At 39.6% G+C, this 57,671-nt stretch carries 49 protein-coding genes and 1 riboswitch (1 of these 50 running past the window's edge); of the genes, 18 read left to right on the forward strand and 31 right to left on the reverse strand.

The window, feature by feature from the left end; all coding sequences use genetic code 11:
• Positions 1–259 precede the first annotated feature (259 nt).
• Positions 260–1,465: a purine nucleoside transporter PunC gene (punC, locus tag C9I86_RS10385; RefSeq protein WP_107276308.1), complete on the reverse strand. Its 1,206-nt coding sequence runs from the start codon at positions 1,463–1,465 to the stop codon at positions 260–262.
• Positions 1,466–1,569: 104 nt separating this feature from the next.
• Here punC and punR point away from each other — a divergent pair, with 104 nt between their 5' ends.
• Positions 1,570–2,472 (forward strand): DNA-binding transcriptional activator PunR, encoded by a 903-nt coding sequence (gene punR / locus C9I86_RS10390; RefSeq protein WP_080157670.1) that lies wholly within the window; start codon positions 1,570–1,572, stop codon positions 2,470–2,472.
• Between the two features lie 86 nt (positions 2,473–2,558).
• Here the strand turns inward: punR and C9I86_RS10395 are convergent, their stop codons facing one another.
• The 14 genes from C9I86_RS10395 to C9I86_RS10460 all read right to left on the reverse strand — a co-directional run bounded on the left by C9I86_RS10395 (position 2,559) and on the right by C9I86_RS10460 (position 17,081).
• On the reverse strand, positions 2,559–3,167 hold the full coding sequence (locus C9I86_RS10395; protein WP_080157669.1) for a CDP-alcohol phosphatidyltransferase family protein: 609 nt from the start codon (positions 3,165–3,167) through the stop codon (positions 2,559–2,561).
• A gap of 20 nt (positions 3,168–3,187) precedes the next feature.
• Positions 3,188–3,823: an ATP-binding cassette domain-containing protein gene (locus C9I86_RS10400; RefSeq protein WP_080157668.1), complete on the reverse strand. Its 636-nt coding sequence runs from the start codon at positions 3,821–3,823 to the stop codon at positions 3,188–3,190.
• A 4-nt stretch (positions 3,824–3,827) separates the two neighbouring features.
• Complete coding sequence (locus C9I86_RS10405) at positions 3,828–5,495, reverse strand: ABC transporter permease (RefSeq protein ID WP_107276309.1); 1,668 nt, start codon at positions 5,493–5,495, stop codon at positions 3,828–3,830.
• Positions 5,496–5,594: 99 nt separating this feature from the next.
• A complete protein-coding gene (locus C9I86_RS10410; protein WP_369925486.1) occupies positions 5,595–6,707 on the reverse strand; it encodes an ABC transporter substrate-binding protein in 1,113 nt (370 codons plus the stop codon).
• A 131-nt stretch (positions 6,708–6,838) separates the two neighbouring features.
• Positions 6,839–8,989, reverse strand: a complete 2,151-nt coding sequence (locus C9I86_RS10415) for an FAD-dependent oxidoreductase (protein ID WP_107276310.1) — start codon at positions 8,987–8,989, stop codon at positions 6,839–6,841.
• Entirely contained in the window at positions 8,979–9,548 is a 570-nt protein-coding gene (locus C9I86_RS10420; protein ID WP_107276311.1) for a carboxymuconolactone decarboxylase family protein, read from the reverse strand. Before C9I86_RS10420 ends, C9I86_RS10415 begins: the two co-directional genes overlap by 11 nt.
• Positions 9,549–10,028: 480 nt before the next feature.
• Positions 10,029–10,616, reverse strand: coding sequence for a TfoX/Sxy family DNA transformation protein (locus C9I86_RS10425; RefSeq protein WP_080157664.1), 588 nt, complete (start codon positions 10,614–10,616; stop codon positions 10,029–10,031).
• A gap of 366 nt (positions 10,617–10,982) precedes the next feature.
• Positions 10,983–11,987, reverse strand: a complete 1,005-nt coding sequence (purR, locus tag C9I86_RS10430) for an HTH-type transcriptional repressor PurR (RefSeq protein WP_080157663.1) — start codon at positions 11,985–11,987, stop codon at positions 10,983–10,985.
• Positions 11,988–12,366: 379 nt separating this feature from the next.
• A complete protein-coding gene (locus C9I86_RS10435; protein WP_107276312.1) occupies positions 12,367–13,158 on the reverse strand; it encodes a heme ABC transporter ATP-binding protein in 792 nt (263 codons plus the stop codon).
• Positions 13,155–14,192 (reverse strand): iron ABC transporter permease, encoded by a 1,038-nt coding sequence (locus tag C9I86_RS10440; protein WP_107276313.1) that lies wholly within the window; start codon positions 14,190–14,192, stop codon positions 13,155–13,157. The genes C9I86_RS10435 and C9I86_RS10440 overlap by 4 nt, the downstream gene beginning before the upstream one ends.
• Positions 14,193–14,209: 17 nt before the next feature.
• Positions 14,210–15,142, reverse strand: coding sequence for a hemin ABC transporter substrate-binding protein (locus tag C9I86_RS10445; RefSeq protein WP_107275133.1), 933 nt, complete (start codon positions 15,140–15,142; stop codon positions 14,210–14,212).
• Positions 15,142–15,561 carry a biopolymer transporter ExbD gene (locus C9I86_RS10450; RefSeq protein WP_045037016.1) on the reverse strand — a complete coding sequence of 140 codons (420 nt, stop codon included), beginning with the start codon at positions 15,559–15,561 and terminating at the stop codon, positions 15,142–15,144. The genes C9I86_RS10445 and C9I86_RS10450 overlap by 1 nt, the downstream gene beginning before the upstream one ends.
• On the reverse strand, positions 15,558–16,259 hold the full coding sequence (locus C9I86_RS10455) for a MotA/TolQ/ExbB proton channel family protein (RefSeq protein ID WP_045037015.1): 702 nt from the start codon (positions 16,257–16,259) through the stop codon (positions 15,558–15,560). Before C9I86_RS10455 ends, C9I86_RS10450 begins: the two co-directional genes overlap by 4 nt.
• A gap of 3 nt (positions 16,260–16,262) precedes the next feature.
• Positions 16,263–17,081 (reverse strand): energy transducer TonB, encoded by an 819-nt coding sequence (locus tag C9I86_RS10460; RefSeq protein ID WP_045040290.1) that lies wholly within the window; start codon positions 17,079–17,081, stop codon positions 16,263–16,265.
• A 410-nt stretch (positions 17,082–17,491) separates the two neighbouring features.
• Here C9I86_RS10460 and hutW point away from each other — a divergent pair, with 410 nt between their 5' ends.
• From hutW to C9I86_RS10480, 4 genes are all read left to right on the forward strand, one after another.
• Positions 17,492–18,904, forward strand: coding sequence for a heme anaerobic degradation radical SAM methyltransferase ChuW/HutW (gene hutW / locus C9I86_RS10465; RefSeq protein ID WP_107276359.1), 1,413 nt, complete (start codon positions 17,492–17,494; stop codon positions 18,902–18,904).
• Positions 18,905–18,946: 42 nt separating this feature from the next.
• On the forward strand, positions 18,947–19,474 hold the full coding sequence (hutX, locus tag C9I86_RS10470) for a heme utilization cystosolic carrier protein HutX (RefSeq protein ID WP_369925445.1): 528 nt from the start codon (positions 18,947–18,949) through the stop codon (positions 19,472–19,474).
• Between the two features lie 131 nt (positions 19,475–19,605).
• Positions 19,606–20,163 (forward strand): heme utilization protein HutZ, encoded by a 558-nt coding sequence (gene hutZ / locus C9I86_RS10475; protein ID WP_080157655.1) that lies wholly within the window; start codon positions 19,606–19,608, stop codon positions 20,161–20,163.
• Positions 20,164–20,371: 208 nt separating this feature from the next.
• The gene (locus tag C9I86_RS10480; RefSeq protein ID WP_080157654.1) at positions 20,372–20,767 is read left to right on the forward strand and encodes a hypothetical protein; all 396 of its coding nucleotides are present in this window, start codon (positions 20,372–20,374) and stop codon (positions 20,765–20,767) included.
• A gap of 103 nt (positions 20,768–20,870) precedes the next feature.
• Here the strand turns inward: C9I86_RS10480 and C9I86_RS10485 are convergent, their stop codons facing one another.
• On the reverse strand, positions 20,871–21,446 hold the full coding sequence (locus tag C9I86_RS10485) for a hypothetical protein (RefSeq protein WP_080157653.1): 576 nt from the start codon (positions 21,444–21,446) through the stop codon (positions 20,871–20,873).
• 411 nt (positions 21,447–21,857) lie between these two features.
• On the opposite strand from C9I86_RS10485, the gene hypB reads away from it, so the two are divergent.
• The 9 genes from hypB (at position 21,858) to C9I86_RS10530 (ending at position 31,281) form a co-directional block, all read left to right on the forward strand.
• Positions 21,858–22,592 (forward strand): hydrogenase nickel incorporation protein HypB, encoded by a 735-nt coding sequence (hypB, locus tag C9I86_RS10490; protein ID WP_080157652.1) that lies wholly within the window; start codon positions 21,858–21,860, stop codon positions 22,590–22,592.
• A 2-nt stretch (positions 22,593–22,594) separates the two neighbouring features.
• Positions 22,595–22,834 carry a HypC/HybG/HupF family hydrogenase formation chaperone gene (locus C9I86_RS10495; RefSeq protein WP_080157651.1) on the forward strand — a complete coding sequence of 80 codons (240 nt, stop codon included), beginning with the start codon at positions 22,595–22,597 and terminating at the stop codon, positions 22,832–22,834.
• Positions 22,831–23,952: a hydrogenase formation protein HypD gene (gene hypD / locus C9I86_RS10500; protein ID WP_107276315.1), complete on the forward strand. Its 1,122-nt coding sequence runs from the start codon at positions 22,831–22,833 to the stop codon at positions 23,950–23,952. Before C9I86_RS10495 ends, hypD begins: the two co-directional genes overlap by 4 nt.
• Positions 23,949–24,980, forward strand: a complete 1,032-nt coding sequence (gene hypE, locus C9I86_RS10505) for a hydrogenase expression/formation protein HypE (RefSeq protein ID WP_107276316.1) — start codon at positions 23,949–23,951, stop codon at positions 24,978–24,980. Before hypD ends, hypE begins: the two co-directional genes overlap by 4 nt.
• Positions 24,980–25,336, forward strand: coding sequence for a hydrogenase maturation nickel metallochaperone HypA (gene hypA / locus C9I86_RS10510; protein ID WP_045037005.1), 357 nt, complete (start codon positions 24,980–24,982; stop codon positions 25,334–25,336). The genes hypE and hypA overlap by 1 nt, the downstream gene beginning before the upstream one ends.
• Positions 25,337–26,086: 750 nt before the next feature.
• A complete protein-coding gene (locus tag C9I86_RS10515) occupies positions 26,087–27,208 on the forward strand; it encodes a DNA cytosine methyltransferase (protein WP_107276317.1) in 1,122 nt (373 codons plus the stop codon).
• Positions 27,209–27,333: 125 nt separating this feature from the next.
• A complete protein-coding gene (locus C9I86_RS10520; protein WP_158258938.1) occupies positions 27,334–29,199 on the forward strand; it encodes a DUF262 domain-containing protein in 1,866 nt (621 codons plus the stop codon).
• An 11-nt stretch (positions 29,200–29,210) separates the two neighbouring features.
• The gene (locus tag C9I86_RS10525) at positions 29,211–30,374 is read left to right on the forward strand and encodes a DUF3696 domain-containing protein (protein WP_107276319.1); all 1,164 of its coding nucleotides are present in this window, start codon (positions 29,211–29,213) and stop codon (positions 30,372–30,374) included.
• A gap of 1 nt (position 30,375) precedes the next feature.
• On the forward strand, positions 30,376–31,281 hold the full coding sequence (locus C9I86_RS10530) for a hypothetical protein (RefSeq protein WP_107276320.1): 906 nt from the start codon (positions 30,376–30,378) through the stop codon (positions 31,279–31,281).
• Positions 31,282–31,347: 66 nt separating this feature from the next.
• Here the strand turns inward: C9I86_RS10530 and C9I86_RS10535 are convergent, their stop codons facing one another.
• From C9I86_RS10535 to torC, 8 genes are all read right to left on the reverse strand, one after another.
• Positions 31,348–33,090 carry a hypothetical protein gene (locus C9I86_RS10535; RefSeq protein WP_107276321.1) on the reverse strand — a complete coding sequence of 581 codons (1,743 nt, stop codon included), beginning with the start codon at positions 33,088–33,090 and terminating at the stop codon, positions 31,348–31,350.
• Positions 33,087–33,632: a HyaD/HybD family hydrogenase maturation endopeptidase gene (locus tag C9I86_RS10540; protein ID WP_080157642.1), complete on the reverse strand. Its 546-nt coding sequence runs from the start codon at positions 33,630–33,632 to the stop codon at positions 33,087–33,089. The genes C9I86_RS10535 and C9I86_RS10540 overlap by 4 nt, the downstream gene beginning before the upstream one ends.
• Before the next feature lie 5 nt (positions 33,633–33,637).
• On the reverse strand, positions 33,638–34,384 hold the full coding sequence (gene cybH, locus C9I86_RS10545) for a Ni/Fe-hydrogenase, b-type cytochrome subunit (protein WP_080157641.1): 747 nt from the start codon (positions 34,382–34,384) through the stop codon (positions 33,638–33,640).
• Between the two features lie 13 nt (positions 34,385–34,397).
• Complete coding sequence (locus tag C9I86_RS10550; protein WP_080157640.1) at positions 34,398–36,101, reverse strand: nickel-dependent hydrogenase large subunit; 1,704 nt, start codon at positions 36,099–36,101, stop codon at positions 34,398–34,400.
• Positions 36,102–36,104: 3 nt separating this feature from the next.
• Positions 36,105–37,241 carry a hydrogenase small subunit gene (locus C9I86_RS10555; RefSeq protein WP_080157639.1) on the reverse strand — a complete coding sequence of 379 codons (1,137 nt, stop codon included), beginning with the start codon at positions 37,239–37,241 and terminating at the stop codon, positions 36,105–36,107.
• A 428-nt stretch (positions 37,242–37,669) separates the two neighbouring features.
• Positions 37,670–38,317 carry a molecular chaperone TorD gene (gene torD, locus C9I86_RS10560; protein WP_080157638.1) on the reverse strand — a complete coding sequence of 216 codons (648 nt, stop codon included), beginning with the start codon at positions 38,315–38,317 and terminating at the stop codon, positions 37,670–37,672.
• 151 nt (positions 38,318–38,468) lie between these two features.
• The gene (gene torA, locus C9I86_RS10565; RefSeq protein WP_107276322.1) at positions 38,469–40,997 is read right to left on the reverse strand and encodes a trimethylamine-N-oxide reductase TorA; all 2,529 of its coding nucleotides are present in this window, start codon (positions 40,995–40,997) and stop codon (positions 38,469–38,471) included.
• Positions 40,998–41,090: 93 nt separating this feature from the next.
• Positions 41,091–42,257, reverse strand: a complete 1,167-nt coding sequence (gene torC, locus C9I86_RS10570) for a pentaheme c-type cytochrome TorC (protein WP_080157636.1) — start codon at positions 42,255–42,257, stop codon at positions 41,091–41,093.
• Between the two features lie 198 nt (positions 42,258–42,455).
• On the opposite strand from torC, the gene torR reads away from it, so the two are divergent.
• Positions 42,456–43,169, forward strand: a complete 714-nt coding sequence (gene torR, locus C9I86_RS10575) for a two-component system response regulator TorR (RefSeq protein WP_036794308.1) — start codon at positions 42,456–42,458, stop codon at positions 43,167–43,169.
• A gap of 574 nt (positions 43,170–43,743) precedes the next feature.
• On the opposite strand, the gene panP is transcribed toward torR, so the two are convergent.
• Positions 43,744–45,408, reverse strand: a complete 1,665-nt coding sequence (panP, locus tag C9I86_RS10580; RefSeq protein ID WP_107276323.1) for a pyridoxal-dependent aspartate 1-decarboxylase PanP — start codon at positions 45,406–45,408, stop codon at positions 43,744–43,746.
• A gap of 151 nt (positions 45,409–45,559) precedes the next feature.
• Positions 45,560–46,552 (reverse strand): DUF2860 family protein, encoded by a 993-nt coding sequence (locus C9I86_RS10585; protein WP_107276324.1) that lies wholly within the window; start codon positions 46,550–46,552, stop codon positions 45,560–45,562.
• A gap of 533 nt (positions 46,553–47,085) precedes the next feature.
• On the opposite strand from C9I86_RS10585, the gene C9I86_RS10590 reads away from it, so the two are divergent.
• A complete protein-coding gene (locus tag C9I86_RS10590; protein WP_107276325.1) occupies positions 47,086–48,300 on the forward strand; it encodes a patatin family protein in 1,215 nt (404 codons plus the stop codon).
• An 87-nt stretch (positions 48,301–48,387) separates the two neighbouring features.
• On the opposite strand, the gene C9I86_RS10595 is transcribed toward C9I86_RS10590, so the two are convergent.
• The 5 genes from C9I86_RS10595 to C9I86_RS10615 form a co-directional block, all read right to left on the reverse strand.
• Complete coding sequence (locus tag C9I86_RS10595; protein WP_107276326.1) at positions 48,388–50,838, reverse strand: VolA/Pla-1 family phospholipase; 2,451 nt, start codon at positions 50,836–50,838, stop codon at positions 48,388–48,390.
• A gap of 34 nt (positions 50,839–50,872) precedes the next feature.
• Positions 50,873–52,102 (reverse strand): outer membrane protein transport protein, encoded by a 1,230-nt coding sequence (locus C9I86_RS10600; protein ID WP_107276327.1) that lies wholly within the window; start codon positions 52,100–52,102, stop codon positions 50,873–50,875.
• Between the two features lie 351 nt (positions 52,103–52,453).
• Complete coding sequence (locus C9I86_RS10605) at positions 52,454–53,362, reverse strand: manganese-dependent inorganic pyrophosphatase (RefSeq protein WP_080157630.1); 909 nt, start codon at positions 53,360–53,362, stop codon at positions 52,454–52,456.
• A gap of 247 nt (positions 53,363–53,609) precedes the next feature.
• Positions 53,610–54,614 carry a GGGtGRT protein gene (locus tag C9I86_RS10610; protein ID WP_080157629.1) on the reverse strand — a complete coding sequence of 335 codons (1,005 nt, stop codon included), beginning with the start codon at positions 54,612–54,614 and terminating at the stop codon, positions 53,610–53,612.
• Between the two features lie 103 nt (positions 54,615–54,717).
• A complete protein-coding gene (locus tag C9I86_RS10615; protein ID WP_080157628.1) occupies positions 54,718–55,410 on the reverse strand; it encodes an iron-sulfur cluster assembly scaffold protein in 693 nt (230 codons plus the stop codon).
• Positions 55,411–55,622: 212 nt separating this feature from the next.
• Positions 55,623–55,696: riboswitch (Fluoride riboswitch) on the reverse strand.
• A 332-nt stretch (positions 55,697–56,028) separates the two neighbouring features.
• Here C9I86_RS10615 and C9I86_RS10620 point away from each other — a divergent pair.
• Complete coding sequence (locus C9I86_RS10620) at positions 56,029–57,306, forward strand: alpha/beta fold hydrolase (protein ID WP_107276328.1); 1,278 nt, start codon at positions 56,029–56,031, stop codon at positions 57,304–57,306.
• Positions 57,307–57,557: 251 nt separating this feature from the next.
• A protein-coding gene (gene ribA / locus C9I86_RS10625) for a GTP cyclohydrolase II (RefSeq protein WP_107276329.1) crosses the window boundary here: on the forward strand, positions 57,558–57,671 show its start. Its footprint extends 483 nt past the window's final position; 114 of the gene's 597 nt are visible here — the first part of the coding sequence; the start codon lies at positions 57,558–57,560; the stop codon falls past the right edge of the window.

Genomic DNA, 57,671 nt, shown 5'->3' on the forward strand with positions numbered 1-57,671 from the left:
TGCTGATTCTAATCGAAATTCGGGTGTAAAATTAGGGCGTATTCTTTTAGTCATAGTGTCACCTATTAAATTATGAGGTGATGATATCACCTCTAACTAGGTGGCCAAATTTAATGTACCACTACAAAGATAGGAAGATAGGAAGATAGGAAGATAGGAGGAGCCAATGAAAGACGTTTACAGAGAAAGTTGTCGTGGATAATAGGCAAAAAAAAGCAGCCGACGAAGGCTGCTTCTAATAATTAAAGAGAGCAAGTTATTACGCGGTTGCTATTACTGCTTGCTGGTGGCGTGCTTTTGTCACCAGAATGAAACCTATAATAGCGATAAAGCCTGTGATGAACATCGCTACTGTGACTGTTAATAAACCAAATCCAGCAAAGGCAGAGACTAAACCACTTGCCGCAAAGCAGACCATTGTTTGCATAAAGTTCAGTAGGCCAGCAGCCGTTGCACTACAATTTCTAAAATCAGATAAGGCAGCACTAATAACAAGTGGGTAAATTGCCCCATTAGCAACCGCAAGGAAGCAGAATGGAATAAGAATTGGCCAGATAGTCGTTACATTGATTGAGATTGAAATAACAAACATAATCAAAACGCTGCTAAAGAACAGTGCCAAAATCCATGGTAGAAGCTTTTTACTCTCAAAATGATTCAGCAAAGTACGACAGCCGTAACCACCGACAATAAAGGCAACTGTTTGTGGTGCGTAGCTTAAGCCAATATCAGTGCCTGAATAACCCATTGCTGACATAACAAAAGGTGAGCCAGTTAAATAAGCAAAGAAAGCGGCTGAACATGCAGCAAATATTAGCATGTTACCCCAGAATTTCTTTGAGCTTAGAATTTGGTTGTAGTCACTACGCAGTTTAACCGTTAGCTTTTCTTGCTGTTGGCTAAGGCTAGCGCTCTCAGGCTCTTTTAGTGTCATGATAGCTAGCACTGCACCAAAACCAACTAATGCGATGAAAATACTACGCCAGCCTAATTGATGCTCAAGCATGGCACCTAATAAAGGTGCTAAAGCTGGAGACAATGCAACCAACGGCATGATTGTCGCAAACACACGCTCTGATACTTTGCCATCATAACGGTCAACCACAACCGCTTGCCAGATAACCGTTGCACTACATGCGCCTAATGCTTGCACAAAACGTGCAGCAAGGAAGACTTCAATGTTGGGGGCAAAAGAACATGCAATAGAGGCAAGGCTAAACAGCACCATACCGCCAACAAGTACTTTAATACGTCCTACACGATCTGATAATGGACCGTAAATAACTTGTCCTAATGCCATACCAAGTAGAAAGACACTGAGCGAAAGGCCGATAAGAGATTGGGTTGTTGCAAAGTCGGCACGGATCGTTTCAAACGAAGGTAAATACATGTCAGTAGCAAGGAAGCCAAGCATACTTAAACATGCAAACCAGAATAGGGTAATTTTAGAAGGGGTATTTTTCATTTTATACTTTTCGTCAATATTTCAATATGTACTAGTGTAATACTGGTTTTAATAGCTGTGAAACGCTAAAATTTAAACCATGCTTTCAAAAAATTTGATGTGATATGTTTTCTTATAATGATCTCCAAGTTATAGACGTAGTCGCCCGTCGTGGCAGCTTTTCAGGCGCTGCGGAAGAATTGCACAAAGTGCCTAGCGCCATCAGTTATACTGTTAGATTGATAGAAGAGCGTTTAGCTGTCGAATTATTTGTTCGATTGCATAGGCAGGTTAAACTAACGCCAGCAGGGGAGTATTTCGTTGAAGAATCACGCAAAATAATCAAACAGATGCAATTAATGAAATATCAAACACAACGCGTTGCCAATGGTTGGTCACAAAATGTATCTGTCGCTTTAGATACTGTGGTGCGTCAAAGTCGCGTTAATATGTTAGTTAAAGACTTTTATGAACATTTCCCTGATGTCGAATTACACCTCACCATGGAAGTATTTAATGGTGTATGGGATGCCTTAGCAGATGGACGGGCTGACATTGCCATTGGTGCAACTGCTGCAGTACCAGTGGGGGGAAGCTTTGATTATCGAGATATGGGAACATTAACGTGGAAGTTTGTGATTGATCCCCTGCATCCTTTAGCGACTTGTGATCATCCATTAGAACCGCATGAGTTAGCACAATATCCAGCCGTTTGTTTAGAAGATACCTCTCGTACGTTACCGAAACGGATCACATGGCTGATGGATAACCAACGCCGAATACTTGTTCCTAATTGGTACAGTGCAATGCAGTGTTTAAAAGCGGGGTTAGGAGTGAGTGTAGTGCCAAGTCACATGGCCATTCCACTAATTGAAGCGGGAGAGCTAATTGAAAAAGAGTTAGCCATTAAACCGTCAGTGAGTCCTTGTTGTTTAGCATGGAATACTGAAACCATGAATCCCGCGGTAAGTTGGTTATTAGATTATTTAGGAGATAGCGAACAGTTACATCATCAGTGGGTACGTTGAGTAACGGTTACTTGTGATAAAGAGAAGACGTTGAAAAATGAAAAGAGATCGCTGGATGAGGTTGTGCTACATCCAGCGGTATTAATTTAATTTTTTAGAGTGTGGTAACCTGCCCAAATACGTGTTGCGGTGGTGATCCAGCATAGTGAGCCAAAAATCCAGGCAATAGTGGCAAAGTGCTGCGGAAGTAAACAAAACAAAACAAAACAGGCAATGGTTTCAGTACCTTCCGTGAGACCACCAATGTAATACAACGATTTATGTTTATATACTGGACTTTCTATATTGCGTTTCCCTGCCATAATTGCAAACGCAAGAAAGCTTGAGCCAGTTCCGATAAAAGAAAAGATCAAGAATGCGCCAGCAACGGCATTGTATTGTGGATCGGCTAATACAAAGCCAAATGGAATCAAAGAATAAAATAAGAAATCTAACGTAATATCAAGAAATCCGCCACAATCGGTAATGCCTTGACGGCGTGCCACTGCACCATCTAAGCCATCAAATAGTCGGTTAATAATAATGAAAAATAGTGCTAATCCATAATACTCAAAGGCTAATGCAGGGAGTGCAAACAGGCCAATCACAAAACCGCTGAGGGTGATTTGATTAGCACTAATTCCATATTTTTCAGGCAACATCGCCAGCTTTGCTAATGGCTGACGTATAAGAGTAATACTGTAACGGTCGAGCATGTGGTGTCCTGCTTGAATATTTATTGCCAAGGCCAGTGTAAAACATCGCCATTTGGGGGGATATCATCGTCGTCATGTGTGACCATCAATGCCGGAATATTGCGTTGTTGAATTTGATTAAACACAAATTGACGAAATGCTGCGCGTAGGGTTTTATCTAATTTACTAAAGGGTTCATCAAGTAATACTGCTTGGGGTTGCGACAATAATAATCGCATCATACTTATCCTTGCTCGTTGACCTCCGGAAATTTCATGGGCTTGCTGATGTTGTAAATGGAGTAAATTCAATTCGTCTAATGTGGCTAACGCTTGGTGCTTACGTTGGCTACCTTTAATATTTTGTGGTAACCCAAACGCGAGATTTTGCCAAATATTAAGGTGAGGAAACAGTAAATCATCTTGAAAAACAATACCTATATGGCGCATATTAGGTGCTAACGAGGTTATTGATTGTTTATTAAGCTGTATTTCACCTGTGACTGTGAAGTCAGGGGCTAGGTGACCTGCAATCGCACTAAGAATAGTGGATTTACCACTGCCACTAGGCCCCATTAACGTCATTATTTCTCCCGCTTCAACCTCAAAAGTTAACGGGCCTATCACGACATTATTATTACGATGACGTAAGGTTAATTGTGAAACAGAAAGGGCCATAAGATTACCTGCTTATTTGAGTTTGAGCGGGTGATGATTTGCGTTGTGCTAATACCATCGCGATAGTAAAAAAGACCAAAGGTAATAATCCTTGTAATAGCCCATAAATTGCACTGATGCGTCGGTCTTGGCCGCTAGCAAGCGTTACCGCTTCAGTGGTTAAGGTGGATACGCGCCCAGCGCCTAGCATTTGAGTGGGTAAATATTGTGCCAAACTGACACTACAGCCAACCGCAAAGGCTAACCATAATGCAGGTTTTAGCTGTGGAAACTTAACTCGCCACCATGTTTGCCAGCCATTTAAGCCTAAACTTCTTGCTGTTTGATCTAATCGTTGATCATAACTGCGCCATGGCCCATCTAACGTAAGATAAATATACGGGAAAACATAAAGCCAATGGCTCCAAATTACCCATTGCCAAAAATAGTGGCCAGAGACAAAAGAGACCGCTGTCTGCATACCAAATAATAGCGATAATTGTGGCGCAACCATTGGAATCGCGATCAGTACTGTAGGGATTCCACGTTGATACTTTTGGCGATATTCAAGGCAAAGAATCACCATGATTAAGGCACAACAGCTGCTGATTAATGCGAGAAAAATACTGTTACCGATGAGCTGTTGTAGTGGTTCAAATTGCTGTTGCCAAAAACGGACACTATAACGGCTGGGGAGTAAGTCAGGAAAACGCCACCGTAAAGCAAATGACCATACAGCCAAAATAGGCAGCATAATTAACGGTAACAATAATAAACCATGACTAAAAAAAGCGGCAATAGGCGAGGGAATTCGACGGGTTGAGTGTCGAATTGCGCCGCGATATTGCCATGATGTTGCGTATGATAATCGCCACCATTCTATTAAACGTAATAGTCCAAAAGTAATGATGACAATACCAAATAATAACAATGCTCCTGCTGCTGCGCGTGGAAGTTGGGTTAAGTCACCATCAGTAAACCATTGCCAAATTAGCATTGAAAATGTGCTGGGGTGAGTGGGGCCAATAATTAATGCCACATCAACCACGGCAAGTCCGTAACCAGCAACCGCGAAAATCGCCAAGCGTAATTTGGGTAGCCATAGCGGCAGTATAACCATGTACCATATTTGTTGATGGTTGTATCCCAGACTCATAGATGCTTGATAAAGACGTTTTATATCCAGCTGTTTTAGAATACTGATGCTCATTAATAATAAAAAGGGTGTTTCTTTAATGGCTAATGCAAACAGTAATCCTAAACCAAAGCTATCATGAATAAGCACAGGATAAAGAGTATCTGCGAGGCCTGTATGGTGCCAAATACGGGCAATCCAGCCTGTTGATGAGAACATCAGCCCAAAACCAAGCACAAAAGCAATATGAGGGAAAGCGAGTAACGGGGCTAGTAAGCGTTCAATTTTTTGCCACTTTGGGCTAAGCCAATAGCGGCGCAATATCAAATAACACCACCATAGTGCCAGTAATGTACTGCCTAAACCTGACAGTAGTGTTAAAGCAATTGAATGACCAAGATCAGGCCAGGCAAAAAGTTGCTGCCAACCTAATAGCGATGGTTGATGCATGTTTAATGCTGGTAGCCATGCAAAAGCAGGTGCAAGCATACCAAGAAAGCCAATGATCAATGGACTTGCAAATAGCAATAATGTGACAACAAATATAATGGCTAACATAGGGCTCAAATAAACATCAAACAAGGAAAGCTAACTTGCTATCATAATGCAAGTTAGCTTAATTTATAATAAATATAACAGTGAGTTAGTTACTGTAAATTAGTTGCCGTATCTTAGCTGCCATTGATGTTCAATTGCTGCTAGCCATGTTGGGTTTGGCTCTGCAATTGAAGGGTAAGGCGTAAAGCTCGGTTTGTTATATGATGGCGGCAATTGTTTAAACGCCTGCGGACTTAAAATAGTAGGATCTCCCCACACATTGGTGTCAGCTTTGTGCGCTTGTGCTTCTGGGCTTAATAAGAAATTAATCGCTACTAATGCACCGGCTTTGGCATTTGCGTTCCACGGAATTGCAACAAAGTGGATGTTAGTTAATGCGCCAGCACTAAAGGCATAAGTTTTTGCTTTATCAGTTAAATTACCATTCGCAATGGCTGCAGCTGCCGCATTAGGGTTAAAGGTGATCGCTAATAATAATTGTTGATCATCAAGTAACTGTACCGTTTCAGCTGTGCCCGCAGGGAATTGCTTTCCTTGATGCCATGCTACTTTGTGGAGCTGATCAAGATAATGCCATAATGGTGCTGTTACGCGATCAAACAGCGCTTGATCTTTAGGTAACTGTAAGGGTTGATATAATGCTTTTTTGTCTGGTGTGAGTTCTAACAGTGCTGCTTTTAAAAAGCTTGTTCCATGAAACTCTGGTGGCTTAGGGTAGCTAATTTTTCCAGGATGTTGCTGAGCTAAAGCTAATAATGCCTTGAAGCTTTTGGGTGGATTTTTTAGCGTTTCAGGATCATAAATAAACACCAGTTGGCCAACACCCCATGGTGCTTCTAGTTCTTGAGTTGGTTCAGAGAAGTCTTTATCAATAGGCAGTGATTTATTGACATATTTCCAGTTTGGAAGCTGATGCGTAAATGGCCCATACAACAGCCCATTTTGCTTCATTGAACGAAAGTTTTCGCCATTGATCCATACCATATCAACACTACCACCGCTGTTTTTGCCTGCGGTTTTTTCTGCCAATAAACGTTGTGTGGTTTCCGCTATATCGGTCACTTTAACTTGTTTTAAAGTGACACCATAACGCTGTTGTAATTGGGTATTAGCCCATAACAGATAATCATTTATTTCTTGGCTGCCACCCCAAGCATTAAAATAGACGGTTTCTCCCTTAGCTTGAGCAAGGGTTTGTTGCCATGTGGGCATAATATTAACGTTTTTATGCTGTTCACTGGCGTGTGCCGTTACACTACCAATGACCAGTGCAGCAGTTAACGTCAGCTTTTTTAAAGTAGAAAATGCTGTTATCACAATCGATATCCTTATTGGCGTAATGATTAATTACGCATCCAGTGGTGATATTTTTTGACCCAAGCAAGCAGTTTTTGAGGGGCATGGGCTTGTTTCCATACGCCAGCGGTGTATTTTGCACCTTCACTCATGGTTGGGTAAGGATGAATCGTGCCTAAGATCTTATTTAGCCCTAAGTTATGACGCATTGCGAGCGTAAACTCAGCTAATAAATCACCGCCATGGTGACCAACAATAGTGGCACCCAGAATCTTATCGCTACCTTTAGGGGTTAATATTTTAATAAAACCTTCATCATAACCATCAGCAATAGCGCGGTCTAAATCATCCAATCCATAGCGGGTGATTTCATAATCAATCCCTTGCGCTTGCGCTTCTTTTTCATTAATGCCAACTCTTGCTAATTCAGGTGCCGTGTAAGTGACGGCCGGAATAACTGAATAATCGACTTTAAATTTTTTAATGGCACCAAATAGGCTATTAACCGCGGCATACCATGCTTGATGTGCAGCTACGTGAGTTAATTGGTAAGGGCCAGCAACATCACCGACGGCATAAATATTAGGATATTGTGTTTGTAGGTATTGGTTTACAGCGACAGTGCCACGCTCTGTTGTGGTAATGCCGAGTTCCTCTAAACCAAATCCTTGCACATTTGCAACACGGCCTAAAGCGACCATTACTGCATCAAACTCGATGCTAACTTGTTGGTTGTTATGTTCAACGATGGCACGTTGAATTCGTTGACCATTATCATCAAACGTTGATTCAAATTGAACAGCATTATGTTGCAGTAAGATATTAACGCCATCGTGTACAAGCGATTGTTCAACTAATTGAGCAGCATCGCGATCTTCACGATTTAATAGCTGAGGTGATCTTTCAACAATAGTGACTTCGGCACCTAATCGACAAAAACTTTGTGCTAATTCACAGCCAATAGGGCCACCACCAAGGATTAATAATCGCTTAGGCAGGGCAGTTAATTGCCACACAGTATCAGATGTTAAGTAATTAACAGTATTCAAACCAGGTATGGCTGGTACTAATGGACGCGCACCCGTTGCGATAACAATATTACGGGTTGTAATACGGGTGCCATTCACTTCAACTTCCCATGGCGAGACAATAGTTGCATCACCGGTAATACAATTTACGCCAAGCTTACTGTAACGCTCGATAGAATCATGGGGTTCAATTTTAGTAATGACTTTATGAATGCGGCCCATCACTTGTGTAAAATCGATATTATCAATGTGAGCATCGATACCAAGTGCTGATGCATTTTTGATATCAGCCGCAGTATGTGCTGCACGAATAAGTGCTTTTGATGGAACACAACCAGTATTTAAACAATCGCCTCCCATTTTGTGACGTTCAATAAGAGTAACATCTGCTTTTACTGCGGCAGCAATGTACGCGCTAACTAAACCGCCAGAACCTGCACCAATGACAACTAGATTCTGATCAAAGCGAGCGGGCTTTTGCCATTGTTTGTATTGTTTTTTAATAGCCATTGTTTTCATGATCCATTTTGTAAGTAATGGGAAAATGCCAAGTAGAACTAAAGAGAATAAAACGGGGGCAGAGATGATGCCACTGAGTGAATCTATTTTTCCAAGTTGAGTACCCGCATTAATATAAACGGCAGTACCCGCTAACATTCCTAATTGGCTAACCCAGAAAAAAGTACGGGTTTTAATTATGGTTAATCCCATTAAAAGATTAATAAGGAAAAAAGGGAAAACAGGAATTAAACGTAAACTTAGCAGATAAAATCCGCCTTCTTTCTTTATGCCATCATTTAAGGTTGTTAAGCGATTACCAAATTTTGCTTGTACCCAATCACGTAAAATAAAACGACTAGATAGAAAGGCCAGTGTTGCGCCTATTGTACTGGCAAAAGACACCATAATTAGGCTGGCCCAGAAACCAAATAAAGCTGCGCCTAATAAGGTTAATATTGATGCGCCAGGAATAGACAGAGCAGTGACTAAAATATATAAACTAAAAAAGCCAATATAAGATGTAATTGGATTTTCAATAATATAGTCTTGCAGGGTTAATTGTTCACGTTTAGCCGCTTCAAGGGTAAGGTATTGGCCAAGGTCAAAATAAAACCAAGTGCCAATAATTGCCAATATAACGGTAAGCAACAAAAGTTTATTACTTTTCATCGTGGCTCCTTTGTTGAGGCCGAATAGGTAATGAGCAAAAACCTTGTGCAGGAACATCTAGCGCAGTATTAAACTTAGCGGATAAATTTTGAAAACTCACTAATGCGGTTAATTCAATAATATCATCGCTGCTATACCATGTTGCAAGCGCTGCTAGCATTTCATCACTGACATGTTGATCGCTAAGAGTCATTGCTTCGGTATAAGCTAACACTGCTTGTTCTTGCTCTGAAAAGTGATCAGAAGATTGCCAGTGTGCAAGTGCTTTAATTTTTTCTAATGAATGGCAGCGCTCTGCTAATTTCATGCCGTTAGCGTCAACACAGAAAGCACAATCATTTAGTTGTGATACTCGTACACAGACTAATGAACGTATCACTGCATCAATCGGTGATTTTTTACGATCAAGGTAACCAAAGAACAAAGCCACTAACCAGAAAAGCACTGGTTTTTGTCCCCATAGTTTCGCGGGATTGAGAATATTGCCAAAATGGCGTTTTTGAAGCCATAGCAAAGGTTTGACCCATAATGAGAATGTTTTTTTGGTTAATATACGCAAGGTATGTCCTTATTAAATGAGAATCACATCGACTCTTAAGTAGCAAGACCGAGGGAAGTGATATTGTATTTCATTTAATGACAAAAATTTTTATTATTCAAAAAATTATTAGATATAACAAAGAACAAATAACAATAATGAATGTATGAATTGTTACATTTTATGTGGTGAATGATGCTTTAGTGTGGTATTGGATAAATATTCGTTCAAGAACGTTAAAAATACGTTTTTATGAAGGATGTATCTATGATTTTCGATATAAAGAATAAACAGGATCTTGGATAACTATTTTTTCATGGAATGTGTATTTTTAATTGTGCTGTATAATTAATGTACACAGTAAGATGTGTTCAGAGGAAGTGCAGGTTCAAGTAAGGATAGTTTGGAAAGATTATATGCAGATATCGAATAAAATAAATTAAAGAGGCACTGAGCCTCTTTATTCTTAAGCGTCACTTAGCCAGTTGACGAATATATTTATTATAGTTTTGCGAGCAGTTCGTTACGTCTACTTTCTGGTATTACAGACCAATGTTGGCCATGTATAGCACCTTCTAGAGCCCATAATAATTCTAAACTTAATGATGCCTCTTGTGTTTTTTGTAATGCCTTATAGGCGTTGAGTGCACCAAGATCGTATAGTTGATCAATAGTTTGAATACCTGCTTTTTTGAGCATTCTTTCATTTGATAGGCGTAAGTTAGGTAAATCTTTTATCCTAGCTGGCGCGCAACATTCTTTTGCTTTTTTATCAGCAAGTGCTGCTTCAAGAGAATATTTAGCTTGCTCTATTATTTTTTCAGGTTCTTCCCACCATTCATCAAGAATTGCGTAATGTTTAGTTATTACAGGAAACCCACGTTTCTTATAGATGTACGGTTCTAATCCCGCTTGTTGAAACTCCTCTTCAGTTTTAGCGTTTGCTCTTAGGTGAAGTTTATTATTAACCACAAGTGCGAACATTGCTTCGCCTGCGAAAATACCAAAGCCACCAAACATAGAACGCGATTTAACATTACCTAAATGGTCTAATAATTTTAATGAGTTTTTTAATATTGGTTTATCCATACTTCTACTCGGTGAATAAATGAGTGTCACCTAACATTAAAGTAGTCGTAAATTGACTTATTATTAAAGTTATTTACGAGAGAATTTTCCTACTCTAAATCATCCATGTATCACTTTATAAATAATATTATCAATATAGAAGTATTATTTATAATTTGTAAGTCTTTTGCTTACTATTATATGTATTTACAAGACCTATTATATTCGATCTTTTAAAAAGGTAAGTTTTAATATTAATTAAAGCTGATGAATCTGTGAGTTTGTTCATGTTTTTGAGAATAAGATATTTTTTGTAGGATCATCGAGCGAAATTCATTAGCTATAAAAAAGCCAATAAAAATATTGGCTCAATCAAAAGGGGGCGTGTTAGCGTAAATCCTTTACTGACTTGCGCTCAACGATGGCTGGCGTCATTTCAAAGATTTGAGGTTCATGATCTTTGTTCTTCATGCGTTCCATTAAAATCTTAATGGCGGTTTTACCTAAACGACGCTTTGGCTGATGGATAGTTGTTAATGGTGGCGCGAAGTAAGGCGCAAGATCAATATTGTCGTAGCCAATAATTGAAATATCACCAGGAACGCGTAACCCTGCTTGTTCAAAAGTACTGATCAGTGCCATTGCCATAATATCATTGAAACAGAAAATGGCGGTTGGGCGATCTGTCATTGCAATATACTTCTCAGCAGCTTCAACGGCTGAATCACACTCAAAGTCACCTTCAAGAATCCAGTTTTCGTTAACCGCTAAGTTTGCTTCTGCCATTGCTTTATTAAAGCCTTTTAGGCGTTCACGACACGTTGATTTATCGTTGTGGCCTGATAAACAACCGATACGGCTATGACCATGATCGATAAAATACTTAGTCGCAATGTAGCCACCTTGCTCAGCATTATCCTGAATTTTATCAGTATGTGGGCTTTCTGGACCCCAATCCATCACTACCATTGGTAGGTCTTTTTGACGCTCAAGTAGATCCAGTAATTTCTGATCAAGATCAGAACACATTACCAATAAGCCATCGACACGCTTTTCTGCAAGCATGCGCAAGTAATCATATTGCTTAGAAAGGTTACCTTCAGTGTTACATAAAATGAGCGTGTAACCTTCACGGTAGCAATACTCTTCAACACCATGTACAACCTCAGCAAAAAAAGGGTTGGTTGACTTAGTGACTAGCATGCCAATTGTACGGGTTGTATTACATTTTAGGCTACGCGCAACAGCACTTGGTGCGTAGTTAAGCTCTTCAACAGCAGCAAGTACTTTTTTCTGTGTTGCTTCTGCGACAAAGCGCGTTTTATTGATCACGTGTGAAACTGTTGTAGTTGAAACGCCAGCCATACGTGCAACATCTTTAATGGTTGCCATATTTATTCTTCTAATAATGGGTGCTAGAGATGTTTCTAGCTAATCGTGAGGTACCAAATTGAGTAATTACTGAGATGAATATAATTCAATGTTTTTCGGTAAAGTCTCTCGTTAATTATTCAATTTGGCACCAATAATGTGTCTACTGCATACTTAAATAGTATTAACACTAAAAGCCGCATTTATTCGCGGCTTTATAATTATTGCATATTTTTCAAGTGTAATCGCTTGCGTTCACATTTTACTGAGTGTTACGCGTAGTGCAACGTTTCAATTGTCTGGGAGTAAATTATTTGATAACTATCAACAAAAAATCGTAAATTTCAGTAATTTTACTGAAATTTACAAGAGATAATCAAAAAGACGATGAACTTTAATACTAGGATAGTAGATAAGGATAACCATGAACAGGGTGGGGATGTACGGAAATGTTCCAACCGTAGACATTGTTAATTATTTCAGGCTGTAATGCTTGCCATGGTGATCCATCGGCTTGAATCTTACCGTGTTGAATAATGACCATACGTTGAGCATATTGCGCAGCTAAGTTGAGGTCATGTAATACGATGATAACCGCGGCACCTTTTGCTGCCATGGTTTGTGCCATTTGTAGCGTTTTATGCTGGTGGGCGAGATCTAAGGCAGATGTTGGCTCATCTAACATTAGAATACATTTATCATCAGCTTGACTGAGTTGTGTTAGCACGCGTGCGAAATGGATTCGTTGTTTTTCACCCCCTGATAACGTGGGATATAAGCGTGGTGCAAGATGAAGAACATCAGTATTACGCATGGTTGTGAGGGTGATATCGTCAATTTCTTGGCGTGACAAACATAGCGGCATAGTGCCAAGTTCAACCACTTCTTTACAGGTAAAGGCGAAAGACAGCGAACTGTGTTGCGGTAAAATACCTAAATGACACGCCAGTTCAGATCGTTGCCAATCTTCAATATCGCGATTAAAAAATGTAACCTGCCCACTTTCAGGTGTTATTTCACCGCAGAGTATTTTAAGTAACGTGCTTTTTCCTGCGCCATTAGGCCCAAGTAGCGCCGTTATTTCACCCGCTTTTATATCAATATTAAAGTCATCTAATAATACTTTTCCTGCCAATGTTAATTGCAAATCACGTGCCGAAATGACAGTTGGGCGTGCAGAGGTTACCGTCATGCGATTCTGCCTTTTTGTTTATTCAATAGATAAATGAAGAATGGAGCGCCTAAAATAGCGGTAATAATACCAACGGGGAGTTCTTGTGGTGCAAAAGCACTACGCGCGATCATATCTGCGACAAGTAAAATTAAAGCACCTAGAATAGCTGAGATTGGCAATAATGTTTTATGATTAGGGCCTGAAATCATGCGCCCTAAATGGGGGATCACCAGACCAATAAAGCCAATAGGACCTGTAATAGCAACGGTAATCCCCACACCAGCAGCACATACAATAATTAAACTGCGCTTTAGATGTTGAACATTAACACCCATATGACGAGCTTCAGCTTCTCCTAATAAAAAGGCGTTCAATGCATTAGCTTGGCGATAACAATAATAATAGATAACAATGAGGCTCACAAAGGCAAGACAGATACTTGACCAAGTCGCCCCTGCAAGTGATCCCATTGACCATAATGAAAAATCACGTAGCGCTTGATCATCGGCAATATAGTTAAGTAGCCCCAAACCAGCACCAGAAATAGCACCAATTGCGACACCTGCTAATAGCATTACCACGACAGATGTACCGTTTTTATCGGTGCCAAGGTGATACACCAAATATGTGCTCAGCGCGCCACCCAAAAAAGCGAAGAAGGGCACAGCGCCAATGTTCATTAATAATGGATATTGCGTCATTAACGGGGTAAACAAAATGATCGCAAACGCCGCGCCTAGGCCTGCTCCTCCTGAAATACCAATAATACCTGGGTCTGCGAGGGGGTTACGAAATAAACCCTGTAGAACAGCACCGCAAATAGCCAGTATTGCCCCGATAGCAATACACAATAATGTTCGTGGTAGACGTATTTGATGGATCACGAGATTAATATGAGCGGCAAGCTGATGGTCTCCAGGTAATAACGCTATAAAACTATCTTTATAACTGATATCCATCGGTCCAATCGCAATTGAGCTTAATAATGCAAAGAGCAATGACCCAATACTGATAGCGTAAATAACATGGGGTGAAATACGGCTGTCGTTCATGATGGCTTTATCTCAGATTACGATTGTGGGTAGAAAATATGATTAAGGCGCATGGCTTCATTAATACTATGGATGCCTAAGCCACCAATTAATGCCGTCCCATCAATCACGGCAATCGCATTATTTTTTGCCGCAGGGGTTGCCTCTAAGACGGGCATTTTTTTGATAAGTTGTGCCATGTCTTTGATGGAGGCTGTTGTACGGTTACTGAGTAAAATAATGTCGGGTTGCATTTGTAAAATAGCCTCTGTTGAAACCGGTTTATAGTTTGCGACAACGGCTGCCGCTGGGTTTATTGCCCCCGCTAAAGTGATAATACTGTCGGCGGTGGTATTTTTTCCGGCAACGCTAATTGGTCGTCCATCATGAATCATTAAGAACAATACTTTTTTAGGCTGAGTCTGGTGTGAATTGTTTTGTTTAATTGTTTTTACTGTGGTGGTTATGGTCTGTTTAAGCTGCTGCGCTTGTTGTGAATGTTGGGTTAAGGCTGCCACTTGATCGATTCGATGCAGTAAATCAGACACCGTTTCGCCACCGTTAACAATATCGACCTCAATTCCCGATTGCTTTAACAATGTTAATGTCTTTGGTGGACCCATTTCATCGGAGCCAATAATGCGAGTCGGGGCTAAAGCAATCAGGCTTTCTGCTGACAGTTGACGGTGATAACCGACTTTAGGCATATCATCCGCCACCAGTGTTTTACTGGTTACATCGACGGCAATTAATTGTTGCTCGGCCCCTAATGCATTAATGATTTCAGTAATAGCCGCACCAGCGCTAATAACTCTTGCTGTATTTGAATTTGTTTGTGCATGGGCTAAGGGACTAAATAAGCTTGATGCGGAGATAAACAGTGTGGTTGATAACAGTATTTTTTGAGAAATATGTCGTAAAAAAGGTGTAGTTATAAAAGGTGCAGTTATAAAAGAGGTATGACGGTCCATTATTGTTGATCTTCCATTAATAGTTGCGTGGCTTTAATGTCGTTTTTTTGTAGAAAAGCTAATAACTTGAGCATCTGTTCGACGGAGGCTTTTTTATCAGCGCCAATAACGACGGGTTTATTTGCATGTGCTTTTACAGCGGCTAATAGTTGTTGTGAAAAGTTATCCCAGTTGTCGACCGATTGACCATCTAATGCCCAATAAGGTTCAGCGGCAACGAGATTTATCGTGATCGGATCGGCTTTGGTTGTTTGTAATATTTGAGTCGCGGTTTGCGGTAATTCCACATCTAATGCTTTAATTTTTACTGTTGCGGTAAGTAATAAAAACACCATCACAATAAAAATAATATCCAATAAAGGCGTTAAATCAGGGGTAAGTTCATCTGCATTTTGCTGATGATTATTGATACTAATCATGCTGATTTGCCATTGTAAGCCGGGTTTTCTTCACAAGTATCACATGGTTTTACTGGGCTATTACCAACATCAATGTTCATGCCTTCTAACCATAAATTACAACGATTTAGACTGTGCTCTAATGTCGCCATGATGCTATCGGCCCATAAGCCTAATAATTGTGAGCCTGTAATGGCAGGCAGGGCAATAATCAAGCCAGCTGCGGTAGTGCGCATTGCTAAACCTAGACCATCAGCAAGATCACTGGGAGTCACAGAGCCTGTTGATAAGGCAATGCCTTTAAACATTTCAATTAAGCCCAACACCGTACCAAGTAAACCTAATAGCGGACTAATCACACCAATTAAACTCAGTAATCGTAACCCTGAACGTAATTGTTGACGTTTTTGAAGTAGCCAAATGCTTGCGGCATCTTCACGTAATGGTTTCGTAAAATGACGATGGGAAATCAGCATCGAGATGCCTTTACATAATAATGGCCGTTGGTGTTTCAGTTGTTCTGCTAACTGATCAAGCGCGCGATCATCATGGCGATTTTGTTTATCTAAAAGGGCGGTGACTTTGGTTTTTCCAACGCCAGTACAGAGTAATACTTGTATAAACCGTTCAACTAAAATCATGACCGTTAATGCTGAACACGTAAGCAGCGGCCATGTCATAAGGCCAAATTGTTGGGTGAGGTTGTCAATAACAGTCATGGTTTAGTCCAGTTTAAAACGTACAGGGATCTGTACTCGGTGGGCAATTGCCTTACCGTTTACAATATGAGAAGAAAAATGCCATTTTTTGATCGCCGCGATTGCCGCGTTATCTAAGATCTGTGCACCGGATGACTTGATCAGTTTTTGCTTGAGTTGTTGTCCTTTTATATCAATCCAGACTTCAATCAGTACTTGACCTTCAATGCCACGACGTTTGGCTAATTTGGGGTAATTGACAGCGCCAGGTCGTGTTACAAAGGTCGGCTTTGATACCAACTGTAATGCTTGTGTTCCTGCGTTATCGACAGCGGTGGCTGCTGTTTTATTCGCTTGATTTGACGGTGCTTTTGTTGATTTTAGTGCTGTTTTTGTATCTGTCGTCGTTGTTGGTGTTACAGCTGATGATGTCTGCTTTAAAGGTTTTGTATGCGTAAGCTGCTTTTTCTTTACAGGGGGGACAGTTTTCTTTTGTGTTGCTGCTTTCTTTTGCGCTATTGCTTTATTCGACGTTCGTGCTTTTTTAGATATCGCTTTATCTACTGTTGTGGTCTTTGTTAAGCGCTTCATGGTTGATGCAACAGGGGGCTTTACTGGCACAGACTTTGTTGGTACCGATTCGGTCGGGGTGGATACTGGCGTTACCGTTGGCGGTGGTGTTTTCACTACAGCAGGTGGAACAGCAACAAAGGTTAAACTGACACGTGGCGTATCGGTTCCTATCGTCAGTGTGATTGGATCCTTGGTAGGCATCGCAGCAAGAAACATACTATGAACCAACAATGATACCGCCCCAGCGGCAACGTAACGTTTTGTATTCACTATTATTACCTAAAAATAACACTAAAAAGAACGTCGTCAATAGTGATTGAATATTGATGCAAAATATCACTCCCTGTATATATTGTCCGTTTTGTTATATTTTTCATGAGGTTAGTAATATTATAATTAATATTAGCACTTTATTTTTAGCTATTATCCATGAAATGCGAATAATATCAATTATCATTTGCAATATTATTCAATGGCAAATATCATGGCCGCAAATGAGATTAAGAATCATTGATGGGAATGGCAATGTACCGTTTCTGCATTGAAATCTTGAAATAAGCAGCTTAAAAAGTGATAGCAAATAATCATAAATGATGTGATGTGGGTCGATTTGTCGCCAACCTTATCGAAGTTACACGTGACAAGTTACTAAAGAGGGGCTAGTGGATATAGCCATTAATATGATAAATGCCGAACAACCTATATTGCCTATAAATACGCCAGCTAGTTTGGATATATCTAGTTTTGGTGGTGATATATTTGGAGAAAATACGCCGGATCCGTTGCGATTTGGTTTTCGACGTAAATTATCGGCACATGCTGGTGGTGGCAGTCATAATCCTATTGCTCCAGACCAAACACAGCCGTTAGCACAGCAGATTTTGCAGCTAACAGACCCACCTTTTAATAAGCGTTGTTTATACGTTCATATTCCATTTTGTCGTGTACGTTGTACTTATTGCAGTTTTTTTGAATATGCATCAAGCCAACGTCTGATTGATGATTATTTTGCAGCATTAATGGTTGAGCTTAAGTATAAAGCCGCGCAACCATGGACGCAGGCTGCACCTTTTCAAGCGGTCTATATTGGTGGCGGTACTCCGACAGATTTAACTGCGGCACAAATTAAACAACTCGGCACCATGATTCGCCATCACTTTCCGTTAGCCTCTGATTGTGAGTTAACGCTAGAAGGGCGAATTAACCGTTTTAGCGATGAAATGTTTGAATCGGCACTTGAAGGCGGGTTTAACCGTTTTTCTTTTGGTGTGCAAAGTTTTGATACACAAGTGCGCCGTAAAGCAAAACGTTTAGATGATCGTGACATAGTGCTGAAACGCGTCAGTGAGTTAGCAGCAACCGATCAAGCGCCAATTGTGATTGATTTACTCTATGGACTGCCATACCAGAATCTTGATGTGTGGCAACAAGATTTAAATGATTTTCTTGATTCTGGTGCCCATGGTGTTGATTTATATCAGCTGATTGAAATGGGCAATACGCCAATGGGGAAAATGGTTGAACAAGGCCGTTTACCAGAGCCGGCTGATACTATGACTAAAGCTTCAATGTTTGAAATGGGGGTAGATTATATGGCTAAACATCATCTACGCCGTTTAAGTGTTAATCATTGGGCGCGCGATAACCGCGAACGAAGTTGCTATAACAGTCTTGCTAAAACCACCGCAGAAGTCTTACCGCTAGGGGCGGGTGCAGGGGGCAATGTTGGCGGTTATGGTTATATGCAACATCGCAAACTTGAACGTTATATGGATGATGTTAATAACCAACGAATTCCACTCGCGATGATGGTTAAATCATCACCTCATGCTGCGGTTAATACGGCAATTAAAGCGGGCTTTGATCGTGGAGTGATTGTTGCAAAACAACTCGATAAGCAAGCCGGTTGGCCATTGTTTAGTTTTTGCATGCCATTATTTCAACAGTGGCAACAACATGGTTTTGTTGAAATAGAACAACTCGGGCATCACCGCTATTTAAATCTGACGTTAGCGGGGCAATTTTGGGCGGTAACGCTGGCGCAAGCCTTGATTCAAGTAATAACGACTGCAACGGTAAAAGCACAATCTTAACCGTGTGAAAATTAAATTTATTAGCTAATTGTAATTAAAAGGATGATAACTGTGTTTACTCGCTATTCTCATGATGAATTAAAAACGAAAGTTGCTCAAATATTGCAGCAGGATGAAAAACTTCATGCAGGTGCAATTGCTGAACAACTACAGGTTACAGAAGGTGAAGTGGCGTTATCGCTGCCATCTGAGTTAGTTTTTCCATTGGCTGGCAATGTGGCACAAACCATCGTAGAGGCATTACCGAGTTGGGGGCCAGTTACGGCCATCGTGCATTCAATGGGATCTATCTTTGAAGTAAAAGCACCGTTTCCCAAAGGAAAATTAGCCCGCGGTTACTATAATTTAATGGGTAAAGAGGGTGAATTACATGGTCATCTACGATTAGATTTAGTTGAGCATATTGCATTAGTCAGTAAGCCATTTATGGGTCAGGAAAGCTATTTTATAGGTTTCTTTGCCGAACACGGTGAATGTATCTTTAAAGTCTATTTGGGGCGAGATAAACAGCGCAACTTATTCTCAGATCAAATTGAAAAATTTCAACAGCTCAAACTACTAGCAAATTAAATGTTTGGTTTATGAGAACCCGTCATTAGTTAAAAAGAACCATTATTTTAAAAACATGAGTTAAAAATATAATAACAATATAAAAATAGAATGTTAGTCAGTCTGCATTAAAAAGGAAGAAGGGAAATAAAATGGGTGAAGTAAAACAAGAACGACTGCAAAACCGTTTAGGACCAGAGATTAAAGAATTTCGTGAAGCGTGTTTAACACTGCAACTGGCGACGGTTGATATTAATGGCAAACCTAATGTTAGTTATGCACCTTTTGCGTTACTTGATGATGGGTATTACGTCTTAATTAGTCAGATTGCCAAGCATGCGCGTAATTTACTGGAAAATCCTCAAGTCTCTCTCATGATGATTGAAGATGAAACCACGGCCAAAACGTTGTATGCCCGTAAACGATTAACCTTTGAAGCTGATGTGAGTGTGGTTGAGCGTAATAGTGATCGTTGGACATCGGCAGTGGTAGCGTTACGGGATCGCTTTGGTGAGATAATTGATGGTTTAAGTGGCTTAGAAGATTTTGTCTTATTCCGCTTAGCACCAACGCAAGGGCTATTTGTAAAAGGGTTTGGTAAAGCGTTTCAAGTTAGTGGTGATGATTTAGTGGATTTTGTTCATTTAGAACAAGGTCACCGTCGTATTAAAGATGGATCTGAAATTGAAACGCCAACGGATAAATTATAAATAGCATTTGTTCGCAGTCGTAAAATAAACCTACTCATGCCTGTCGATTTATCGCAGGCATGTGTTCGTTTAGGGCGTTATAGCAGACCCTAGCGACAGTAATGATCGAGAAGTTGATCCCGATCATCGTAATTTAGAGCGAAACTTGAACTCAAGTAAATATCAGTGATAATTAACTTATACATTGCTTATTTATTCGGACCATATGATGACGGAAGAACATAAAAAGGGTATTTGGTTTGCATATATTGCCAGCTTTCTAACCCCGTTTACTTTACTATTATCAGGAATTATCGCCATTATTTATGCTGGCTATAAACTTGATAAAGGCGCTGATGAAGTTGCCTATAGCCATTACTACACCATTATTCGTAGCTTCTTTTTGTTTCTTACTTTTTTTGTGGTGTTGGGTGTGTCGGCAGCAACAACAACGGGCATGATTGCAGGTGCTGAATACTGGATTCATAGTGAGATTCTGGATAAGGCGTTGAACGTATTACCGTTTATTGGTGGTGCTATTGCTATCGTTGCGATAGTGGTGTGGTTTGCAAAAATCATTAACGGCATGAAATTGTTAAGTCAAAATCAAGCGGTTAAACTGTAGTTATATATTCTATTCATTAGAGATAAAACAGTAGATATAAAAAAGGATAATCGTTTGATTATCCTTTTTTTTGAATAAAAGCTTATTCAGTTATTTTGCGCAATTATTTTTTAAATTGCATCACAAGTTGATCTAATTGTTTTAGTAGATCAGTTGTTTTTGAATCTTGCTTTTTCATTGCATCAATAACGTCATCTTGTACTTGCTTGTCTTGCTTGCTGATTGCAGGATCATTTAAGATTGAACGTTGTTGCTTCTCAAGCGTAGTACGAATAGTTGTGAATTCTTTAATCAACTCAGTACGCTTGTCATTTGAAATGTCTTTCTTCGTTGCTTCAACTTGAATTTCTTGAGCACGCTTGATTAGTTTTTCTGGTTGGTAGCCCATTGCTTTAACTTTATTGTTAAATGCTGTTTCGTAAGCTTTCATCTCAGTGATCAGTTGCGGGTTTGCTTTTAATGTTTTCACACGAATAGCAGCAAGTTCTTGCTGGATTTTACCAATTTCAGCGGCAACGTGTTGTTGCTCTGCTGTGATTTTTTGAGATGCTACCACAGAGGCATTCGGAGCATCTTGAGCCATCGCTACTGTTGGTGCAGCTGCAAATGCACAAGCTAACGCAACGGGTGCAGCTAATTTTAGAAGCTTGGTTTTTAAGTTAGATGTTTTTGTTTGCATTATGGTTTCTCTTTTGTTCGATGAATAACATTCTTATTCAAGAAGGCGTGAGAGAGCATTAAAAGCAAGTCTCATCGTGATTAATCTTGAAGTGCTTATGACATAACATACGCGTCAAAATTTAGGGTTATGTCATATCATTGTCATTAAGTCTGAAGCTAAACTGAATTGTAAACACATACTTTATCAGTTCATCAGTAAGGACGATATATATATATAATCAATCTAATGATCCGCTAAATAAATTATCACACAAATTGATTTATCCGCTTAAAGCATAGATAATCGATACTCATAATTCTCAGAATTTGAGTGTTCAATAATCTGAACTGAATCCTGTTTAATTTTCCTACCGTTTAGCCATTTTTTGATTAAAACGATAGCTGAAAGCCCCTCTATGCTGGAGTTCATATGTGCCAAGATTGCGGTTGTTCATTACCAAGAGGTGATCACCATCATCACCAACTACAAGCAAACCCTCAATTAAATGATAAAAAGACATTATCAGTTATTCATAAAATTCTAGATAAGAATGATGTGGAGGCTGCACATAATCGCGCCCATTTTGAAGCACAAAATGTGACTGCATTTAATTTGATGAGTAGCCCTGGTAGCGGTAAAACCACATTACTGGAGCATTTACATAAGTATACCGATTTAAAATATGCAGTTATTGAAGGTGATTTAGAAACTTCGCGTGATGCTGATCGTCTAAAAGCACACGGTATTGACGCATACCAAATTCAAACAGGTTCTGCGTGTCACCTTGATGCCTTCATGGTTCACGGTGCGTTACACCATGTTGATCTTAAAAATCTTGATATTTGCTTTGTTGAGAACGTGGGTAACTTAGTTTGCCCTGCAAGTTACGATGTGGGTACGCATAAAAATATTGTTTTAGTTTCTGTTCCAGAAGGCGACGACAAGATTGAAAAATACCCAGTGATGTTTCGTCGGGCGGATGTGGTTCTGATCACTAAATGCGATCTATTACCGTATTTTGATTTCAGCATTGATGAAGCGAAAGCACAACTGAAGAAACTGAATCCTAATGTTGAAGTGATTACGCTATCAACCAAAGATGAAGCAACTTTTGCGCCTTTAGTTAAGTGGCTAACCGCTAATCAACGTCCACAGGAAGCGTAATTATGTGTTTATCGATTCCATCGCAAGTTGTAGAGATTCACGAAGATAATACCGTCACGGTTGATACTATGGGCGTAAAACGTCGCGTAAGTTGTCATCTATTAATGGACCCGCTTGCTATTGGTGAGTATGTATTGATCCATATCGGTTTTGTCATGAGCAAAATTGATGATAAAGATGCGCAAGAAAGTCTTGAAATGTATCAGTTTATTATGGATGAATCAGGGCCACTTCCAATATGAGTTTCGATCTAAAAAAACTGTATGAAGGCTTTCGTGATGCCGATACAGTATTGAGTTTAGCTGAACAGATTAAGCAACTTGCGGTTGATTTACCTGAGCCGATGCAAGTAATGGAAGTGTGTGGTGGTCATACTCATACCATTATGAAGTATGGTTTAAAGCAGCTATTACCTGAGAACATTGATTTTATTCACGGCCCTGGCTGTCCTGTGTGTGTGATGCCTAAAGAGCGCATTGATCACGCTGCGGCATTAGCGAGTCAACCTAATGTGATTTTAGTGACATTGGGCGACATGATTCGTGTTCCTGGTTCAAAAGGCAGCTTGGCACAATATCGCGCTCAAGGGTGTGATATTCGACCAATTTACGATCCGTTAGATTGTTTAGCCATTGCGCTTGATAACCCAGATAAAGACGTGGTTTTCTTTGCGATTGGTTTTGAAACCTCAACCCCAATGACGGCGATTTTGATTGAACTCGCCGAGCAACGTCAGATCAATAACCTTTACTTTCATATTAACCATGTATTAGTGCCACCTGCAATTGATGTAGTAATGGCTGATCCTGCAGTGAAAGTGAATGCGTTTATTGGCCCTTCACACGTGAGTGTTATTGAAGGCGCTAAAATTTATCGTACAGTGGTTGAAAAGTATCAAACGCCAGTCGTGGTTGCAGGATTTGAACCCGTTGATGTGATGGAATCTATTCTGCGCTTAACCAAGCAAAGAGTAGCAGGCATTGCTGAACTTGATGTGCAATATACACGCGCGGTAACAGAAGAAGGTAACACGGTTGCTCAAGCGGCGGTTAAACGTTGTTTTGATATTCGTGATAGTTTCCGCTGGCGTGGTTTAGGGCCGATTGCTAACTCAGCATTACAACTTAATGAAAAATATCGCCATCGTGATGCTGAAATTAAATTTGCTGCTTGCTTGCCAATGACACCGATTGATGATCATAAAGCCTGTCAGTGCGGTGATATTCTACGTGGTTTAGCAAAGCCAAAAGATTGTAAAGTCTTTGGTCGTGGTTGTACGCCACAAACGCCACTTGGCAGTTGCATGGTGAGTTCAGAAGGTGCGTGTAATGCGTATTTCCGTTACCGAGGTGTAAAATGAGTGAACAAGATTTCTCCGCTTTATCGACTACAAAATCTATTCAACTAAGTCATGGCGGTGGCGGTCAAGAAATGAATAAACTCATTAAAGGTTTATTCTTTAAAGCGTTTGATAATGCGATTTTGCGTAGTGAAGAAGATGCTGCGGTATTAACCCTTGAAGGCAAAACAGCCTTTACCACTGATTCATTTACAGTGTCACCGTTGTTTTTTGCTGGTGGTAACATTGGTAAATTAGCCATTGCAGGCACTGTGAATGATTTAGCGATGATGGGTGCACAACCGCAATATTTAAGTTGTAGTGTGATTATCGAAGAAGGTTTTGAAATCGATAAGCTTAAAACCATTGTGAGTAGCATGGCAAATGAGTTAAGCATTTCAGGTGCTAAAATCGTTTGTGGTGATACTAAAGTAGTTCCTAAAGGGTGTGCTGACGGTATTTTTATTAATACCACCGGTGTTGGCAAAATCATGCAAACAGGCATTTCAGTACGTAATCTTGCTGATGGTGATGCAATTATTGTATCGCGCGATGTCGGTCGTCATGGCGCGGCTATTTTAATGGCGCGTGAAGGCTTAACCCTTGAATCTGAGCTTATCAGTGATTGCAATACGCTATGGCCTGCGGTTGAAGCATTAATTGCGGCAGAGCTTGATATTCATGCAATGCGTGATGCAACCCGTGGCGGTTTATCTGCGGTATTAAATGAGTGGGCGCAAGCCTCTGATGTTGGTATTAGCCTTGTTGAAGATGATGTTCCTGTAAGTGAAGAAGTGCGTGGCCTATGTGAATTATACGGGTTTGAACCGTTTGATTTAGCCAACGAAGGCACGTTTATTATTGCATTGCCTCAGGCACAAGCGCAAAAAGCATTAGAAGTGCTTGAAGCCTTTGCTGCTTGTGACAACGCCTGTGTGATTGGTTCGGTTAATAATGAACATACGGGTCGTGTTATTCTAACCAGTGGTTGGGGCAGTCGTCGTTATCTTGACCTTCCTCAAGGTGAATTATTACCGAGGATCTGTTAATGCACGAGTATTCCATTGTTGGCGCTTTAATCGAACAATGCGAACAACATGCTCGTGATAACAATGCAGACAAAGTTACCCGCGTTGCAATTAAAGTTGGCATTTTAAGTGGGGTAGAACCAGCCTTACTTGAAACGGCTTTTCAGACTTTTAAGCTGGAAGGCATTTGCCATGACGCTGAGTTTGAAATGAATGTTCAGCCGCTGGTGTTATCCTGCCTCGAATGTGGTCAAGAAACCACTCATAACGAGCGCAGCATTATCTGTCAGCATTGCGGTAGCAATCATACTCAGGTACTTGATGGCGAAGACTTAATGCTAATGCAGCTAGAAGTTGAGCAAAGCAAAGACGCATAATCTGCGGCTATCGCTAAAAAAGGCCATACCCGTTAACGTGGGTATGGCCTTTTTGTCGAAGGAAAATCAGGTTCGAGTCACCGAGTTACTTTACCTCTTCGTTATTCCCTACAACGAATGCCAACTTAACCCCGTCATTCCCTACAGTGAATGCCCGCGAGGGCGATAGGGAATCTACTATCCACGCGTTGTAGAGTGCTTGTTTTTGCTGACGTCTGTAATGCTCCAATCACGCGGTGAATAGATCCCGAATAGTTTCGTTCCTCAACTTCCGAGATGACGGATAATAGGCTGCATCATTTTCAACAATAAATGCATTAACTAACCCCCGTCATTCCCTACAGTGAATGCCCGCGAGGGCGATAGGGAATCTACTATCCGCGCGTTGTAGAGTGCTTGTTTTTGCTGATGCCTGTGATGCTCAATCACGCGGTGAATAGATCCCGGATAGTTTCGTTCCTCAACTTCCGGGATGACGGGAAAATAACTTTTGTCATTCCTTTCGATAAATGCCACCCTCAACCCCGTCATTCCCTACTGTGAATGCCCGCGAGGGCGATAGGGAACCAACAATTCTAGTATCGTAGAGTTACTGTGTATAAAAACAGTTAAATGTGTTATTTTAAACTTTAAACAGACTATGAGATTTTTCTTAAACTAGTATCTTATTTTAACTATTGTAATGGTAATGTATTATTACAATTTGGTAGTGTTTACCGATAGAATTAACAATTAATAAAGGCTTTCCTTTTGTCAGCTCAAAAACAACCAATTATTTTTTCATTCTTTTCTGGCTGCGGATTTTTAGACCTCGGTTTTGAGAAATCAGGTTTTGATGTTCGCTTTATCAATGAATTCCATAAGCCTTTTTTGGATGCATATAAATACTCTAGAAAGGTAATGGAGTTGCCAGAGCCAAAGTATGGCCATTTCTTAGGAAGTATTGAAGAGTTTGTGACTGGTGATAGGGCTCATGAATTAAGCAAATATGTGGAAGATGCTAAAGCTGATTCACTTGTGGGGTTTATCGGAGGGCCCCCGTGTCCCGATTTCTCTGTCGCTGGAAAAAATAAAGGCTCTGAAGGTGAAAACGGAAAATTAAGCCGAGTATATATTGATGCAATTATCAAAAATAAACCAGATTTTTTCTTATTTGAGAATGTAAAAGGACTTTGGAGAACGGTTAAGCATCGAGCATTTTACGATGAAATGAAAGCTCGTTTAGAAAATGAAGGGTATGTTTTAACTGATCGTTTAACTAATTGTATTGAATATGGAGTTCCTCAGGACAGAGACCGAATATTGTTATTTGGAATTCTTAAAAATCGAGCCGGGGATATTAATGCAGAGCAGTTAAAATCAAAGTTTGATTGGGAAGCTAAAATAAAATTTGAAAGAAATATTGTTCTTAATAAGTCTCTTTGGCCAAGCCATGAAGCATATAAGCAAAATTCAATCAAAGAAATACCTGAGTCCTTGATTGAATTTAAAGAATTAACTGTAGAGTGTTGGTTTGAAAAGAATGATGTATATAATCATTCTAATTCAGCGCATCATTTTAAGCCTAAATCTTTGCATAGATTTGAGACAGTTTTAGAAGGGGACGATAGTAAGAAGTCATTTAAACGCCTTCATAGATGGCGTTATTCACCTACTGCAGCTTATGGTAATAATGAAGTACACCTTCATCCCTATAAAGATCGACGTCTAAGTGCGGCAGAATCTCTTGCAATTCAGTCGTTACCAAAGGAATTTTGTTTTCCACAAACGATGACTCTTACTGATATGTTTAAAACTATCGGTAATGGGGTGCCATATTTAGCAGCTAAAAGGGTAGCTGAAACTATACAAAATTATCTTAATTCACTGTAAATAAGAGGAGCTATTAGCTCCTTTTTTAAACATTATCACAATGTTGTATTATCCATTACTATATTTTCGATAAGCTCATGGTAGAATAGATGCTATTATAATAGTGGTTAATGTCGGTTAATATTATGCAGTTCGATGATGTTCTTAATTATCTTGAACAAATGGTTGGTCTAGATCTTCAATCACTCAATGGTTCAAATGATCCTTTGAGAATTTTAGACGTTGATCGTGTTAAAGGGCGATATATTATTGATAAAACTTCTTCAACAAACAAAAGAAGTCGATCTTTTAGTGAGTTAAGGAAAGTTTGGGATGTGTTATCTCAAAAAGGTTTTGTCAGTGTAGAGCAAGCTCTTAATGGCGCTGGAACTAGTCGTCATCAGCCTGAAACTATTTTAGCTAATCTACCGAATGTAGAGCATTTTAAATACGATAAAAAGAAACACCTATATCTTCGTTCTAAGAATACACATGAAATTGGTTGTATAAAAGAGCTAACAATTGCTGAAAGTAAAGAACTCAAAAAAAGGATAGATCACTATCGTGATTTTGATATATCTTTTTTTCATTTAGAACATCGTCGTATATTAACTTCTTTACGCGAAAATCTAGCTAATATATTTCAAAAGTATCCTGGCGAAGCAGAAGTTGATACCGTTGAGGTGGCTTTGGATGATTTAGGAGAACTTCAAGAAAAATTAGCTATTTCAGTTGTAACTCTTGACTCAACAGATATTCTTGATGAAGGCCAATCAATGAGTGGTCGTAACTATGAAGAAGATGAAGTTGATGAAGAATATCAAGAATTTTTTGGAAAATATGAAGATAAGAATGAAGAGCCTCAATATTTAGTTGCGACACGGATTTCTCAAGTATTTCCTACAGTATCTTTACTTTTTGACCGAATTAATCATGATGAGATTGATCTTCAACCTGAATTTCAAAGAAAGGATCGAATTTGGCCCAAAAAAGATAAATCGCGGTTAATTGAATCAATCTTGCTTGGTTTACCTATTCCTGTTTTTTACTTTGCTGAAAATTCAGATCTGAGTCAAGATATAGACTGGATTGTTATTGATGGTCTACAAAGAACTACGACTCTTTATGATTATATGTCTGGTGTGTTCGCATTAGAACATTTAGATAGAAGATCTGATTTAAATAACAAGTTTTTCAAGGACTTACCAAGAAGGGAGCAACGACGAATTCGTGAGTACCAGATTTCGGGCCATTTAATCCAAGTCTCAAATGAAAGTGATGAAATGGTGCGTGAGCTGTTTCAACGAATTAATACTTCAGGTAAGAATTTAAGTTATCAAGAAATTCGTTCAGCTTTATATCCAGGAACAGCAAATAAGTTTTTGAAATTCGTAGCTGAATCTCCAGAGTTCTTGAATGCGACTCCTTTGAGTATCAATCCTGAGCGTATGCTAGATCTAGAATACGTACTTCGCGTTATTAGTTATATGTATTCTGGATTTGAAGATTTTCAGTATAAAAAATATGATGATTTTCTTTGTAATACTTTAGTTGAGTTAAATCGTTATGATTTTGGGACTGAAAAAGGTGTAATTGTTAAGGGAGAGACATATATTGATATATTTGAACGAATAAAAAATTCATTTGAAACGATAAAATCTATATTTGGAAATGAAGCTTATAGAAAAGAACCAACAGGTAAGTTAAATAAGCCGTTATTTGAATTATTAGTTTCTGTATTTGCTATGATGGATTCAAAACAGCGAAGTGTTGTTTCTTCTGAAGATATAGCTCCCAAAATTAGAGAACACTTCTATAAAATGATTAAAAATGATTCTAGTGATTATGGTACTTGGTCGTCAGCTGCTTTTGAAGATCAGGATCGTGGTTTTGATTATTCTATATCTAACTCAACAGGTAAAGCTGTTACAATTCAATACCGTTTCGAAAGTTTCATTAATATGATTAATACAGTGTCTAAAATCGATTTCAAATTTAAATCAATAAAATAAGAATGATAAAAATGATTAAGAATATTAGGCTAAGAAACTTTAAATGTTATTCAAAAAAGGATTTTGAATTAGGAAAACTAACAGTATTTTGTGGGAATAATTCTGTAGGTAAAAGTACTGCTATTCAAAGTTTACTTATGGCTATTCAAGCTGATTTTTCTCAAGATGGGATTCCTTATAATGGGGAATATGTCTCAATTGGTTCTTACAGTGATCTTCATAAACGAAATGAAGAAGAAGATACCGTATTTTTTCAAATAGGTAACGACAAAGGCTCGCTTTTATGGGGTTACGAATTAGATGATCTTGAAGACGAACATTACACTAGCGAACAATACAATGTTCGTAAGACTGAAATGAATTCTCAACCATTACCGTTAATAAAATCACACGGGGATTGTTGTAGTTCAATTAGAAAATCTTTAAGTGATAATTTTCAATATTTATGTGCTGAACGTTTAGGACCAAAAAGTAATTATCCATATTCTACTCAACGTCGATCCAAATACTGGCTTGGTATACAAGGTGAATACTCAGCACAAGTATTATCTCGTGAAGATTTTCAAAGAGAGTCTTTATTTAAAAATGATCCAAGATTACATGAATCATCTCGTTTAAACTCTATTAATCATAACATCTTTGAATGGTTAAGTGTCATTTCTCCTGGTGCTTTCGTGCATACAGCAGCACTTGAACATGCAGATATAGCGACTGCAATGTTTGAATTTGGTGATGGTGAAAAATATAGACCAACAAATGTAGGTTTTGGCTTAAGTTACGCCTTACCAATAGTTATGGCTTTGTTGATGGCTAAGCCTGGAGGCTTAGTTATAATTGAAAATCCAGAGGCACATCTTCACCCGAGAGGTCAAAGCTATTTAGGTCGTTTATTAGCATTAACGGCACAAGCAGGGATTCAAGTTATAGTTGAAACGCATAGTGATCATTTATTAAATGGCATCCGTGTAATCACTAGATTAAGTGAAACTTTTGATCCTAAATTGTTTACACTTTATTATATTTCTCAAGGAGAAGAGCAGAGTAATGTAGATAAAATAACAATCACAAAAGATGGTAAGTTATCTGATTGGCCTGATGGTTTTTTCGATCAACAAGCCCAAGATATGTTTACGATAATGACAGGTCAGACACAGCTCCCAACTAAAGATGCTTAATATGAAGGTTAATATTTGTTTTATTCCTGAAAGTTTTGATTTTTCTAGAGATCAAGTGTCATTAGCTTTATCTATTAAAGCATCTTCTGATATGATTAATAAATATTTTGAAGATGATGGTTTCATATCATTCTCTAAATCTAAAGATTTTGATTGTATAGCAGCAACAGAAATATTCAAACAGCCATCTCATTTGGAAGGTGGAATTATGATGTCATTGCTTTACGATGCAAATATGGGTAAAGCCAATAGTTTAGCTAACCTAAATTCTGAACAAGTAAAAGATTTGGTTGATTTAGATATACCAGAGCTTGATGGGGCATGGTTATCTTTATATAGATTTTCTAAATTGGCTAAGCATAAAGAACGTAATATTACAGATGATCACTCTTTGGTTAAATTTGGCTCTGATGTTTTAATTAATAACCCTCGAAGCTATAACGATTATGCAGAGAGCTTTGTTCAGTTGTACAAGAATTTGATTTTTTTAGATTATCCAAGCCATAAAGATTATCAGACATTTAATAGTATTCGTAAAACAGAAGGTGGATATCAATCTTTTATTAAAGGAATTACCGACTGCCTCTGCTTTATGGATCAATATCAAATTGTTCCTAATGATTCTCAAAATAATATCAGAAATATTAATGCAGCTTTAGACTTTTCAGTTACACCTGAAGGTGGAGGTAAGAATAAAAGAGCTATTGCTGCATTAAAGAGAGATTTCTTAATAAATGGAATTACATACAAAAATGTTAATTGTGAATATCATTACAAGCTTGAACATGTTGATGGAGCAAATGGTAAAGGAACATACTATTTTAATCGAATCTACTTTGGTTTTTTTAATAAAATAAATCCGGATAAGCCTCAAATAGCAGTGGCCCATATCGGTGAGCATCTGTAAATGATAATAATTAAAAAGCCCCATCACTTAAAAGCAATGGGGCTATTTAATTCAATAGAATAAACCTTAACGGCGGCGCATTTTCAAGAACAAGGCACCAGCACTTAAGTTGCTGCCATCAAGTTCTAACTTGCGGTTTGTTACGATAGGGAAGTTCTTACCTACACGTAAGCAGATGCGATCTGCCAGCACTTCATTAGCAAAGTCACTACCTGCAAGGGTAACGGCTTTAATACCTGTGGTTTCGTCCATACGTTCGATCCAGTTAGCAATATAATCAGCTAATGAGTCCATTACACCAAAGGCGAGTTTGTCATAGTCGACTTCATCAACCACTAAACTGAAGCTCATTAAACTACCGAGCATTTTTGCCCAATCAATGGTGCGTTTGCTATTTACCATGTCTAATGAAAAATCAACACGATGACCTTGGTTACTATCATTGTGTAGTGATTTAGCGATCAGTGCATCGTTAAGATATTGAACGCTATCATGCCCCGATTTTGATAGGCCAAGAACCGTTGCGACAACAGCAAATAAGCCTGAAAGTTGATCATTACACTCATTCAAGACTAGCTTGTTAAGATCATTATAACTCACCGGTATTTGGTGCTTAAATTTAGCCAAAACATCCGCTTGCTCACCCGCAGCTAATACTGCAATCATTTCTGTGCCAGAATGTGGCAGGGTAGGCATCACTAAGAACGTATCTGTACGAGTGAATTTATCTTGGCTGACAATTTCACTAGCAGCATAACGACCAAAATAAATCGCGGCACTATGACGACCAACACCTGATTCTAACATTCCGCCATGCAATGCACAGATAGGCAAGGTATGAGCGGGAACATCATTAGAATGATTGGGTTGGTAATCAAACCGAATTCGGCGTTTGCTCCAATAGGCGTTTAGGCCATTGATGCAAGCTTGATCGTGCAAAGGCTCAACTGATTTAAACGGCACTAGAGGATGAATAGCAGGATCACTACAAACCTGACTCCACCCTTTATTAATGCGTGCAATTAACGGTTGTTGATGATTGGTTTCAATGTGTAAATAATCAATACCACGCACACGCAATATTTCAGTGAGTACTGTTAAGACGCGATTGTAGCTAAAGCAGAGATCATATAAAGGTTGATCAAGCTGAGCATGGTGACGTTTAGCGCGAACAGTGACACGGGGTTTTTCTAAGCTTGATAACGCTAATACATGGATTGATGGCACGATAAAATGCATCGGTACATTATTAGGGTTACAGATAATAACTTGTTGACGCTGATGCTGTGTTGCAGCAATCGGACCACGGCTTAGATGAAACTCGTGTTGTTGGTTGTTAGGCAGCGGTAAGCTAAAGCTAACATGACCCGTGTTCATTACCGTATCAGCCCATTGCTGAATTTGTTCATTGCTAATCGATGAATCAACCAGTTTTTCACCATGGCAATGGGAACAGGTAATACCAATCTCACCAAAGAGTTCAGATTGGTTATCACCAAGAGCAGGTTCGCAATAACTGCAAAACGGTAGCTGATGTGGCGTTGTTGTTAAAGGAACAATACGCCCTTCACGGTGACGAATTTCTTTAATTGAAGAGTCAATCAGCCAAATAGACAGCAAAAAATCTTTTGCTATTTTGTCTGCTAGTGCTTCAAGTTGTGGTTGGGTGCCAACGGCTTCAATGATATAACGATTTTTTTCATAGCCAATGGTAATTTCTACTGGCTGGCTCGCTAAATAATCGTTACATAATTGCGCATAGAAGGGCACAGGACGTGAACAGGTAAAAGAAAACTGAATTAATTTCATTGTTCAATACCTCGCTTGTAAGCAGTTGGAATCAGGCTATTAATATCAATATTGTTCACTTTTTCGCAATCTATGTCGAGTGCGGAAAGGTGTTTAATCAATGCAGACTCCATAATCGGTATTGCAGCATTAATTTTAGACGTTAAACCCATGTGCATAGGTTCTAAAACTGTTGGTGTTACCCCTAAAACATACGTTTTTGGACGATCGCCAACCAATTCCATCATGATTAATGTTTGTAGCATTTCAACTTCGTGAGCACTACCTTGCCAATCGATTTCAGCAGGGGCTTTATCAAAGTCAAAGAAATACACTTCACCAGCATCTACATCGGCGGCATTAACAGTATCAACCACAACCAGGTGGTCGTATTGGGTTAATGTCGGAATAAGACAATGTGCTAACGTGCCGCCATCAATAAGATCAATCTGATGGTCGGGGTGCGTAAAGCGGTAATTTTCTGTGAGATAATTGACGAAATGTACGCCGACTCCTTCGTCGGCGTACAAGACATTGCCAATACCAAGCAGCAATATCTTCATTTGCGCTAGTGGCCTTTATTTTTTGAATGACTATTGTGGTGAGCATGATGCTGGACTGGATGATTGCCTTTATCTGCTTTTTTTACGTTTACTGGGTGGTAATCGTAACCAGACATAATGGCATCAGCTGAACCGTTACGGAAACGGATCCCTGTCCAAATCACCATATACACGTGGATCAATACAAAAATAATGAATGCCCAAGTAATATAATGGTGCCATTTACGCACTTCATCTAACCCGCCCATCGCGTATGCGACCCATTGAGCAGGTTCCCACATCATGCCACCAATACCTAAGTGGTACACATTAGCATATAGCGTTAAGCCAGTCACACACATGAAGATGGCAGCGATAGAAATCCCTGCGTAAACCATGAGTTGCAATGGACCATAAGCGCCACGGTGGGGTGCATTACCCATCCAAAAATAAGCTTTGATCTGTTTTACCCAGCTCTTTGGACTGATGATGTCCTGAATTGAGCGGCGTTCAACATTACTGTGGCTGAAAAAGAACAGATAGACACGAATTAAGGTCACGGCAATTAAAATAAAGCCTAACACCTCGTGCACTAAACGGATCCAGCCTTGCTCAAGCACATTGGTGCTATTGGGTGCAACTAAAAACGGCCAAGCAATATAAAAGCCAGTAACAACTAACCCAAAAATTGCAAAGGCACGTAACCAGTGACATAAACGGATAATGAATGAAAATACATAGGATCGTTTATACAACACGGTATCTGTTGACATGATAAATCCTTAGTTACATTGCCTGAGCTGGAATACGGAATTCACTCAATGATTGGCCTTTATAATCCATTACGTGTACTGAACACGCCATGCAAGGATCAAATGAGTGAATAACACGCAATACTTCTAGCGGTTTTTTCGGATCTTCAAGGTGTAAACCCACTAACGATGCTTCGTATGGTCCCACTTTGCCGTTACCATCAATAGGACCTGCGTTCCATGTTGTTGGTACTACTGCTTGGTAGTTTTCAACTTTTGCATCTTTAATGCGTAACCAGTGACTCAAGAAACCACGCGGTGCTTCAATGATGCCTACACCTTTGTATTCTTTATCAGGATCAATGGTAGGTTCAATGTAAGTTGTGTGGTCTGAATTGAGGTTGTGCACCATAGATTCAAAAGTTTCTAAACCATAACGAGAGATGGTTAGGGTATGTAACATACGACCAGCAGTACGACCTAGAGTGGTAAATAATGCACCAGCAGGAAGACCTGTTTGTTTTAGGAATTCATTTACAATCGGTGTTACGCGTGGGTTGCCTTGAGCGTAGTTAACCACCATAGTTGCTAGTGGGCCTACTTCTACTGGATCGCCATTATAACGTGGTGATTTAACCCAAGAATATTTACCCGCTTCATTGATTGTAGGGCGCTTACCAACAATGGTATCGCGCTCAATAAATGGCGTGTGCTCAGGGATAGTTGTGCCATCGTATGGATGTTGAGGCTTATTAGCGTCGTACCATGCGTGAGTCACGTCTTCCGCAATCAGATTAATATCAACCTTTTCAGCTTTAGATAAATCTTTATTACGAATAACGCCACTTACGAACAAGTGCTCATCTGGGTTAAGTAAAATAGATTCACTACACATGAAGGTATCAACGTTACAGCCACCAAGCACACTTGGCGCTTTACCGTAAGCGGCTGCCGCCATTAAAATATCAGCTTGATATGCACGTTCAACAAAATCTGCAACGTGTTGATATTTTTGCTTAAATTCTTGTAAGCGAGCAGGGTCTAACATGTCGCGTACACAGGTTACGCCACCAACAACAATCGATTGTGGGTGTGGATTTTTACCACCCCAAACCGCCATACATTCTGCGGCAATGCGCTGAATTTCTAGTGCTTTAAGGTAGTGGCTTAAACCGATTAAGTTTTGCTCTGGTGTGAATTTGTAAGTTTTGTTGCCCCAATAAGCATTAGCAAATGGACCTAACTTACCGGTATTGACTAAGCCCTGTACTTTTTCTTGTGCAGCACGTAAATCACCTTCACCAGCAGCCATTGGTGTTGCTGAATATTTCATTGCCTCAACCGCAGCTTTTGCAGGATCAGCACTTAATGCAGAAACAACATCTATCCAATCTAGACCATGCAGAATGTAGAAATGCACAATGTGGTCATGCAATTGCAGGGTAGTTAGAATCAAGCTTCGAATGTATTTCGCGTTGATAGGCACTTGGGCATTGATTGCATCTTCAACCGCTAACGTACCACATAGGTAGTGTGATGATGTACATACACCACAGATGCGTTGCATTAATAGGCCGACATCGTATGGTGTACGACCTTTCATGATAATTTCAAGACCACGAAATAGGGTAGAAGATGCCCATGCTTTGTTGATCACGTTATTCGCATCAAGTTCAACTTCGATGCGTAAGTGGCCTTCGATACGAGTAATGGGATCGATAACGACGCGCTTGCTCATGAATTATTCCTCGACTTTTTTAGCAAAAATACTGCTGACGGCGTGTGCACCAATACCTACGGCAGTGACACCTAAAATAACGGCACCAATGGTATCAGCGGTAGCATCTAAACCATGGACAGGTTGACGGCTTAATGGTTTTTCGAAATCTGCCATGTCATCCCAGAAATCAGGTTCAGAACAACCGATACAACCATGACCTGCAAGTACTGGCCAGCTGGTGTGAGCATTAAAACGCTCTGTAGGGCAGTTGTTATAAGTGTAAGGACCTTTACAACCCATTTTAAATAAACAGTAACCTTGTTTGGCATTATCATCACCAAATTGAGTTACGAATTCACCCGCATCAAAGTGACCACGACGCTCACAGTTATCATGAACACGTGCGCCATAAGCCCATTTAGGACGGTTGAAAATATCTAATGCAGGCAGGCGACCAAACATGATGAAGTACATTAATGTACCGGTAATGTTGGTCGGGTTTGGTGGACAACCCGCAACGTTAACCACTGGACGGTCAATAATCGTACCGACACTTTTTGCGCCCGTTGGGTTAGGGCGTGCGGCTTGGATACCACCGAAAGATGAACATGTACCCACACAAATAACCGCGGCTGCATCTGCGGCAACGCGTTTAATCAGTGATACACCCGTTTCAGCTTTGCTGCCTATAGTAAGGAAAGTACCGTTGTTAGCTGTTGGTACGGCACCTTCAGCAGCAAGTAGGTATTGACCTTTGTAGGCTTTCATTGCGTTATCAAGGTTTTCTTCTGCTTGATCGCCAGCGGCAGCCATGAGCACTTCTTGGTATTCAAGTGATACATGTTCAAACAGTAATGTACTAATATCTGGTGTAGTACTACGCACTAATGATTCAGAACAACCAGTACATTCGGCAAGGCTCAACCATATAAGTGGTACACGATCTGAAAGCTCTGCAGCTTCGGCAACCATGGTACTAAAAGGTAGGGGTAGTGCCAGTAATGAAGTGATGGTTGCACTCCAAATCATGAAGTCACGACGGGTAATGCCATTTTTTTCAAGTTTTTTCTGAAAAGAACCCTCACGAAGAGGTTTCATTTTTCGAAGCTCGGCAAGACGTTTTTGGCCGAGTTCAAAAAGGGCTGCATGCGAATCCATCTATCAACCTTGTTAGCTATGATTAAATATACTTTGGAAGTATTACTATTTAATTTTATGACTTAAATCAATACAATTAATTGATCTACATCAGATTTTGAAAATTTGTGTGACAATATAAAAAGTCAAAAATGACGCTATGCATAATTTAACGATTGATAATGATAATTGCTATTATTTCAATGTATTACGGCACTTTTTGTAACTGTAACACTATGATAATCAATGGTTTTATTTGAAGTTGTGATTTGGATAATTGATCAACTAGATGCGTGGTTATGCAATATAAAAGTGAATTAAAATATAAATATTTCGCAGGGAGGTTGGGGGGAATTCTAAAATTAGATTTTTTTAGTAATACGACACAAAAAACGCCCTTATTTGATTAAATAAAGGCGTTTTTAATGGGCAAGATTGGCTAAATAAGCTTACTCACCAAGTAGAAATTTCTTATCAAGCATACAAAAAGCGAGCAATAGATTTGCAGCGGCAGCATAGAAACCAAACTGGTCTCGAAGCTGACATTCTTTAGCAAATAAGGGTAACCAGTTTAATAGCATGGTGTTGATGAATGACAGCTGTGATTGCATTAATGCTTCACGTTGTTCTTCTGTCTGTTGCTGATTACCCATGATGATTAAATTGCCCATAAAGTCTAATTCAATCGCAAGATGATCTGCAGGTTCATTAAATTCTTTGCGCTGAGCAATATCAAATGATGCCATAAGTTCATGCATTTCTTGTGCTGGCTTATCGTTTAGTAAGCCTGTTTTACCGACATACATTGATGCGTAAGGCAACGCCCCTGATTTTGGTGTACTTAAAAATAAACCACAAAAATCAGCAGCAAGTTCTAGTTGTTCGTCACTACGTGCATGTGATTTTTTAATAGCAGCACGGAAAGTATCGACAGGTGCTTTTAATTCCTCAGTCATACCAAGACCAGACAGGAACGTATACATCTCACCGCCATGGTATTCATGTAGATCTGCATCACTTAATTCACGGGCAAAAAGCGAAGACATCCACCAGTAGATTTCAGCACGTTGTTCGTTGAATGCGATAAATTCTTGCATGGTCACTCCAGACATAAAACATATTCAAATAAAGCAGTTAGGTAGAGTATACCTAAGGGTTATTAGAATAGGTTCTAAAAAATGAAATAAAGGCGATGAAAATAAGATTCATCGCCTTTATGGTTTGATTTACTATGCTAACAACAAGGGATTATTTATCCATTGCTGGGAATAGTGGGTCAATACCTGTTTCATAAGTTGGACCGTTAAAGCCCGTTACTTCAGGTACGGGACCAGTGTACTTCTCAATATCAACTACAGCAGTATGTGCTGATGTTGCTTGTGCTAGCTTAGAAGTACCGATATCTAACGTTAGTACGTTTGGATCGCCATAAGTACAAATTGTACCCGCTTTACCGCCATCAAGTGGGCTATACCAAGCACCCTCATGAATACGACATACGCCTGGAGAGTAGTCATCTGTTACTACTGCGCCTGCCAATACTTGACCACGACCGTTAAATACACGTACCAAATCACCTGATTTAATATTACGTGCGGCTGCATCTTGAGTATTGATGTAAATCGGCTCACGATCTGCAACAGTATAAGTTGCACGGAAGTCAGTTGATGAACATAACTGTGAGTGCAAACGGTTATTTGGGTGACAGCTCTGTAAGTGAAGCGGGTAGACATCAGAGCGTGGGCCGCCGTGACTACGTTCTTCTTTTTCAAACCACATTGGGTGACCTTGACAGTCGTTATAGCCCATATCTGCGATTGTCTTACAGTAGATCTCGATAAGACCTGATGCTGTACCTAGTGGCTCAAGATCCGGTTCGTTACGGAATGATTCGTGACGTACCCACTCTTTGCCCGCAGGGAATTCAATATAACCATCACCTTCCCAGAATTTAGCGAAGGTTGGCATACGAACACCGATACCACGGCCTTGCAGACGCGCACCGTTGTAGATCTCTTCAATGATTTCCATTTTCTTTTTACCGCCAGTAAATGCTTCTTCACGGTTGAAGCGTGCACATAGCTCACGGAAAATATCAAAGTCATCTTTAGATTCAAACATTGGCTCAACAATCTTACGTAATGCAAGGATACCTTTGTTGGAGTGGTTACCAAACTGTTCGATATCATCACGCTCGTAAGTGGTTGTTGCAGGTAAGACGATATCTGCAAAACGACATGTCGCTGTCCATTGGTGCTCGATAGAAACAACCGTCTCTAGTTTTGTCCACGCTTTGATCATACGGTTACGATCTTGGTGGTGAGCAAATGGGTTGTTACCACTGAAGATCGCCATCTTCATGTATGGGAAGGTGATTTCGTTACCGTTCCATTGAATCTTCGTACCTGGGTTAGAGATACAATCCACAAAACGTGCAACAGGGATCGTTTTTGCGTAACCTTTAAATGAACCGTTGTAGATTGGTTCTACGCTAGTAACACCACTAAAGCCAGACATTAACGGGCCAGCAGAGGTGATAGTACCTGCGTCATTGTAGTGCCAGCCGAAACCGAAACCACCACCAGGTTGACCAATTTGACCAAGCATTGCAGCAAGAACAACCAGCATCCACGCCCATTGCTCGCCGTGTTGCATACGCTGTAGACACCAACCACCCACAAGCTGAGTACGACCACCCGCCATTGTACGTGCTAGTTCACGAATCTGACTTGCCTTGATGCCAGAGATTTTCTCTGCCCACTCAGGTGTCTTAACGATACCATCAGTTTCGCCCATTACATAAGGCATGAACTTGTCAAAGCCTGTGGTGTAGTTTGCGATGAATTCTTTGTCGTATAGATTTTCAGTGTATAGCGTGTGCGCAATCGCCAGCATCAACGGAATATCTGATTGTGGGTGTACAGGTAACTGCTCACCACCAACAAACTTCATGGTTTCGTTACGTACTGGGTCAATGTGAATAACTTTAATTTCTTTGTTTTTCACTTTTTCAGCAAGTTGCTGGTATGAGCCGTATACGCTGTGATCAGGAACCAACCAACCTACTTGAAGGTTTTTAACTGGATCCGTACCCCACATTACGATGGTATCTGTGTTTTTAAGCACGATATCCCAAGAGGTTTGCTGTTCGTAAACTTCCATTGCACCCGCAACGTAAGGAAGAATAACTTGTGCAGCACCTGTTGAGTAGTCACCCATTTTACCAAGGGTAGTACCGTGAAGGCTGATACCACGCTTCATCATTGTACCGGCGTTGTGTAGTTTACCTACAGACTGCCAGCCAGTATGACCTGCGTATAATGCGCTTGGGCCGTAAGTTTCTTGAACACGGTTTAATTCGTGTTGGAAGAAATCTAATGCTTGTGACCAAGGCACACGTACAAAACGGTTGTTACCACGTTGGCTTGTATCAGAACGGTAGCCTTGCTTTAACCAATCGATACGTACCATTGGGTATTTAACACGTGCAGGGTTATAAACCACTTCACGTACGGCATCTAACATAACTGTTGGGTGTGGGTCTTTCTCAAACGGCGTGGTTTCAGTCCATACACCGTTCACTACTTTAGCGCGGAAAGCACCCCAGTGAGAGCCACAAAGCACTTCACCGTTAAAGCCTGATACTGTTTCTGTCGCAGCCATTGCTTTACGAGGAGCAAGTAGGCTAGTACCGACAACGGATGCAGCACTTGCAATCGCTAAACCTGATAGGAAGCGGCGGCGTGTAATGCCTTTATGATTGTTTTGAGTCGCCATAGTTGGAGAATCCTTAAACTTTAATTTTTATCGATGGGGCGGGGATAACCATTATCACCCGCCTATCATTTAATCGTTTATTGGTACGCTGGATTAATGCGCGCCAGCACCACCTGTATCGCTGCCGTGGTTCTGAAGATATTTAAGTAGTGTGCGTTCTTCAGTCTTAGTCAGACGGTAGTAAGAGCTCATGGCTTTCAGACTTGCGATCCAGCCATTTGCAGTAAAATGGCCAGGATCTGGCGCCGCGTGACAAGCGTTACATGTAGACGCGTACATATCTTCTGCATAGTTCCAGATTGGTTTGATACTATCAATCATGTTTGATTTAGTGATCCAACCTTGAACGCTGATGTTCTGCCACACAATGTTAGTTGCAGGATCAGTTTCTTCTTTAATGATTTTCTCGTTCGCCTTCACTTCGCCACGGATAGTTGCCTTAAAGACACGCTTGCCCATGTACTCAGTCATTACGCGACCTTTACCAGCTTTCTCTAGCCAGCCGTTAACTTCAACTTTCAGCATGTCGCCTTTACGTTCAAGTACAGTGACTTCAGAAGCGGGTAGTAATTTACCTTCTGACTTACCTTTAGCATCGTCAGTGGCAAAGATATCTTTCTCACCTAGAGAGTAAAGCTTCTCAGCTGTTGCGCCTTGAGAGGTCGCTTCAGCTTCTAGTGCTTGGTAGTCTTTTTGGAAACCGCCAGCCATGTTTGGAAGTTCGTGTGCAATACCTTTGTGACATTCAATACAGTTCATGTCTTTTGCAGCAGCGTCTGTCATTGCAGCTGCGGCTTCAGGTGATTGCTTAGCATGGTCCATCGCTGAATAGTTGTGACAACTCTTACATGTGCTTGAGTTTTGTTTTTCCATGCGCTTCCAAACCATCTGAGCTAATTCTAAACGGTGCTCTTCAAATTTTTCAGGCGTATCGATTTTCTTGGTAATGAACTGGTTATACACATCTTTTGATGCCATTAACTTTGTTTCAATCATACCGACTAAATCTTTTGGCTGGTGACAGTCAACACAGTCAGCGCGAACACCAGATGCATTTTTGAAGTGTACAGATTGAGTGTACTCTTCATAGTTCTGTTTCATGGTATGACAACCAATACAGAATTCATTGGTTGATGCGTGTTCAAAACCTTTGTGTACAGCAAAAATGCCACTCACGGCGATACCAATACCAACAAGCACCAGAGCAAGAATTGAGTACTTGCTACTTGGTTTCGTCAACATCTGCCAAATTTTCTTCATTTTGAAAGATTCCATTTAAAAGAATGCTCACCGTAGGCTACGGTGACGGTTAAAATTTTATGGGGTAATCTTATTGTTACGATATGAATAAGGTTAACGCTACGAATGAATAGCAAAGGCATAGTTATGACAAATTGTGAATGGTCTTAGTTTGTGCTACCGTTCAGCTAGAAAACCAAAAACTAAAAAGAGAACGACATGACCCATCACGTACTTGTTGTAGAAGATGAAATTGTTACCCGTACAAAACTGGTTGGGTATTTTGAAAATGAAGGATACAAGGTAAGCCAAGCAGACAGTGGCGCACAGATGCGCGAAGTAATGGCAACGGAAAAAATTGACCTTGTAATGCTTGATATCAACCTACCTGGCGAAGATGGTTTGATGCTAACGCGAGAGCTTCGTAGCCGCTCTGAAGTTGGTATTATTTTGGTGACTGGACGCACTGATAGTATTGATAGAATCGTCGGTTTAGAAATGGGCGCAGACGACTATGTAACCAAACCTTTTGAACTGCGTGAGCTATTAGTTCGAGTGAAAAACTTGTTGTGGCGCATGACGTTAGTAGAAAAAGCACGCGACGAAACTATGGTTGAAATGCAGGAAGATAACATCATTCGTTTTGGTGAATGGCAGTTTGATATTAACAAACGCGCACTGACTCATAATGGTCTTCCAGTGAAGCTAACTAAAGCAGAATATGAACTGTTAGTTGCCTTCTCATCACACCCTAATGTGGTGTTAAGCCGTGAGCGTATTTTGAACATGTTAAGCCACCGTGTTGAAGCGCCAAATGACCGAACTATTGATGTTTTAATCCGTAGAATGCGTTCTAAAATGGAACTTGATCCGAAGAATCCACAGATTTTTGTCACTGTTCATGGCGAAGGATATATGTTTGCTGGTGACTAATATTGGTCTTGTTTGGGTCAGAAAAACATAGTTTTAATAAAATAGTTATGACATAAATTGACATAAAAATGCCCTATTTGAAAAGAATAGGGCATTTTTTTTAGGCTCCATTTGGGGCTTTTTTTGATTTAAATCATCAATTAAAGATATTTTTTTTGGGTCAAAAAGGAACAAACTGCGGTATTGAGAATCATTATTAATAACAAGGCTATTTTGCAACATTGTGAAAACATTTGTCATCTTATTGTGACATTGTTATTCACTATTTAATAACAATGTCGGTGAAAAATGAAATCTTATGAATGCGTATTTTGCGCTATATTTTCTTGCAAAACCGTTTTTTACGAAAATGGGGCTTTTTACTGCTGCTACTTATGCGTATTAATAACATGGAAAAGGGCTCATTTATGGTGCTATTCACACTACAATCATCCACTGTTCATAGTTAAGTCGCGAGTTATTCATAAAATAGACATATATTGACTAGCGTTTTTGTAATGTTTAAAAACGCAAAATCATCAAAAAATGCGATATATCGTTAAATTTAGAAAAATACCGTATAGATATTTGCGCGTTATGTATTGGTTTCGGCTCTTTTTTCTATTATTTGTCCTGTCAATCTAACGATTTCAGGCAAGCTAATAGTGCTTTTTTGTGCAAGTTGCTGTTGTTCGATGAGTACATTTTCTAGAATTTCAGTGGTTGTCAGAGGGTTTGCGAGTACAACGCGAAACACGGTTGTTGCTTTTCGCTGCCACTTTTCTGGAGTAATACGCGTACGAGATACAAATGATTTACCTGATTCTCGTTGGCGTTTTTGAATAAATTGAGTGAGATCATTAAGCAATTCTAGCAATGTTTCACGCTGATCTGGGGTTGCGTATTGCAATGCTTGCTGTGTATTAGCAGGGACATAACGGTAAGTTAGTAAGCATAATTCAGGCTCTGTGACTAACTCAAAATCAGGATGCTGTTTAATACATTGTGCAAAGTAGGCGGCTTTTTCAATGCTGTTATTGATCAATAATTCATAGCCAGGGCGACTAATAATATTCATACTTGCAAACAACAACATCGCCATACCACTGCGTGATCCTTCCAGAGTATGGCTGCCTAAATCTTTTGAACCTTCTCGAAGAATATATTCAGCATGATGCTCAATTGCGGTCATGAGTTCTGGATTTTTAAATATCACCATGCCAGCACCCATCGGAATATAGAGCTGTTTATGAGCATCAATGGTAATGGAATCTGCGCGCTCAATCCCTTTCAATAAATGGCGATATTTATTCGACATTAAGGTTGCACCGCCCCAAGCTGCATCAACATGGAAGTGACATTGATGTTCTGCGGCAATATCTGCTAGTTGTTCTAGAGGATCGATGTTGCCCGTTTCTGTGGTGCCTGCAATACCAATAATCGCAAAAGGTTTAATATTTTTACGCTTTAGATTCGCGAGTGTTATTTTTAATTCATTGAGATCTATGCGATTGTTGTCATCAGTTTTTATGGCAATCAGGCTATCTCGGCCAATACCTAAAACATCTGCGGCTTTCTTTAAAGAATAGTGTCCACGCTCTGATACCAGAATCGCCAGATCATCATAGCCATAGTGCTTCATCGCCCGCAGTAAACCTTGTTGGCCTACACCAGTGAAGTCACCATCTGGTTGCAAAGCAGCATTACGAGCAACCCATAATGCGGTGATATTGGCGATGGTGCCACCCGAACAAAAAGCCCCTAAAGAATGGTCAGCACTGTGCATCCATTGTTGGTAGAAACTTTCTTCTTGATTAAAAATTAATTTATGCAGCATGCCTAATACTTGGCGCTCAAGTGGCGTAAACGCTTTTGATGTTTCTATTTTTACAAGGTTTTGGTTTAACGCGATCATGATTTTAGATAAAGGCATCATGAAGTAAGGCAGAGCAGAGGTCATATGACCAATAAACGTAGGCGCAGCAGTATGAACAGACTGAGCAACAAGTTTATTCAATAAGAACTGGGTATGTTCAGAGACAAAAGAAGGGACTTCAGGAATATCCGCAGTAGAGAAATCTTTTTCAATTTCAGCTAAGGGTTTTTCGATTGCTGCTATGTGGGTTCGCAGAAACTCGTTAAGGTTTTCTGAAAGCTCTTTTTCGATTAATCCTAATGTTGAATCAGGTGCTTCTGGTATTGTGAATATGCGATGCAAAGATTCTAGGGATGCATCTGCTGTACGATTATTAGCCGCCATAATTTATTTAACGTTTCCATAACGTTGGCAAAGTATAGTCAATTTAATCGATATTTTGAGTGATGTCTCGCATTATTTCGGTGTAGTTAAAATATAACTACCCGAAATAAAATCGAGGGTTTAGAGAGTGTGGCTATTTACTACATTGTTATTAGAATTTGTAATTTAAGCCCGCACTAACAAAGAGATCGTTGCTGTCATAGAAATCAATATTTGATTGGGTTGAGCTATAGCCAATCAGTGAAACTAAGCCCCATTTTTTCCAATTAAAGGGTTGGTTATATTCATAGGCGAAGAAAGCACTGTATTTATTATCTTGTTGTTTTTGATTAAATACAGGGTTAGTTAAGTCAAATAGAGCACGTTTATAGTTGACGGTAAAGGCAAAACTAGATTGGGGTAATATCTGAATAATCGTTGCAGCCACACCATAAATATTATTACTCATAGCATTACCGTCAGCATCGATGTTGGTATAGTTAACCGCTGTGCGTAACATCAGACTGCGACTAAACGGTTGTACATAAGTACCTTCTGTAAAAAGAACTGTAGCATTACGATTGAGGGCGGCTTTTTCATTGGGTGTAAGTGCAAGTATAGGATCGTTGCCACTGCGTTCTTGATCAACACTAAACTTACCATAAGCTAACTGGCCTGAAAAACGTGAACCGCGAATATCGTTAAGCTTGACGCTAAATGCATTAATACTGGTTTTTGTTTTGCTGCGCTCTACATTTTTAAGGTAAGGATCTTGCCATGTTTTCTGGGTCAGCAAACCGGGTATATAGCTTAGGGTTAGCATGGAATTATCAGCAAACTTTTGTCGATAACCTATATCAACATGAAATCGACCCAGAGCAATATCAGAACGGTTAGTACCTAAATAGAGTTGCTTATCACCATTATTAAAGGTGTAACTGAGGCTGCCAATAGGAGCAACAAACATTTTATCTTGTTCATTACCATGGCTGTTTAAGTTTGAGGTAGTGTGGTTATCGCTATTAAACTGTGAGTTTGATCTATTGTAACCAACCATCAATGAAATATCACCGCCAATTCCCGGGGTCCAATCGACGGGTCTAGCCTGTGTCGTGGTGGAGATTATTGCAGTAGCAATTAAGCCGACAGTGAGTAGTGGTTTCATTATTTTTCCTATGAAATAATCCGTTTAATCTTATAGATTATAAGCACAAAAAGAAGATAAGTGAGATATTTATATTCATATTGTAGCATTGGAAAATAAGATGTTTATTGTTGAAAATTAATGGTGCTAAACGGTAACTGGGTGTGCTTGATAGCATATGAGGAATATTGCAATTTCACGATAGTATTGATCATGAAATAATGCGCTAAATAGTGTGATAGCTGTTGTAATTATCGCGATGAAGATTGATTTTATTGATAATCTGACCATAAACTTAAGTTAACATTATGTTGTATATGGAGGTCGTGATGAATATTGAATTCAAATTTACACTGATGACGGTAACCGTCATACTCTTTACATTAGTAATTTATGGATTGATTGCTATACATGCATAGTTATTGAAAGAGTAATGTTAGAGAAATTAGGGTGATATTTTCTAACATTATTTCCCATTGGTATGTACAAATTGTATATTCGACTCTCTTAGATATATAAATATATGTATTGTGCATATTTAACAGGGAGAAGAAATGAATTATCTTCCGTTTAGCTTACGTGACGTTAATGAGAAATCTATTGCTGATTTTTCTTCGGTTATTCACACAGCATCTAATAAAAAAATAGCCTTAATTGTTCAAGGTGGTGGCCAGCGCGGTATATTTTCTGCTGGCGTGCTTGATAGCTTCCTTGAACATCAATTTGATCCGTTTGAGTTGTATATTGGTACATCTGCAGGTGCGCTTAATTTATCTTCTTTTATTAGCCGCCAACCGCGATTTGGTTATCATTTTATTCGTAATGTATCGATGGATGATCAATTCTTTAATTTATATAAATATCTCAGTAAACAACAACCGATGAACTTGGAGTGGGCATTACAGCAAGTGTCACCTTCTGGTTTATATCCGCTTGATATCGCCACCGCCCATAAAACATTAGCGCACAGAACGGCTCTTGCATGTGCTACCCGTAAAGATACTCTGCAAGATTATTATTTACCTATGTACCAACAAGATTGGAAAGATGTGCTGTTAGCATCGTGTGCAATTCCGTTGCTCTACAATCAACCTGTCAATATGGATGAGCTACAATGGGTTGATGGTGGGGTGAGTGCCGCAATCCCTGTTAAAGAAGCATGGCGACGTGGTGTTGATCTTGTGGTTGTTATTCGCACTGAGCCATTAGAAGACAGTGTCGCTGAAATGAATCGTGGTGAAGATCGGGGGATTTTAGATGATTGGCGAGAAAATATTGAAACTCAATTACCGTATTATATTGATAAATTAAGCTTAAATGAGTCGGTTGATAAAATTAAGAATATTCATCAAGAGCTAAGTCAACGGTTTGAACAATGGCGACAACAGCATTGGGACGATAAGGAAGATAATGATCAAAACACAGTCAGTAAAACGAAGACGATATCCAAGAAAAGTTGGTTCTCACCGCTGAATGTTGAACGATTATTAGAGATCACAAGGCAGGGAACAAATTCAGAAATATTAGAAATGTTGGCGCGTTATCATCATACCTATCGTGATGTGAATGATTTTCTTGTCAATCCACCGCAAGGGTTACAGGTTATTCAAATTGCACCAGAAAAAGCATTGAATAGTAGTGCGCTATTAAGTAGTTATGAAGATTTAGAGTTGGATTATCAGCAGGGTAAACAAATTGGAGAACAGTTTGTGACGTCTTTTTCACAATTATTGAATCAAAAGACTAGTTTGATGCAGCATTTGCGTTAGGCCTAGTATATAAAAAAGCACATAAAATAAAGCCTTGATAACTTGCGTGGTATACACAAGATTATCAAGGCTTTTTGTTAGGCTAGATTATTTATTTAAAAAATCAGCCATATCTTTTTGCATACTCTTTGTTGTTGCTTTAGACGCTTCAATGGTAAAGCTATCATTTGCTGTTGGCATCGTGACATCGAGTAATGATGTATGGCTGCCTGGTGTATATTCTTTCCAACCTTTAGTTGCATTGTTTAATGCTAAATCTAATTGCTTAATCAGTGGTTCAGTACCGGTGAACGGTGAGTAAGGTAGATTGTTTGGTGTAGTAATATTTGGAATCGTACTATCACCTTTAACCATTTGAACATACACGGGAACCGATGCTGGAATGCCGTTAGCTAGGTTAATCGGATCAACGGGATCCATTACTGTTTGTGCCGCATAGGCAAACTTAACGTAAGTCTGCGTCCATGTGGCGAATAGGCTAGGGTTGTTATTTTTAATCGCTGTAATGTTATCAACATAACACTTGTTCAAATCTTTGTGCTTATCATCTTGGGCGATATAACAAGCATTCAACGTTTGCAGAAATTTACCTGTTTCAATGACATCAGGTGTTATTTGTGTTGGATTAGATACAGTACTTTGAAGTACGCCTGCTTTTAGAAGACCACCAAAACTGCCAGAGTTTAATAGTAGGTAAGGGATCTCTGCGCCTGGGTTTGCTAACGCCAGTTTATTAATCGCAAAATATTGTTTATCAAATGCTGGGTTCATCGTTGGACGGTTAGCAATATTACCGACATTGGTACCAACAATCGCACCTAGTGAATGACCCGCAAAACTTACGCCGTTATTAGGATTTAACATCTCTAACGGTGAAACATTGCTTGTCGTTTGATCTTCTTTTTGTTGTTGCTGAATATGAGTAAATAATTTACCAATAGCCGCTCGTAGGTTGACGACATCAATAGTACTTTGACGTAGGTTATCTCGCGCAACGGTTAAGTTTTCAAGATTTAAGTACATTGATGGATCTATTGCGGCATTTTTATATTGGCTATTACCTTGGCTGTCGATGGTATGAATACCACGATCTTCACCGTGTAGTGGTTGGTTGATGGCAAAGATTGCACGGCATTGATCGCTAATTAACGTTTCAGCTAAAGAAGGTAAACCATCACTGTGCGCCGTTAATACACTCTTATCTGCGGTAATTCCATGTTGGAAAATAGTGACATCATTAGCACCAAGAGTTTGGCATTTTTTACTGTTAGGTAAAACTAATGTGTAATCAATTGTCTGCACTGATTTAAGTTCTGGTACAGCACTGTAGCGGGTAATTAGACGCTTAGGATCGAGTTGATTACCATTCGCTAAATAAAGTGTTTTACCCATTAAGCGAGTGAGTACTTTAATCTGCACTTGTGGGTTTGTCGCCACTTGTGCCATGTCTGCTAATGTAACTTTCACATCCGCCAATTGAGCTAAAATAGTCGCTTTATCCGCCTCACTGCCATTGCTTAATACATATTTAATCTTAGCAAGGCTTGGCATACCACTTTGCCAAGGGGTATTCATGAATTTATTAGCGCGAATATCGAGGTAGTATGGTAATGAAACAGTGCCTTGATAGATTGTGACATTACTTTTATCATCAACTTTATTTGGATCGTCAACTTTTATGGGTTGAGAAAACGTAAATAATGTTGAAAGTTGCTCTGGCGTTACTGTCTTTGCAATAGCAGAGCCTTGCCATACATTATTAGCCCCTAGCGCCATAGCTTCTTCTGTTGCCATCTTCGCTGCAAATAACACATCACCAGATGATAATGTCGTAAACCATGATGAGAAGATAATATCGCGTTGTTGCACAATACCATGGAACGCTTCTTCAGTGGCATGAGTGATCTTTTGTGCTGGTAATAATGCAGGTGCTGGTGGCAGATTATTCGACTTTAATAATGCGTATGAGTTACTCATGCCTACAGCTTGGCCGTTTACATCTTTTAAATCATCAGTAACGGCATACATGTAGTTACTCGCAGGATCTAACGGTTTTAGTAATATCACAATTAAGTTATCACCTGAAACCGTTACCATAAAGTCACCCGCTTGTTGAGTTAAGCGGGTTGGTTTTGTGGTATCTGCAGGGTTAGTCGGATCGCCTGATTTAATTAGATAGAAACCACGCGCAGCTGTCGATGGATCTAAATTCTTACCTGTAAAATTAATTGTGATCGGCTGGGTTGTGCTCCAACCATCGGTTTGCCCCATAGCAACCAAGGGATCTGAAGTATTGGTTTGATCTTGCGCCATTGCTTCTGTTGCAAGGGTACCGTCTTGTACATCCATTGCTAAATATGTGGGTAATATAAGCTTCTTATTAGCAGACAAAAGGTCAAAATTAATTTGAGTTTCAGCCTGTAAACTTGCTGCGATATTCGGATCAATCGGCGCTTGATTTTCTAAGGTACCGTTACCCTTACAGCCAATTAAACTCAGTGCCGAGGTGACTAATAATGCTATTGAACGTATCTTCATTGTTATTCCTAATGATTTTATAGTTTAGTACGCATTAAAAGCGGTAATTAACTTGAGCGGCTGCAAGGTAAGCTTTACCGGATGAAGTAAAACTATCATTTTCACCTGTTGGTGTTTGCTCGATAAAATCAGCTTTCTTACTGTGAATATAAGCAACGCCTAGATCGACAGATAGAGCAGGGTTGTAATGATAAGTCGCACCTGCTGAATACCAATAACGATCAGTATCAGGAATACTCAGTGTTGCTTGTCCTGCATTTTGATCAATGGCAAAACCATAACGCAGTGTCCATGTTGGGTTTAGCGTATAAGTTGTACCTACAGCCCAACGGTAAGTATCTTTGAAGTTTTCTTTTTTAACGAAACAGGTGCCAGTTGCACATTGAGAACTTGTTGCTCTAATTTCTTTAAACTTGTTGTATTGCGTCCATTGAACACTATAACTGATAGCCCATTGTTGATTCAGCTGGTGGAATCCAGAAAATTCAGCAATGGCAGGCAGCGGAAGGTTAAGCTGTGCTGCAACAGTTTCATTTGGCTTTGAGGTTGCTTGTCCCAAGTAGTCAGTAAAATGGCCATGAAAATTGAGATCGACTTGTGAACGGTAGCTTAGTCCAAAGCGGTTATTATTATCGAGTTCATATAAGGCACCAATATTCCAGCCCCAACTCCAGTCGGTGCCTTCCATATTGATCAAGTTATGGCTAGGCGCGGCATAAGACAAAGAGCCCAAACGACGATTAAATTCTGCTGTGCCATAAACAAGGCTAACACCAGCACCAATACTTAATTGTGGTGTTAGGCGATAAGCAATATTGGGATTGAAGTTAACCGTTTCTAATGATGTTTTACCCGCTAAGCTACCTGCTTGCATTGCTTTAGGGTAATCGGTTGTTACACCATAATTACTGAAAATCGCTAAACCAATGGCTGTCCTGTCATTAATCGGCTGAATATAGTAAGCCGCAGGTACAATACTTATTGGCGAAACATCTTTTGCGGTTTCATTATGAGTATGATCATCAATATTAATCGATGGGTTGATGACACTCATTACACCTGAAACTTCAGCATGTTTAAAGCGAGTCATTGCAGCAGGGTTACGCGCTAGTACTGCAGCGGTATCAGCGACGGCAGCTTCACCTGCATATGCACGGCCAAGACCTGCAGCCGAGTGTTCTGATACTTGATAGCCAGCAGCATGTGCTTGGTTTGAAAGTGTGGCTGTAATAATGAAGGCGATATATTTTTTATTTATGGACATTAAACTGTCTCTCTATAATTTCTAGTAGCTTCTTGCTGTCTCACCCTTCAAAGAAGGTTGGATTTAAAAGAGGAAGAATTATAGTTATACCTCAAGAGAATAATAAGTAAATATAGACAAATATCACAATAAAATAGTTTGTTTGGTTATACTTTGTGCATATTGATGCTTTATAGATATATTTCGATTGATAAATAAATTAAAGTATTTGCTCTAATATCGAAAGTGTTGTAATGAATAGTTGACTAAGCGGGGATTATTGAACCGTTGTTGGTGGGATTTTTCAGTGATTAAAACAAAAAAAAGGCTCTAAAAAGAGCCTTTTTTGTTATCAATAATTAGTTGAAATAATTATTTTGCAAGTACTGTTTGTAGCCAAGGCCAGCCTTGTTTTTTACGACTTAGCGTGTTTTCCATCATTAATACACCGTCAGTTGCGTGTGTATCAAGAATGTGATTCCAATCACCAGTGTAAAGTAGGCGAGTTGTACTTGTTGTGATGTCAGTTAGCATTAATGCAGCCATACCTAGGCCTTCTTCGTCGCAACGACGTTGAAGATCAGCTTGAAGCTCTTCAATCATGCTATCTACTTGCTCAAGTGTTGCAAGTTCGATTTGACCAACAACAACATCACGATTGTTGAAAGGGTAACCTTTAAGGTCTTTTTCAACTAATTGTGCAGCGGTTAGACCTTCGATGTCAGTCTTAGCAATTAATAGTGCTTTGATGAATGCTTCTAGATCTTGTACGTCAGCGATTTGAGCAAGCTCATGCACCGCATCTTTATCTTTTTGTGTACAAGTTGGAGATGCGAAACCTACAGTATCAGATAGGATAGCTGACATCATTAGAACCGCTAGTTCACGTGTAATTTCGTGACCTTCGATTTTAAATAGGTTAAAGAGTACTGTACAAGTACAACCTACAGGCCAGATCCAAGCTTCCATTGGGTTGATAGTCATCACATCACCTAAACGGTGGTGGTCGACGATACCCACAACTTCTGCTTCAGCTAGGTCATCAGGTGCTTGAGCTAGATCTGAGTAGTCAACTAACCATACTTTCTCACCAGCAACGCTTGTACGTAGCTCAGGAGCTGTAACGCCAGCTAGCTCAAGAATGTGTAGAGTTTCACGATTCATTTCGCCTTGACGAATTGCTGTCGCTTCAAGACCACGAGCTTTAAGAAATGCAGTACAAACGAGTGCAGAACAAATACTGTCACTATCTGGGTTTTTGTGACCTACAACTTGGATCATGATATTTCCTTTACTTTATCTGTCACAGCATGTGCTGTGTAACATATATAAGACTAACTTGGTTCTTTACTGATTATACCTAGAAGAGATTGTGTTTTACAGGAATAAGAGTAATCAAGAACTGTGGTGCGGGAAGATTGTAGAGTATTTTGCAGAAATAACAATTATGGATAAAAAATAAAGGCGCAAGTGTCTAATCTTGCGCCTTGTTCGTTATTTGAAGATAAATTTTATTTAGCTACGTAGCTTATGCTTTTTGAGCTTGCTCAATCGCAACAGCAACAGCAACAGTTGCGCCAACCATTGGGTTGTTACCCATACCGATAAGACCCATCATTTCAACGTGAGCTGGTACAGATGAAGAACCTGCAAACTGAGCGTCAGAGTGCATACGGCCCATAGTATCAGTAAGACCGTAAGAAGCTGGACCTGCAGCAACGTTATCAGGGTGAAGAGTACGACCTGTACCGCCGCCTGATGCTACTGAGAAGTAAGCTTGGCCTGCTTCTAGACGTTCTTTCTTGTACGTACCAGCAACAGGGTGTTGGAAACGTGTAGGGTTAGTTGAGTTACCAGTGATTGAGATATCAACGTTTTCGCGGTGCATAATTGCAACACCTTCACGTACATCATCAGAACCGTAACAGTTGATGTCACCACGTTGTGTTTTAGAGAAACGACGCTCAGAAACAACGTTTAGTTCGCCAGTAACGTAATCGAATTTAGTTTCAACATAGTTAAAGCCGTTGATACGAGCGATTAGGTAAGCAGCATCTTTACCAAGACCGTTAAGAATAACGCGTAGTGGGTTAGTACGTACTTTGTTAGCGTTTAGGGCAATTTTGATTGCGCCTTCAGCTGCTGCAAATGATTCGTGACCAGCAAGGAATGCGAAACATTGTGTTTCGTTGCTTAGTAGACGAGCGCCTAGACGACCGTGACCAAGACCTACTTGACGTTGGTCTGCAACAGAACCAGGAATACAGAAAGTTTGTAGACCAACACCTAGGTATTCAGCCGCTTCAGCTGCTGTTTTAGCACCTTCTTTAAGTGCGATAGCTGAACCTAAAACATAAGCCCAAGATGCGTTTTCAAACGCGATAGGTTGTGTTTCTTTAACGATGTTGTATGCATCAACACCATGTTCGTTACAGTAATCACGAGCTTCTTCTAGTGAAGCGAAACCATATTGCTCTAGTACTGGAGTGATTTTTTCAATACGACGATCAAAACTTTCAAATAATGCAGCCATGATGGAGTTTCCTCTAATTCGGTAAAAACAATTTCAGTGACGCTGTAACTCTTGAGAGAGTCGAAATAAAAGCGTCATTTACTTGTGTGATATAGGTCTATGATTACTCGTGACGAGGATCAATAGTACGAGCAGCTTCATCAAAGCGACCGTATTGACCAGTAGCTTGTTCCATAGCTTCTGCTGCAGGAACGCCTTTACCAATAGATTCCATCATCTTACCTACGTTTACGAAACGGTAGCCGATGATTTCTTCGTTGTCATCTAATGCAACTTTAGTTACGTAACCTTCAGCCATCTCCATGTAACGAGGGCCTTTTGCACGAGTACCGTAATGTGTACCTACTTGGCTACGTAGACCTTTACCTAGATCTTCTAGACCAGCACCGATTGGTAGACCGTCTAAAGAGAATGCAGTTTGAGTACGACCGTAAACAAATTGAAGGAAGATTTCACGCATTGCAACGTTGATAGCATCACACACAAGGTCAGTGTTTAGTGCTTCAAGGATAGTTTTACCAGTAAGAATTTCTGAAGCCATTGCTGCAGAGTGTGTCATACCAGAACAACCGATAGTTTCGATTAGAGCTTCTTCGATGATGCCATCTTTAACGTTAAGCGTTAGTTTTGCAGCACCTTGTTGAGGCGCACAAGCACCAACACCGTGGCTTAAACCAGAAATAGCAATAACGTCTTTAGGGCTAACCCAACGACCTTCTACAGGGATTGGTGCTGACTCGTGTTGTGGACCACGAGAGATAGGACACATGTTTTGAACTTCACTTGAGTATTGCATTGCTCTGCCTCATAGACACCGCATTATAAGCAATAAGATAATACAAATGGTATGTATTAACCTATTACAGTTAGCAGTGTAGAATTGATAATTCGTTATCGTGCAGATAATAAGAAGAGGACGTTATACGCAAACAACGCGACGTGTTTAAAAACAAATATCATCAGATATTAAGTAACAAAATAACACGGTCCTCGACTATTAAAAGCCGAATGTTGTCAGACGTCATTATCCTTAAAGAATCCAATAAGGCGGTTAAAGGAGGAACATCATCTCCCGCTATAAAGATTATTATAATAAGTTATCATTTATAGCAACAAAATAGATTTTATTGCCTATTTTGTGAATGGAATAAATATACGCTTTTTTTTATAAATAAGACTATTTAATTTTTGGAAAAAAGATTTCAAATATGAAATCATTAACTGATAATTATTATTATTAATGTTACTGAATAGCTTTCTGGGAATGGTGAATATTTAACTTATTGATAATTATTGTTTTTATTTATTGGTTTTAAAATGAAAGAAAAATACGGAATAATATTATTGTTAAATGTATTATTATTTAGACGATGTTAAATGATAATTGTTTTTATTATGGTAAAGGAGAAAACCATTGCAAGACTTTATTAAGAATAATGAACTTTGCTTTCGAAATATAAATATTAATGTGCCGGTGAATTATGAACAAATAACAGACGGTACCTTGACTATTTTTGCTCGAGAGGTTGTACATAAATCAAACATTGATGCAGATCTTCCGTGGTTGGTTTATTTACAAGGCGGTCCAGGTTTTGCTGCACCACGACCTGAGGCGAACAGTGGTTGGTTAAAAGCCGCATTAAAACATTATCGTGTTCTCTTGCTTGATCAACGAGGCACAGGTGCAAGTAGTGCCATTACTCATCAAACGCTAGCTTCAAAGTCAGCTCAGCAACAAGCTGAATATTTAAGCCATTTTCGTGCAGATAATATTGTTCGTGATGCCGAGCAATTACGTCAACACCTTAATATTAAACAGTGGGCGTTACTTGGACAAAGTTTTGGGGGGTTCTGCGCATTACATTATTTGTCTTTTTATCCGCAAAGTTTATCCAAAGTGTTTATTACTGGCGGAATACCTTCAATTACGGCAACAGCGGATGAGGTATATCAGGCAACGTATAAAAGAGTTGCTGATAAGAACAAGGCATTCTTTAAGCGTTTTGCTGGCGCACAACAACAATGTAATGCCATTGCTGAGTATCTTTCAAATAATCAGACCTATTTGCCAAATGGACAATTGTTCACTGTTGAGCAATTTCAAACATGGGGTATAACATTAGGGGGGACAGGTGGTGATTTAGCCATGTATTACACTATAGAAGGTGCATTTGTTGATATAGAAGGGCAACAAGTGCTGAGTTATGACTTCCTTAATACAATGCTAAATCAACAGAGCTATCAAACAAATCCTCTTTATGCGATTTTACATGAAGCTATTTATTGTCAACAGTATGCATCTAAATGGGCGGCAGAGCGGGTACGTCAGCACTATCCTCAATACCAATATCAAACAGGTGATGATGTAAGCTTTACGGGAGAAATGGTTTATCCGTGGATGTTTGATCAAATGACATGCCTGCAACCATTACGTGAAGCGGCACATTTCTTAGCAGCAAAAGAGGACTGGTCTCCATTATATTGTGCGCAACAATTAGCTAAAAATACCGTACCTGTTGCAGCAGCTGTGTATGTTGAAGATATGTATGTTGAATATCGTTATAGCTGTGAAACCTTAGCTTTATTGGCAAATGCAAAATCATGGCAAACGAATCAATATGAGCATAATGGCTTACGTGTTGATGGCGAGCATATTTTTGAGCAATTGATGGCCTTAGCCGATAGCATTTAATTATTAGCTTTGCGTGGACATTAAAGATGTATTTGTTTTATCATTTTAACGGTAATACAGTTCATCAGTGAAAATTGTTATAATATAACATTTATATTTAGGGTGCTAAGTGGTAATGTAACGCATTCAGAACTGATAGGATCAATAATCCTGATTGATTTTGTTGTTGTTAGTACCCTAATTTCGGTATTATTTAGTCATAATTAAATATTCCTCTACGACAGGGGTATGAAGAAATGCATAGGAAGAATATGGTAAATGTTAGGGCAAGAGTGCCTTTTAAAGTAGGTCTTAGCAGCAATATCCCCGCTGAATTGCTTTCGTTCAATGGCCTTGAGTCAGGAAAAGAACATGTTGCTATTATT

The organism is Photobacterium sp. NCIMB 13483 (genome assembly GCF_003025475.1).
GTDB lineage: Bacteria > Pseudomonadota > Gammaproteobacteria > Enterobacterales > Vibrionaceae > Photobacterium > Photobacterium piscicola.

Excerpts from the sequence above, each read along its gene's own strand:
- punC (WP_107276308.1), bottom strand. The coding sequence starts at position 1,465 with ATGAAAAATACCCCTTCTAAAATTACCCTATTCTGGTTTGCATGTTTA.
- punR (WP_080157670.1), top strand. The coding sequence starts at position 1,570 with ATGTTTTCTTATAATGATCTCCAAGTTATAGACGTAGTCGCCCGTCGT.
- C9I86_RS10395 (WP_080157669.1), bottom strand. The coding sequence starts at position 3,167 with ATGCTCGACCGTTACAGTATTACTCTTATACGTCAGCCATTAGCAAAG.
- C9I86_RS10400 (WP_080157668.1), bottom strand. The coding sequence starts at position 3,823 with ATGGCCCTTTCTGTTTCACAATTAACCTTACGTCATCGTAATAATAAT.
- C9I86_RS10405 (WP_107276309.1), bottom strand. The coding sequence starts at position 5,495 with ATGTTAGCCATTATATTTGTTGTCACATTATTGCTATTTGCAAGTCCA.
- C9I86_RS10410 (WP_369925486.1), bottom strand. The coding sequence starts at position 6,707 with ATGCCCACATGGCAACAAACCCTTGCTCAAGCTAAGGGAGAAACCGTC.
- C9I86_RS10415 (WP_107276310.1), bottom strand. The coding sequence starts at position 8,989 with ATGAAAAGTAATAAACTTTTGTTGCTTACCGTTATATTGGCAATTATT.
- C9I86_RS10425 (WP_080157664.1), bottom strand. The coding sequence starts at position 10,616 with ATGGATAAACCAATATTAAAAAACTCATTAAAATTATTAGACCATTTA.
- purR (WP_080157663.1), bottom strand. The coding sequence starts at position 11,987 with ATGGCAACCATTAAAGATGTTGCACGTATGGCTGGCGTTTCAACTACA.
- C9I86_RS10435 (WP_107276312.1), bottom strand. The coding sequence starts at position 13,158 with ATGACGGTAACCTCTGCACGCCCAACTGTCATTTCGGCACGTGATTTG.
- C9I86_RS10440 (WP_107276313.1), bottom strand. The coding sequence starts at position 14,192 with ATGAACGACAGCCGTATTTCACCCCATGTTATTTACGCTATCAGTATT.
- C9I86_RS10445 (WP_107275133.1), bottom strand. The coding sequence starts at position 15,142 with ATGGACCGTCATACCTCTTTTATAACTGCACCTTTTATAACTACACCT.
- C9I86_RS10450 (WP_045037016.1), bottom strand. The coding sequence starts at position 15,561 with ATGATTAGTATCAATAATCATCAGCAAAATGCAGATGAACTTACCCCT.
- C9I86_RS10455 (WP_045037015.1), bottom strand. The coding sequence starts at position 16,259 with ATGACTGTTATTGACAACCTCACCCAACAATTTGGCCTTATGACATGG.
- hutW (WP_107276359.1), top strand. The coding sequence starts at position 17,492 with ATGATAAATGCCGAACAACCTATATTGCCTATAAATACGCCAGCTAGT.
- hutX (WP_369925445.1), top strand. The coding sequence starts at position 18,947 with ATGATAACTGTGTTTACTCGCTATTCTCATGATGAATTAAAAACGAAA.
- hutZ (WP_080157655.1), top strand. The coding sequence starts at position 19,606 with ATGGGTGAAGTAAAACAAGAACGACTGCAAAACCGTTTAGGACCAGAG.
- C9I86_RS10480 (WP_080157654.1), top strand. The coding sequence starts at position 20,372 with ATGACGGAAGAACATAAAAAGGGTATTTGGTTTGCATATATTGCCAGC.
- C9I86_RS10485 (WP_080157653.1), bottom strand. The coding sequence starts at position 21,446 with ATGCAAACAAAAACATCTAACTTAAAAACCAAGCTTCTAAAATTAGCT.
- hypB (WP_080157652.1), top strand. The coding sequence starts at position 21,858 with ATGTGCCAAGATTGCGGTTGTTCATTACCAAGAGGTGATCACCATCAT.
- C9I86_RS10495 (WP_080157651.1), top strand. The coding sequence starts at position 22,595 with ATGTGTTTATCGATTCCATCGCAAGTTGTAGAGATTCACGAAGATAAT.
- hypD (WP_107276315.1), top strand. The coding sequence starts at position 22,831 with ATGAGTTTCGATCTAAAAAAACTGTATGAAGGCTTTCGTGATGCCGAT.
- hypE (WP_107276316.1), top strand. The coding sequence starts at position 23,949 with ATGAGTGAACAAGATTTCTCCGCTTTATCGACTACAAAATCTATTCAA.
- hypA (WP_045037005.1), top strand. The coding sequence starts at position 24,980 with ATGCACGAGTATTCCATTGTTGGCGCTTTAATCGAACAATGCGAACAA.
- C9I86_RS10520 (WP_158258938.1), top strand. The coding sequence starts at position 27,334 with ATGCAGTTCGATGATGTTCTTAATTATCTTGAACAAATGGTTGGTCTA.
- C9I86_RS10525 (WP_107276319.1), top strand. The coding sequence starts at position 29,211 with ATGATTAAGAATATTAGGCTAAGAAACTTTAAATGTTATTCAAAAAAG.
- C9I86_RS10530 (WP_107276320.1), top strand. The coding sequence starts at position 30,376 with ATGAAGGTTAATATTTGTTTTATTCCTGAAAGTTTTGATTTTTCTAGA.
- C9I86_RS10535 (WP_107276321.1), bottom strand. The coding sequence starts at position 33,090 with ATGAAATTAATTCAGTTTTCTTTTACCTGTTCACGTCCTGTGCCCTTC.
- C9I86_RS10540 (WP_080157642.1), bottom strand. The coding sequence starts at position 33,632 with ATGAAGATATTGCTGCTTGGTATTGGCAATGTCTTGTACGCCGACGAA.
- cybH (WP_080157641.1), bottom strand. The coding sequence starts at position 34,384 with ATGTCAACAGATACCGTGTTGTATAAACGATCCTATGTATTTTCATTC.
- C9I86_RS10550 (WP_080157640.1), bottom strand. The coding sequence starts at position 36,101 with ATGAGCAAGCGCGTCGTTATCGATCCCATTACTCGTATCGAAGGCCAC.
- C9I86_RS10555 (WP_080157639.1), bottom strand. The coding sequence starts at position 37,241 with ATGGATTCGCATGCAGCCCTTTTTGAACTCGGCCAAAAACGTCTTGCC.
- torD (WP_080157638.1), bottom strand. The coding sequence starts at position 38,317 with ATGCAAGAATTTATCGCATTCAACGAACAACGTGCTGAAATCTACTGG.
- torA (WP_107276322.1), bottom strand. The coding sequence starts at position 40,997 with ATGGCGACTCAAAACAATCATAAAGGCATTACACGCCGCCGCTTCCTA.
- torC (WP_080157636.1), bottom strand. The coding sequence starts at position 42,257 with ATGAAGAAAATTTGGCAGATGTTGACGAAACCAAGTAGCAAGTACTCA.
- torR (WP_036794308.1), top strand. The coding sequence starts at position 42,456 with ATGACCCATCACGTACTTGTTGTAGAAGATGAAATTGTTACCCGTACA.
- panP (WP_107276323.1), bottom strand. The coding sequence starts at position 45,408 with ATGGCGGCTAATAATCGTACAGCAGATGCATCCCTAGAATCTTTGCAT.
- C9I86_RS10585 (WP_107276324.1), bottom strand. The coding sequence starts at position 46,552 with ATGAAACCACTACTCACTGTCGGCTTAATTGCTACTGCAATAATCTCC.
- C9I86_RS10590 (WP_107276325.1), top strand. The coding sequence starts at position 47,086 with ATGAATTATCTTCCGTTTAGCTTACGTGACGTTAATGAGAAATCTATT.
- C9I86_RS10595 (WP_107276326.1), bottom strand. The coding sequence starts at position 50,838 with ATGAAGATACGTTCAATAGCATTATTAGTCACCTCGGCACTGAGTTTA.
- C9I86_RS10600 (WP_107276327.1), bottom strand. The coding sequence starts at position 52,102 with ATGTCCATAAATAAAAAATATATCGCCTTCATTATTACAGCCACACTT.
- C9I86_RS10605 (WP_080157630.1), bottom strand. The coding sequence starts at position 53,362 with ATGATCCAAGTTGTAGGTCACAAAAACCCAGATAGTGACAGTATTTGT.
- C9I86_RS10610 (WP_080157629.1), bottom strand. The coding sequence starts at position 54,614 with ATGGCTGCATTATTTGAAAGTTTTGATCGTCGTATTGAAAAAATCACT.
- C9I86_RS10615 (WP_080157628.1), bottom strand. The coding sequence starts at position 55,410 with ATGCAATACTCAAGTGAAGTTCAAAACATGTGTCCTATCTCTCGTGGT.